Source organism: Clostridium sp. SGI.024, from assembly GCF_050315195.1.
Taxonomy (GTDB): Bacteria; Bacillota; Clostridia; order Clostridiales; family Clostridiaceae; genus Clostridium.
Window position 1 is genome coordinate 1 of record NZ_JBNPON010000024.1, and the last position, 43,333, is coordinate 43,333.

Sequence of the window (43,333 nt, forward strand, 5' to 3'; positions counted from 1 at the left end):
AGAGAAGTGTATAAACACTTCTCTTTTTAATTATAATTTTATTAAATAATTACATATTTGTTGAATTAGTTATAAGTAAAATGGTATAATTTATAAGTGGAATTATATAGATACGAATAATTTAAATATGAGCATAAAAAATATATAGGTGGAAGGAAAATTACTATGGGATTTTTGGAAAAGATATTTGGAACATATAGTGAAAGAGAAGTTAGGAAGTTAGAAAAAATCGCAGATAAAATAGAAGAATTAGATGAAGCTATGCAAAAGCTATCAGATGATGAGCTTAGAGCTAAGACAGATGAATTTAAAAATAGGCTAAAAAATGGTGAAACATTAGATGATATATTACCAGAAGCATTTGCAGTTTGTAGAGAAGCAGCATGGAGAACTCTAGGAATGAAACATTACAGAGTTCAACTTATTGGAGGTATGGTTCTTCATCAAGGTAGAATTGCAGAAATGAAAACTGGAGAAGGTAAAACTTTAGTTGCTACACTTCCATTATATTTAAATGCATTATCAGGTGAAGGAGTTCACCTAGTAACAGTTAATGACTACTTAGCTACAAGAGACGTTGAGTGGATGGGAAACTTATATCATTTTCTTGGATTAACCACAGGTTGTATAGTTCATGGATTAAATTCTGATGAAAGAAGAGCTGCTTATGCAGCAGATATAACTTATGGAACTAATAATGAGTTTGGTTTCGATTACTTAAGAGATAATATGGTAATCTATAAAGAAGAAAGAGTTCAAAGAAAATTAAACTTTGCAGTTGTAGACGAAGTTGACTCTATTCTTATAGATGAAGCTAGAACACCTCTTATAATTTCAGGAGCAGGAGATAAATCAACAAAATTCTATAATGTAGCAGATAATTTTGTTAAACAATTATTAGCAGATACAGATTATACTATAGATGAAAAAGCTAATTCTGTAATGTTAACTGATTCTGGTGTAGCTAAGGCTGAAAAATCTTTTGGAATAGATAACTATGCAGATGCAGAGCATTTAGAATTGCAACATTATATTACTCAAGCATTAAAAGCTAACTATGGAATGAAGAGAGACAAAGACTACATGGTGAAGGATGATCAAGTAATAATAGTTGATGAATTCACAGGTAGACTTATGGAAGGAAGAAGATACTCAGATGGTCTTCACCAAGCTATAGAAGCTAAAGAAGGAGTTAAGATTGAAAGAGAATCTAAGACTTTAGCAACAATTACATTCCAAAATTACTTTAGAATGTATAAAAAGCTATCAGGTATGACAGGTACTGCTTTAACAGAAGAAAATGAATTTAGAGAAATATATTCTTTAGATGTTATAGTTGTTCCTACTAATAAAGACGTGGCAAGAATAGATAAAAGTGATTTAATATATAAGAACACTAAGGGAAAATATAATGCCATAATAGAAGATATAATCGAATGTAATAAGAAAGGTCAACCAGTACTAGTTGGTACAGTAAGTATAGAAAAGTCAGAATATCTATCCTCATTATTAAAGAAAAGAGGAATAAAGCACCAAGTATTAAATGCTAAATACCATGAGCAAGAAGCTGAAATTATATCTCATGCTGGAGAGTTAGGAAGCGTTACAATAGCTACTAACATGGCTGGTAGAGGTACAGATATTAAGTTAGGTGAAGGCGTTAAAGAAGTTGGTGGATTAAAGATAATAGGTACTGAAAGACATGAATCTAGAAGAATAGATAACCAATTAAGAGGTAGATCTGGACGTCAAGGAGATCCAGGTGAATCAGTATTCTATATTTCTCTTGAAGATGATTTAATGAGAATATTCGGATCAGAAAGAATTCAAGGCTTAATGGATAAGTTAGGTTTAGAAGATGATGAAGCTATTGATCATAAGATGGTAAGTAAGGCTTTAGAAAATGCTCAAAAGAAGGTTGAAGGTAATAACTTCGATATAAGAAAGAGCCTTATAGGATATGACGATGTTATGAATATGCAAAGAGAAATTATTTATAAACAAAGATCAGAAGTTCTTGAAGGTAAGGATTTAAGAGATCAAATAAATCAAATGATCAAAGATATAGTAACAGATGCAGTTAAGGGGCATTTAGATAATATAACTGATAGTCTTGATGTGGAAATAGGAAAATTAATTCAATACTTAGAAGATATATGTTTACCACACAAGCTTGTTAAAGTTGAAGATTTAATTGATTTATCTAATGATGAGATTATAGAAAAGTTATTAGATATATTAACAAAAATATATCATAAAAAAGAAGAAGAATTTGGAGAAGAACACTTTAGAGAAGTTGAAAGAGTTATACTACTAAGAGTAGTTGACCAAAAGTGGATGGATCATATTGATAATATGGATCATTTAAAACAAGGTATTGGACTTAGAGCATATAAGCAAATGGATCCAATTCAAGCATACCAAATGGAAGGTAGTGCTATGTTTGAAGAGATGATAGAAGGAATAAAATTAGATACTGTCAAATTCCTATATCATATTCAAATTCAAAAACCTGTTGAAAGAGAAAGAGTAGCAGAAGAAACTTCAGCAAGCCATGGTGGAGATGAAGGAGATACTAAGAAACAACCTGTAAGAAATGAAAATAAGGTTGGAAGAAATGATCTTTGTCCATGTGGTAGTGGAAAGAAATATAAAAACTGTTGTGGAAGAGAAGCATAGGATGCTATCGCATAATGAAAAATTAAGAATGAAGAATTAAAAATTTAGGAAGTAATTTGTTCCAAATTACGAAAAATTAAGGGGCTGTTTCATTAAAAAGAAATATCACAATATATTTATTTTAAATTTTTAAATAAATATATTGTATATAAATTTCTTAGTGCGACAGCCCCTGTTTATGAATGTAAAATGAATAATTAAAAATGTAAAATTAAATAAATATATTATAAGTAATTTGGAACAAATTACATCAATAATTTTACATTTTACATTCTACATTATTAATTTAAAAAAGGTTGTGATATTATGTTAATTAAGTTAGAAACAGAACTAGCTAAGCTTAATGATATTAAAAAATTTATAGAAGAATTGAGGGTTTCTCTTTGACAAGGAAGCCTTAGAAAAGCAATTACAAGAATTAGACTTAAAAATGCAAGAGTCAGGATTTTGGGAAGACATAAAAAGGGCAGAAGAAGTAACTAAAGAAAGTAAGAGAATTAAAGATAAAATAGATAAATTCGATTCTTTAGTTACAAGAGTTGAAGATGTAGAAATATTAGCTGAATTAATAGAAGAAGATGATGAAGATTCTATTAATGAAGTTATTAGTGAAATTAGAAGTATAGAAAAAGATGTTGAAGAATATAGAATAAAACTTTTATTATCTGGTGAATATGATAGAAATGATGCAATACTAACATTACATGCAGGTGTAGGCGGTAGTGATGCAAATGATTGGACTGAAATGTTATTAAGAATGTACACTAGATGGTGTGAGAAAAAAGGCTTTAAAGTTGAGACTATAGATTACTTAGAAGGTGATGAAGCAGGAATAAAAAGTGTTACTTTAAATGTTAAAGGAGAATTTGCATATGGCTACTTAAAAGCAGAGAAGGGAGTTCATAGACTTGTAAGGATATCTCCTTTTAATGCAAATGGTAAAAGGCAAACTTCCTTTGCTTCTGTAGAAGTATTACCTGAACTTACAAAGGATCAAGATATTGAAATAAGAAGTGAAGACTTAAAAATTGATACTTATAGAGCAAGTGGAGCAGGTGGACAGCACGTTAATAAAACTGAATCTGCTATTAGAATAACTCATTTACCAACTGGAATAGTAGTACAGTGCCAAAGTGAGAGAAGTCAATTTTCAAACAAAGATACAGCTATGTCTATGCTAAAATCCAAACTAATTGATTTAAAAGAAAGAGCTCATAAGGAGAAAATTGAAGACTTAACCGGTGATCTTAAGGATATGGGATGGGGAAGTCAAATAAGATCTTATGTATTCCATCCATATAATATGGTAAAGGATCATAGAACTGGAGAAGAAACTGCTAATTTAAATGCTGTAATGAATGGAGAAATAGATAACTTTATTACTGCATATTTAAAAAATAATAAATAGATATATTATTAATTTTGATTCTTTATCTTATAAAGCATGATGCTACTGAAGGATTTTAAGTTGTTATAGAAATATAAAAAGGACTGCTTAAGCAGTCCTGAATTAAAAATGTAGAAAGTAAAATGTAGAATTATGGATGTAATTTGAAGCAAATTACCAAAATATTATTTAATTTATAAACTCCGCAAGGAGTTTATTCCTTTATTCTAAATTTTACATTATTAATTTTACATTTCTTAAGGTGTGTTATAAAAGGAGCAGATACTAAGAAGCCAAATAAAAAAGAAAAAATATATATTGAAGTTTTACTATAGAAAAATTTAGTTACAATGCTATAGGATGAGTCAAATATTTTATCTTCTATTACAGTATAAGCCTCATTAATGGCTTTTATGCTAATATAGTCAACAGTATCATTAGGTGTATGAATTTTACTTAAATCACTATGACAAAAGCTAAGGGAATCTATATCTAATAGATTAAAACTAGCATGATCACTTGAATTTTCATAAGCTATCTTTGTATTTACATTATTTCTTTTAGCTATTTTTTCAATGGATTCTAGAAGTTTTGATTCCTTATCTTTATAATTTGTACCTAGCATTAAAGTAAGTGGAAAGTTATCACTTCCAATCATATCAAAGTTAATAACTTCAGCTCCTTTTAATTTATTTAGATTTTTTTCTGCAAAAGCTTTAGAACCTAAAAGCCCAAATTCTTCTGCATTTAAAGCCACAAAAATTATATCTCTTTTTGGTTTACCATAAGTTGCAAGAGACTTTTGAAGTTCAAGCATAAAAGATGTGCCAGAAGCATTATCTAAAGCTCCACCATAAATATTTTTAAGAGCATCAGTACCTAAATGGTCAAAATGAGCAGTTAAAACTAATGGGGGAAGAGATTTAGATGTTCCTTTAATAACTCCTACTACGTTAGATATTTCTTTTTCTTCTGTAGAAAATGGAATATTAATAGAAATCTCGGCTCCATCTCTTAAAGAGTTTAATATTTTATTGTAGGTATCAGTATTTATTAATACCATCATATTGTAAGGAAAATCATGTATAAAAGAACTTCTAAAAGAAAAATTATTATTAGGAGCTAAATGAAATAGAAATTTTCCATTTGTAGTGCTTACTTCAATATAATTAGAAAAGACATTAACCTTATCCTCATTAGAAAAGGTTATTTTTGTGTTTTTAAAATTAATCATATCTTCTTTAAAGTCAACACCATATTTTAGGTTTTCTTCATATCCATCATCATAAGAAATTTTTAAGTAAGGAGTGCTATTATTATTTACTGGAGAAATAACTTTAAAGCTTTCCTTATAGCTATCATTTAGTGGGATAAGCTTATTATCTTGAAAGTTTTTTCTTATTAATTCTTCTAATAAAGAGTTTTCTTTGCTACCAGCAAGTCTACCAGCATATGTGTCAGAAGATAGTATAGCAATGCTTTTTTTTACATTATCAGCGTTAAAGGGTGAATATGTAAAATTTGAAAATAATGATAAAGATAATAAAACTATTGTAGTAAATAGGGATACATAATAAATTATTTTTTTTCTCATAAAAAATACCTCAAAAAATAGTTATAATTAATACTATTAATTAAGGCTTTAAAATATAACAAATATAATTTTCTAAAATATTAAGCTTTCTTGTATATAAGATCAATAAACCCACTTGTAAAGGAAAATAATATACAAATATAAATAGAAATATTTATTTTATTAGAAATTATAGAAAAAACTCCCCCAACTATAAAGCTAAACAAAATTATACAGTTAATAAATTTTGTTAAGGCAGATTTACTAACTATTATTTCTTTAGTAGAAGAAATAAGAATTAGAATTAAAGTTAAAAAATAAAGTATATATTTAAAGGTGGTTGAAAACTCTATAATATAATATTGATTTAAAATGATAAAAATTATGAAAAATACTAGAAGTATATTAATTAGTTTATTAATGAAAATAGAAATTTTATTCATAACATCACCTGATTGTAAATATTTTACAATTATAATTATATACGTTATTTTACATAATATCAAGAGAATAATATATAAAAGTATAAAATTGTATTATAATAGTAATATGATTTTTTTTAGGAGGAAACTTATGGTTGATATAGCAGGAAGAATAGCAGAAGAACTTGGAATAAGCTTAACTCAAGTAAATAATGTTATTAATTTACTTGATGATGGAAATACGGTTCCATTTATTTCTAGGTACAGAAAAGAACAGACTGGTGCATTAAGTGACGAAGTTTTAAGAAAGTTTCAAGATAGATTAATTTATCTTAGAAATTTAAAAGAGAGAAAAGAAGATGTACTTAGGCTTATAGATGAGCAAGGTAAACTAACAGAAGATATCCAAAAATCATTAGAAAAGGCTTTAACTTTAACAGAAGTTGAGGATATTTATAGACCATATAAACAAAAGAAAAGAACAAGAGCAACAATTGCATTAGAAAAAGGCTTAAAGCCATTGGCAGAAGTAATTTTGTCAGGAGAATTTAAGGGAGATATAAAGGAAGAAGCTAAAAAATACATTGATGCAGAAAAGAAAGTTATTATAGAAGAAGATGCAATTAATGGAGCTTTAGATATAATTGCTGAAGAAGTATCAGATGAAGCAAAATATAGAAAATGGATAAGAAACCTAGTTTTTAGAGAAGGAAAGATTGAATCAAAAGGTAATAGTGAAGAGCATACACCTTTTGAAATGTATTATGAATATAGTGAAGATGTATTTAAAATACCACCTCATAGAATTTTAGCTATAAATAGAGGTGAAAAGGAAAAGGTACTTACTGTTAAGATAACTGTTAATGAAGATAAGATAATAAGTTACTTAGAGAAAGAAATATTGAAGGGTAATAATATAACAGATGAATATTTAAAAACTGCAATTAAAGATTCATTAAAAAGATTAATATACCCATCTATAGAAAGAGAAGTTAGAAATGAATTAACAGATAAAGGTGAAGAGGGAGCAATAAAGATATTTAAAGAAAATCTAAAATCATTACTTATGCAACCACCTATAAAAGGAAAAGTTGTTATGGGCTATGACCCAGGGTTTAGAACAGGATGTAAAGTAGCTGTGCTTGATAGTACAGGAAGATTCTTAGAAAATACTACAGTTTATCCAACAGCACCACAAAATAAAGTAAAAGAAACTAAGGAAGTATTAAAGAAGCTAATTAATAAACATAATGTTGAAGTAATTTCCTTAGGAAATGGAACTGCCTCTAGAGAATCAGAAGAAGTAATATCAGAAGTCATTTCAGAAATAAAAAAAGAAAATGGAAAAGAAGTAGCTTATGTAATAGTATCAGAAGCGGGAGCATCAGTGTATTCAGCATCAGAGCTTGCAACGAAAGAATACCCAGATTTAGATGTTACAGTTAGAGGTGCTATATCAATAGGAAGAAGATTACAAGATCCTATGGCTGAACTAGTAAAGATAGATCCTAAAGCACTAGGTGTAGGTCAATATCAGCATGATGTTACACCTAAAAGGCTAGATGAATCTTTAACTGGAGTAGTTGAAGACTCTGTTAATAAGGTTGGAGTTGATTTAAATACTGCAACACCTTCTTTACTTACTTATATAGCAGGAATTAACTCAAGTATTGCTAATAATATAGTTCTTTATAGAGACGAAGTAGGTGGCTTTAAAAGCAGAAAAGAGCTTTTGAAAGTAAAAAGACTTGGACAAAAAGCATATGAGCAATGTGCAGGATTTTTAAGAGTTATGGAAAGTAAAGATCCATTAGACAATACTTCAGTACACCCAGAATCTTATGAAGTGGCTAGAAACTTAATATCTTTACTTAAGTATAATGATAATGACTTAAAAGAAAATAACCTAAAAGATATAGATGAAAGAGTTAAAGAAAAAGGAATAAAAAATATATCAAAAGAACTAGGGGTAGGAGAACTTACTTTAGAAGACATTATTAAAGAACTTAAAAAACCAGGTAGAGATATTAGAGATGAAATGCCGAAGCCTATTTTAAAAACTGGGGTAATAGATTTAAAAGATTTAAGTGAAGGTATGATACTTATGGGGACTGTAAGAAATGTATCAGACTTTGGAGCTTTTGTAGATATAGGAGTCCATCAAGATGGATTAGTTCACAAAAGTCAAATGGCGGATAGGTTTGTAAAGCATCCATTAGATATAGTTAAATTAGGAGATATAGTTAAAGTAAAGATTATTGAAGTAGATAGTAAGAGAAATAGAATATCTTTATCTATGAAAGGAATAAAAGAAGAAGATTGTTAAAAAAATTGCTTGTAAATAATTCTAAATAGGAATATAATAATATTGTAAATAAATTATCTTCAGGGCGGGGCGTAATTCCCCACCGGCGGTATAGCCCGCGCGCTAATTTCTAGCATGATTCGGTGAAACTCCGAGGCCGACAGTATAGTCTGGATGAAAGAAGGTAAGGTGTTAGATATTGCTTGTTATGTATTTAATTTAGCAAATCTTATTTCTTATGATTTTAAACCCTGATGTAGTTTTACATTAGGGTTTTTTTATTTATTATAAACTGTGTAATTTTTCTAAAATCATAGGAATATTGTTAAATTAATATCATGTTAAGCACTAACCCATGCCCCAGGGGATATCTTTTGGGAGGAGAAAAAATGAACAATCAACAAAACAAAAATTTAAACAAATTTATTAAAATTTCACTTTTAGGTGCCATAGCAGTGGTACTTATGTACTTTGATTTTCCAATACCATTTTTACCATTTCCATGGTTAAAAATTGATTTAAGTGACATTCCAGCACTTATGGGAGCCTTTGCTTTTGGACCTATGGCTGGAGTATTAATAGAATTATTAAAAAATTTATTGATTCTAATTGTAAAAGGTACTGGAACAGGTTTTGTTGGAGAAATGGCTAATTTCATAGTAGGAGTTTCTCTAGTTGCTCCAGCAGCATGGGTTTATAACAGGAATAAGAGTAAGAAAACAGCTATACTTGGAATGATATTAGGAACTATATGTATTGAGGTTATAGGAATTATAGCTAATGTGTATTTCTTATTACCAGCATATGGAATGCAAATGGCACCTAATGAAATAGTTCAATATGTAACTATAGGATTATTACCTTTTAATGGTATAAAATCTATAATGGTATGTGGAATAACTTACGTACTTTATAAGAAAGTATCATTAGCAATTTTCAAGGTAGATTCAAAATTGGATAATAGTAGAAAAGGAAGCCTTGGCTCAGTTTAATATAATAAATTTAATGAAAAGATAGGAGTACTATATTTAAAGTATTCCTATCTTTTTATTATTATCCATTGAAAATTACTTTTTCATATACTATAATAACATGGTTGCAAACGCAACTACATTGTTATATATTAAGTGTATTAAACTTGATTTGTTTAGGAGTTTGTTATGAAAGAGATAGAGTGTGAAAATATAGCAAAATATATATCAGAAATTCAAAGAATGGGTAATATATTTTTCTTAAAAGAATTATCTCATTTAGGACTTGGTTATGGACAATTTAATTTTTTAATGGAACTATATAGAAAAGATGGAGTAAGGCAAGAAGATTTATGCCTAAATCTAAAAATAGATAAGGGGACAACAGCTAGAGCTATTAAAAAATTAGAAATTGAGGATTTTATTATAAGAGTAAATGACGAAAAAGATAAGCGAGCTTATAGAATTTTTTTAACTGAAAAAGCTATGGAACATAAAAAGGATATATACAAAGTTGCAAAAGCTTGGGAAGAAAAGTTAACTAAAAATTTAACTTTTGAAGAAAAAGAAATAATTTTAAATTTACTAAAGAAATGTATATAACTAGGAGTGTGATTTAATGAGTACACAAGAATTACTTGCAAAAGAAAAAATTAGTAAATTATTATTAAAATATTCAGTGCCAGCTATAATTGGTATGTTAGTTAATGCTTTATATAATGTAGTAGATAGAATCTTTATAGGTAATATACCAGAGGTTGGTTCTCTAGCAATTACTGGAGTAGGTGTAACCTTACCTATAACAACTATTGTTTTAGGGTTTTGTATGCTAGTTGGAATTGGTGCAACTACTACTATTTCTATAAAATTAGGACAAGGTAAAAGAGAAGAAGCAGAAAAAGTAATAGGAAATGCTATAACTTTATCTGTAATAATTGCTATTATATTAACTGTAATAGGAATAGTTTTTGGAGAGTCTATTTTAACTAAGTTTGGTGCAAGTGAAAGTAGCTTATATTATGCTAAATCATATATATACATAATTTTATTAGGAACAGTGTTTAATATGGTAGCATTTACATTAAATAATACTATAAGAGGTGATGGAAATCCAAAGCTTGCTGCTACAATTATGATTATTGGATGCCTAACTAATATAGTATTAGATGCTGTATTTATCTTCATATTTAAAATGGGTATTCAAGGAGCAGCTGTTGCAACTATTATCTCACAATTAATAACAGCTATAATAGGTGTTAGATATTATGTAAGTGGAAAATCAAATTTAAGATTTTTCAAATCAAATTTAAAGCTAAATAAGGATATAATAATAAAAATATTGGCAATTGGGGCATCACCTTTTGCAATGCAAATGGCAGCTAGTTTAGTTCAAGTTATAGCTAATAATGTACTTAAAATATATGGAACAGATATTGCAATAGGAGCAATGGCTACAATATCTTCAATTGCACTTATGTGTTTAATGCCTATTTTTGGGATAAATCAAGGAGCACAGCCTATAATAGGCTTTAATTATGGAGCTAAGCAAGAGAAAAGAGCTCAAGAAGCATATAAATTATCACTTATAGTTGCAACTATTATATTAGTAATAGCATTTATAGTAGTTCAAAGCTTCCCAGAAGCTATAATAGGAATATTTAATAAAGATCCTAAGTTTATGGATATTTCTGTTAAGGGATTAAGAATATATTTATTAATGTTACCTATAGTTGGAGTTTCAATTACTGGAACAAACTATATTCAATCAATTGGTGAAGCAAAAACTGCAATGATATTAAGTCTATTAAGACAAGTTATTTTATTAATTCCATTTATGATAATTTTACCTAGAATATTTGGATTAGGAGTTAATGGAGTGTGGATAGCACAACCATTAAGTGATTTAATTGCATCACTTTTAACAGGTATAATATTACTTAATAGTATGAAGAAAAATTAATATGAAGACAAAGTAAATGAATATGTATTAGAATAATATAAAATATCATACTAATTTAATGATAGATACTTATAAGAAGTATAAAAAACAAAGAGGGTTAAGGTATAATAAATATACCTTAAGAAAAGATGAGCAAGAAGTCATTGATTTCTTGCTCATCTTTTCTTAAGGCTATATTCACTTTGGGAAATGAAATATTATTCTGTAGTCCTATATATTTATTCTATTTTTTGTTTTCTGCTTCCATTTGATAATAGCTATCTTTACTAATATAGATACCTGCTTCATAATACTCTGTCATATTTAAAAGTACGTCGAATACATCAATGAAATCCTTAACTGGCTCAATAAGACCAGACCAATTTTCATCGTACACCATTCTAAGACGTTTCCAATCAGTATACATGCGAATTGCTTGTCTATCATCTTTCCCATTATCAATAGGGAATTTTAATTTCACATCCTTATCTAAAACAGTAGCGCCATTTTCATTTGGAGGGGGAATTTCTCCATCCTTTTGAATAGGAACAAGAAGTCGTGCTTTTAACAATTCTTTACTCATAAACTTATAGTAAAGTCCATAAATTAATTTGGAATTTTCATCATCTACATTTCCTAGTTGACCCATTAGAAGTAACCATCTTTCAAGATCAGGATTGGTAATAGGAATATTAATTTCAGGTAAATCACCATAATTAGGTTCTGGAACAAGCATCCCTGAAGCAATTGAAACATCATTTGAAATTACCTTTACACCACATGCACCATTAAGATAGAAGGTTTCTCCCAAAAAGTTATAAATTCCATCCTTACTTTCACCATTCTTAATTTCCTTAATTTCATAGGGGTATTTACTAAAATATGCTTCTGCCATACTCTTATATGATTTTGGAAAAATAAGAATGTCTGGAGGCATGCACATATATCCTTCTTCTATTTTTTTAGTGGTAGAAAACAAATTTGGTTCTCCTGTTCGTTTATTAAAAACACAGTAAATTTCATCTGCCTCAAATATTTTTTTTATTAATTGCTTTGCAACTCTTTCTATTTTTTTGTAATTAATTTGATTTTGTCCCTCATTTGTTCCTTTAACTGTTTTGGATTGAAACCAAGAAAATAATCTCCAAACTTCGTAGCAATCAGCGATGCTGAATTGTTCTAATTCTGAATCAGGAATATCCAATTCCATCTGTGCAACAAAACAATCTCCCATAGCATTAATATATGCATCATGAACGGTCTTTACGGATGTTGTTCTTGTATATAAAACAGTACCTTTTCTAATGCCTAACAAACTTCCTCCTTCAATACGAAGTGCAACTTGACAATCACTTGCCTCATTTGTAAGATTGTTTGGTACTTTTTCAATTGAAATTATTGTGGAGAGGCTTGTTGGTTCTGTATCACTATCCAAATTAGATATATACACAGCATCACCTACTCGTGTAGTTCCTTTTAATGGTCCAACAACAATTAGGTCATTACTTTCCTTTAATTTGAAAGTATCGTGCACTCCTAATACGAAATTAGTTGGTATATCATCATTTTTTTTTACTTTTTGTTCTTCCTGCTTTCTCCCAAACAAATTATTTATTAATCCCATATAACTTACCTTCTTTCATGCTTAATAAAATAAATAGACTTTTATTAATTAGTAGGTGAACCAATAGTATTTTACTAAATTATAAATATACTTTCCAAAAATTGCAAATAAAAAAACAGAAGTGCATAGCCAATGCTATGCACTCCTGAAATGATATTAAATTATTTATTATTTCTTAGTTCATAAAGAGAAAATCCCTTTATATTTCTTATAAGTATTTAGTCATTAGTATTGCATCTTCTTTGTTATCTTCATAATAGCCTTTTCTAAGTCCATCAACTACAAATCCATATTTTTCATATAGATTTTGAGCAGGATAATTAGATGCTCGAACTTCTAAATTAATTAATGAACAGTCTAAATGTGTGCATAAATTAATTAATGATTCTAATAATTTTGCACCAATTCCTTGTTTTCTGTAATCTGGATGAACAGCAATATTAGTTATGCTTCCTTCACCAACAACTATCCATATACCTACAAAACCAACAACTAAGTTTGAATCTTCATCTCTTGCAACAATATATTTTGCTAAGGGATTATTTATTTCCCCTTCAATTGATTCAATGCTCCAAGGCATGGAAAAACAAGCATTTGATATATTAAAAACTCCATTAACATCTTTATTAGTCATTAAATTATAAGTTATTTTCATTTTTTAACGCTAACCTTTTTTCTAATTCTCTTTGAGCTTGAGGTTTCTTTAAATAAAATGGAGATGAATTTAAATCATCACACTCATTATTTAATAACATTTTAATTCCTAGCTCACCTAAAGAAGAAGCTCTTATTATGCTAAGATGATTTGGAGCAAAATTGGAATTTGGTAAATGCTCTAATAAATAATCCTTATGTTTATTTACTGCATCTCCAGTGAAGATAACATCTTCTCCTTTTTCTTTTAATAACTCTATTAATTCATCTAGTTCAAGTGCAGAGTAGTCACTTATTTTTTCTAAAGTGCCATTATTTCCTTTATAAAGACAAGTATAAACGCTACTTCTTAATGCATCCATTATAGGGCAGATAATTCCATTAAAATTAACTAAAGAATAAGCAAGAGCATCTAAGCTAGATACACTTATATATGGTTTATTTGAACCAAAACTTAAGCCTTTAACTGTAGCCATTCCTATTCTTAATCCTGTAAAAGAACCAGGACCCTTTGAAACTACAAATCCGTCTATATCATCAATGTCTAATGATGAATCTTTTAATAATTTATCTACTATATCCATAATTAAAGTAGAGTGTTCTAGTTTATTATTAATTGTATATTCTGCAATTAAATTATTTTCATCTAAAAGAGCAGCAGTAGCTACTTTTGATGCTGAATCTATGCTTAAAACTATCATAAGTTTAACTCCTTTATATAATTATATCTTTCACCATAAGGAGTAATAGTAATATTTCTATAGTTTTCTCCTTTAGACAAATCTTTTTCTATTAATATATGTAAATATTCATTAGGTAAAATTTCTTCAATGTAATTAGCCCACTCAATTATAGATACTCCATCTGAAAAAATATAATCATCAAAGCCTATAGCATAAATTTCATCAGGATCACTAACTCTATAAACATCAAAATGGTATAATTTAAGCCTACCAGAATCGTATTCATTAACTATAGTAAAAGTTGGACTAGTAATATATTCATCTATATCTAAACCTTTGGCTATTCCTTTAGTTATATGAGTTTTCCCAGTTCCTAAATCTCCAGTTAAACATACTATATCACCAGGATTTAATAGTTTACCTATAGCAAATCCAAGTTTAGTTGTATCTTCTATATTTTCAACATTAAAATTCATGTGAAATCTCCTTTCTAAAGAATTTATATTAATATATATTCTATCTAAAATGAAGAAAAAAAGAAAGGTAAAAATAAATACATTATTTAACTTGTAATTAATATGTAAAAGATTTGTAATTCTTTTTTAGTCATGATAAGATAAAATATATATAAGTAAATTATTATTTCCTGGAGGAAATTAAGATGAAGAAGTTAACATATGCCTTCCTTATTTTTACTTCTATATTATTTTTTGGATTGACATTTTCATATAATCCTTTAATGGCAAATCCAACAAATGAATTAGATGAAGAAAAGGATACTTATTTAAACATATTAACAGTAAATAAAGAAATATATTCAATGGTTAAAGCTTTAACTTTAGATAATCATAATGTAGAGTATTTATTTAGTAATGAGAAAGAGATAAAAGATTTTAAGGTAAGTGAAAATATTATAAATAATATATTAAATATGGATTTGTTCATATATAATGGAGTAGGCTACGAAAAGTGGATAAATGAAATAGTAGATAACTCTAAGAATTCTAATGTAGGTATTATAAATGCTAGTAGAGGAATAAGAACAATAACAAAATCATTATCTAAGGAAAATGAAGAAAATCCATATTATTTATTAGGATTTAATGAGTATAAAATAGCTTTATATAATATTAAAACCTCATTACAAGAAAAAGATATAAAAAATAGAAGTTATTATGAAGAAAATTATAACAAGATAATTGATGAACTAGATAAATTTTTAAGTGATTCTAAAGAAGAACTAAAAAAGTATAAGAATTATAATATATATACTAATACAGATAAATTTGATTATTTATTTAGAGACTTAGGATTACAAGTAAATAAATTAAAAGATAATGATGAGGAAGTAGTAGAAGATAAATTAACTAACAATATATTTATTTATGATAATAATTTTGAAAAATTAGATGAATTAAAGAGTAAAATGAAAAATGAATATACCTATGTTGGGTTAAGCTCTGAAGGAAATAAAGATGTATTAATTAAAAATGTAACTGATATTATTGAAGCATTAAAAAATAAAAGAAATATTAGTAGTTGATTTTTAGATAGACATAAGATATAATATTAATTGTTCTGCAAAGGGGTATAGCTCAATTGGTAGAGTAGCGGTCTCCAAAACCGTTGGTTGTGGGTTCGATTCCTACTGCCCCTGCCAAAAAGTCAGCAATTTTTTATTGCTGGCTTTTTTATTATAAAAAAACTTTACATTAAAAATAAAAACCACTAGTTTAACTAGAGGTTTTTATTAAGTAAAATTAATTATATTATATAAGGAACAGTTATAACAGCAATATTTTTATTCTTCAATAAATTTTTTCTAATAATATCAGAAGTATGATTATGAAGAACATTATCATAAAATTTTTCGGTATTCAATTCAGAAAGAACTATTGTTATAATGTCATGTTTAGAGTAATTTTGATTTTTAATAAATCTTTCTAGTGGATCTAGGATATCTCTATAATCAGACTTTTCAATTACTAAAGGAACATCTATCTCATATTTTTCCCATTTGTTCTTTATATATTCAGTTTCTTTATCATTGGTTGACACATGAAATACTACAATATCATTTGATAAGCATTTAGCATAATTTAATGTTTTAATAACACTTCTATTTAAATCTCCAACAGGTACTATAAAATGCTTTACTGTAGCTTCATTAAGCTTAGGAAACTCTTGGCCTTGCATAGAAAGTTCATTAGCTGTGAAGGTATAATGGTTCTTTATTTTTTTCATTATGAAAATAACGAAAGGTATAAGAATAAATACCATCCAAGCACCATGAAGGAATTTGTTTATTCCTATAACAATTGTACAAACAAATGTTATTGTAGCACAAAAACCATTTATGAAAGCTTTATGTCTCCAACACTTTTCTTTTCCTCTTATCCATTTCATTACCATACCAGTTTGAGATAATGTAAATGACATAAATACTCCAACTGCGTATAAAGGTAATAAGAAGTGGCTTTCACCATTAAATATTATTACTAAAAGTGATGAGCAGAATGCTAATGCTAATATTCCATTAGAATAACTTAATCTATCACCACGTTTTGTAAGTTGCCTTGGTGCATATCCATCTCTTGCAATAAATGATATTAATAATGGAAAATCAGAAAAAGCTGTGTTAGCTGCCATTATTAAGATTAAAGTAGTTGCAATTTGAATTACATAAAACATTAAAGTGTTTGTGCCAAATACCATTTCAGCTATTTGTGATAAAACTGTTTTATCTAGACTTGGTACTGCATGATAAATAGTGGATAAATATGACACACCACCAAAAATTACAATAACTATAAGGAATAATAAACCTAAAACAATTTTAGCATTTTTAGTTGCTGGTTCTTTAAAGTTAGCAACACCATCACTTACAGCTTCAATACCAGTTAAGGCAGTACAACCAGCTGAAAATGATTTTAAGAAAAGTAAAATAGTTAAATCTCCATAAACAGCAGGGATTCCCACTACTGATACAGGTGAATATCCAAAGAAAATATGTTTAACTATTCCGACAATTATCATTATTATAGTTACAAAAATAAAAAAGTAAGTTGGAATACTAAATATTTTAGATGAATCACTAATCCCTCTAAGATTACCTAAAGTCATAAGTAGAATTATAAGTACGGATATAAATACTCTATGAGGTAATAAAGCTGGAAAAGCTGATACAATTGCGGCAGAACCTGCACAAGAACTAACTGCTACAGTTAGGATGTAATCTATGGTTAATGCTGACCCTGCTACGAGGCTTGGTATCTCTCCAAGATTTTCTTTAGATACTATATAAGAACCTCCACCTTTAGGGTAGCTATTAATAGTTTGTCTATAAGAAAAGATCAATATGCTAAGTAATAATATAATTGATAAGGTAACATAAAGTAAAGATGTATAAGCTGCTAAGCCTACAACAGGAATTAGAACCCAGAGAATTTCTTCACAAGCATATGCCACAGAAGAAATTGCATCACTAGATAGTATAGGTAGTCCTCTAAAAACGCTTAATTTTTCATGTTAGATTTGTGAAGACTTTAGGGGTTGTCCAATTATATTTTTTTTTAATTTTGAAAACATATTGCACCTCTTTATAAATAACGAATATCTCAAGAACATTATAGTGATGAGATAATATAATGTAAAATATAATATACTGTGCAATAATTGTTGAAATAACTAAAATTTGTCGTTTATACTAAAATATCTTAATTAACCTTTGAAATATTAAAGATGATAATGATTACAAAAATTATAAATATATTTATTTTATTATTGACAAGTATCAAATTATCATGATAAAATAACTTTTGTTGAAGGGGTATAGCTCAATTGGTAGAGTAGCGGTCTCCAAAACCGTTGGTTGTGGGTTCGATTCCTACTGCCCCTGCCAAAAAAAGGCTAAAAAATTTATTTTTTAGCCTTTTTTTATTTTATATATTTATTAAAAATGATAAAGTATATAATATAAAGTAGAAATTTGATTATTATTCTGTGGGGAATCATTTATATGAGATATAAAATAAAAAAAATAATAGTTTTTTCTATAATAACTAGCCTTATGCTTAATATTTTTTATTTAAAAGCTAATGCATTGAGTAATGATAAAAAAGATATTGTTTTTAAAAGAATAACTGTGGATGATGGATTGTCTCAAACTACAGCTCAATACTTATTTCAAGATAGTAAAGGGTATATGTGGATAGGAACAACAGATGGCCTTAATAGATATAATGGTCATGACTTTGAAATATATAAATATAGAGAAGGACGTAATGAGAGTATAAGTAATAATTATATTTCAGCTATAAATGAAGATGAGCATGGCTATATCTGGGTTGGAACATCAGGTGGTTTAAATAAAATAAATACAGAAACAAATGAAATAAAAAATTATTTTTCAGGTACTGATGGTTGTAATTTATCTGATAATAATATAACTGAAATATTAATAGATTCAAAGAAGGATATCTATATAGCAACTGAAAATGGTTTGAATTTATATGATAAAGAAAATGATAATTTTATAAGATTGTATGAAGAAGAAGCTGGTACAAATAAATTAACTAGTCAAATTATTTACTCAATAGATGAAGATTCAAAAGGAAACTTATGGATAGGAACTACAGAGGGGCTTAATAAAGTCAACAGAGAAACTAACAAAATAACTAATTATTATGCAGACGGCTCCCAAAATTCTATCTCAGACAATTTTATATATGACATATATGCAGATGACAAAAATAATTTATGGATAGCTACATATAGTGGTGGATTAAATAAGTTAAATATAGAGACAAATGAGATGAAATATTATTATAATGACCCAAAGGATGAAAATTCCATTGCTAGTGATTCTATTAATTCAATATATAAAGATAAGAAAAACACAATATGGATAGCAACTAGTAAAGGACTTAGTAGGTTAGAAGAAAAGGATAATAAGTTTATAAATTATAATTCAAAAATATATGATCCTCAAAGCTTAGTTAGTGATGATGTATTATGTTTAACTGAAGATAAATCAGGATCAGTTTGGGTTGGCACATATGGTGGAATAAGTATCTTCAATAATGAAAATTCTTTTATAAATTATAAAAAGGATTATTTAAATAGCAATTCATTAAGTGATAATATGATTGCTGGAATATATAAAGATAAGGATGGACTTATTTGGGTTGGAACAGTTCAAGATGGAATAAATGTTATAGATAGAAAAAAGAATACTATAACTAAATATAAAAGTTCTGATTATGATAACTCCATTAGTAGTGATAATATAAGAGATATAACTGGAATTGATAATGAGATTTGGATAGCGACTGAATATGGATTAACAAAGTATGATAAGAACACCAATGAATTTACAAAGTATTTTCATAAAGATGATAATTATTTAACAGAAAATTATGAAAACGATGAAAGTGATAATTCTTTAATATCAAATGATGTAAGGAGTTTATATATAGATAAGGATGGAGATTTGTGGATAGCAACTGCAAATGGTGTATGTACCTTTGATAGAAAAGGTAAATTTAAGTCTTATAAAGAATTGTTTTTAAAAAATGGAATACTTAAAGGTATGTTTTCAGGAATAGCTCAAGATAAAGATGGAGATATATGGATAGGATCTTCTTTAGATGGAGGCTTAATTAGAATAAATAAGAGTACCAATGAAGTAAAAGTCTATAAAAATGAAATAGATAATAAAAATAGTATAAGTTTTAATGTAGTAAAAAGTATTGCAGTAGATGAAAATAATACGGTTTGGGTTGGAACTCAAAATGGATTAAATAAATTTAATAGAGAAGATGAAACTTTTACAAGATATTACGAAAGTGATGGATTATCTAATAACTTTATTTATGGAATACTAATTGATAATGAAGATAATCCTTGGATAAGTACCAATTATGGTATATCTAAATTTAATGTAAAAGAGCATAAGTTTATTAATTATGATGTTACAGATGGTTTACAAGGAAATGAATTTAATGGATATGCATATCATAAGGCTTATGATGGTGAAATGTTCTTTGGGGGAATTAATGGACTAACCACCTTTTATCCAGAAAAATTAAAAGAAAAGGACTTTATACCAAAGGTAGTTATAGGAAGTGCATATACAAACCAAGATGAACTCTTAGATTTAGACAAAATACATTTAAAATATAAAAGTAATAATATACACTTTAACTTCTTTTTACCTGATTATAGAAACGTTAAAAAGACTCAATATGCTTATAAGTTAGAGGGATTAGAAAATGATTGGATAATGGCTGATAATAGAAATTATGCTAATTATACTAATTTAGATGGTGGGAAATATACATTTAAAGTTATTGCAAGAAATTCTACTGGAGAATGGAGTGAGCCAACAAGTATAACTTTTACAGTAGGAGTGAAGCCGTGGAAAAGTCCTTTTGCTTATATGGTTTATTCATTCCTTTTATTTGTGATAATATATATAATTTGGAATAGAGTGAAGATATTAGATAGCTTAGTAGCTCAAAGGTCTAATGAGCTGAATAAGAAATTTAAAGAAAATGAAATCCTTTATAATAAATTAATTGAAAATGAAAAATATAAAAATAATTATTTTATTAATTTATCTCATGAGCTTAGAACTCCATTAAATGTTATAATTTCTGTTCAGCAGCTTATAACAAAATTAAATGAAGATAATAAAGTTATTCCAAAGGATAAGTTATATTATTATATGGAGGCAATAGGAAAAAATTCTAATAGATTATTAAAGTTAATTAATAATATAATAGATACATCAAAAATAGAATCAGGCTCATATAAATTAGACTTGAAAAAACATAATATAGTTTATTTAGTAGAAGAAGTAACCTTATCTATGAAAAATTATATTGAATCAAAAGGAATTGAATTAATTATAGATCCTGAAATTGAAGAAAAAATTATAGAATGTGATGAATCAGAAATAGAGAAGTGCATAGTTAATTTAATTGGTAATGCTGTTAAATTTACTGAAAGAGGAGGGAAAATAGAAGTTAGAATTAGTGACCTTGGAGATTCAGTAAAAATATCAGTAAAGGATACTGGTATTGGAATAGATAAAAATTATCATGAGGCTATATTTGATAGGTTTGGACAAGCGTATCATAATATATCAGAGGAATTTGGAGGAAGTGGATTAGGATTAACACTTACTAAGCAATTAGTTGCATTACATAAAGGTAAAATATTTGTTAAAAGTGAAGTTAACAAAGGTAGTGAATTTATAATTATTTTACCTGTAAAGCAAAGATAAGTTATAATTATTGACAGTAGTAATTTACAATGATAAGATATATTTATTAAGTATCTGGATTGTTACTGGAATGCAGGCAATACCTAAATTGGGGTGTATTAGTATACTCTAGTTTAGGTATTTTATTTTCCAAGTGTAAGGAGAATGTAAGATGATTGTTGAAAAAATATTGAACAATAATGTAGTTGTATCAATAGATCCTAATACTAAAAAAGAAGTCATTATTATGGGGTCAGGAATTGCCTTTAAAAGAAAGGTTGGGCAGGAGATAGAAGAAGATAAAATTGAGAAAATATTTGTTGTAGATGATAAAAAAATGAGCAATAAGATTAAAAAATTAATAAATCAAATTCCAGATGGAATATTTGAATTAGCTCATGAAATAATCTCTTATTCTAGCAAAAAACTAGATAGAAAATTAGATAAACAAATATACATATCTTTAGCTGACCATATTGCCTTTGCGATAAAGAGATACAAAAACAATATACAAATAAAAAATGATTTATTAGATGAAATAAGAAGAATTCATAAAGAAGAGTTTTCAGTAGCTCTATGGGCAGTAAATCATATTAATAATAAATTAAATATTAATTTACCTGAAGATGAAGCAGCTTTTATTGCTTTACATTTAGTTAATGCAAGCTATCAAGAAACTTCAAAGGAATCTGTTATTGCAACTAATATAATTAAAGGTGTTTTAAATATTATAAGATATTACTACTCCATAGAATTTAATGAAGATGATTTAAACTATGATAGGTTATTAACCCATTTGAAATATTTTGCAAAAAGGGTAGTTACTAATAATCAAAATAGTGACAATAATAGTGAATTTATAGAGATAGCAAAGAAAAGTTATCCAGAAGCATATGAATGTGCTCTAAAGGTTAAAGCATATGTTAAGAATAATTATAATTATGATGTTAATGAAGATGAAATAGTTTACTTAACTATGCATATTCATAGAGTTATTTCTGTACTTAGAAGTAGTTAAATATATTTATACCTGTAAAGATTTTGAAGCTGTCGCAAAAGCATTTAAATTAAAAATGAAGAATTAATGAAATGCTTTAAAAAAAATTAATAAAAATGTTCAAATTATAAACTCCGAAAGGAGTTTATTCCTTTATTTTACAGTGTGCGACAGGTCTTCTTTAAATTATAATAGGAGGAAAAAATGGATATTAGCTTATTTTTCAAAAAATCCTTTGGAGTTTTGCAAAGGATTGGAAAATCAATAACTTTACCTATAGCCTTATTACCAGTAGCAGGATTATTAATGGGAATTGGAACATTATTTGAAAATGAATATTTTCTAAATATATTTCCTATTTTATCTGGAAAAACATTTCAAATAATAGCTGATATAATGTCTGCATCAGGAAATATTATATTTACTAATTTACCTTTAATATTTGCAGTAGGTGTTGCAATTGGTATGAGTTCAGGAGATGGAGTTGCAGCATTAGCAGCAATAGTAGGATTTTTAATAATGAATGTAACTACAGGTATAATTGCCGGTGTAGATATGACACAAGTTCAAAATAATCCAATGTACACAACTGTATTAGGAATACCAACCTTATCTACAGGTGTTGTTGGTGGAATTATTATAGGACTTATTTCAGCAAGTATATATCAGAAATTTTATGATATAAAATTACCAGAATTTTTAGGATTTTTTTCAGGAAAGAGATTTGTTCCAATAGCAGCTGCTATATCTGGATTAATATTAGGAATTATTATGGCAGTTATTTGGCCTCCTATTCAAAATTTTTTATTAGAGTTCTCTAGAAGCGTGATAAGTACAAATGAAACTCTCTCTGCATTTATCTTTGGTTTGATAGAAAGAGCCTTAATACCTTTTGGATTACATCATATATGGTATACTCCTTTTTGGTATCAATTTGGAGAATATATAAATTCATCAGGTCAATTAATAGTAGGAGATCAGTCTATATTTTTTGCACAACTAAAAGATGGAGTGGAGTTTACAGCAGGAACATTTATGACTGGTAAATATCCCTTTATGATGTTTGGGCTTCCAGCAGCAGCACTTGCTATGTACAATGAAGCTGAAAAAGGAAAGAAAAAGATAGTTGCTGGGATTTTATTTTCAGGGGCATTAACTTCATTTTTAACAGGTATAACAGAACCGATAGAGTTTATGTTTCTATTTGTAGCACCAATTCTATTTATTATACATTGTGTATTTGCAGGTTTATCCTTTATGATAATGCAAATGTTAAATGTTAAAATTGGATTAACCTTTTCTGGTGGATTAATAGATTTTATTTTATTTGGCGTAATACCAAATAGAACAAATTGGGTATGGGTAATTATAGTAGGATTAATATTTGCAATTATATATTATTTAGGTTTTAGGTTAATAATAAGAAAGCTAAATTTAAAAACTCCAGGAAGAGAATATGATGAAAATAATGTAAGTATAGATATTTCTAGTGAAAAGCTTCCTTATGAAATTCTTGATGCCTTGGGTGGAGGAAGAAATGTAAAATATTTAGATGCTTGCATAACAAGATTAAGGGTAACTGTAAATAATTTTTCAGTAGTTAATAAGGAAAAGTTAAAGACCTTAGGAGCAGCAGATTTAATGATGATAGGGAATAATATCCAAGCTATTTTTGGACCACAATCAGATATTATTAAAGAACAAATGAAGGATATTATGGAAGGAAAAGAAATAGTAGTAAAGAAAAAAAACAAAGAAGAGAAAATTAAAAGTGGTATAAAAACTGAAAAAACAATAAAAATTCCTATTTCAGGGGATTTAATATATCTCGAAGAAGTACCAGATGAAATATTCTCAATGAAATTAATTGGAGATGGATTTGCAATAAATCCTAGTGATAATATTTTAAGATCACCAGCCAAAGGAATAGTTCTTACATTAGCTAAGGAAAAACATTCTATTACCATTAGAACTTTAGATGGCTATGATATATTAATGCATATAGGTATAGATACCTTAAAGCTAAGAGGAGAAGGTTTTAAGGCTTTTGTAGAAGAAGGAGATATAGTAGATGCAGGTGATATTCTAATTGAATTTCCTTTAGAAATTATAGAAGAAAAAGATAAATCTAAAATAACTCCAATTATATTTAAAGGCTTAGAAAATGACAAATATATATACTTTGAAAATAATAAGAAAGTTACAGCTGGAGAAGAAAATATAGTTCAAATACATAAAAAGCTAAAATAATAATATAGGCGTTAAAATATAATTATGTAGATAATAATACTAGTGTAGCCAGTAATTACTAGGGATATAAACCTTATATCAGGTTAATATAATAGTGTAAACATCAAAGCTCTTAATTAAAAAATTTAATTAAAAGATGTTTACTAAACCAACAGCCAAAGGAGGAATTACAAATGGCAAAAACATTAGTTCCAGAAGCAAAAAAGGGATTAAGTGCATTTAAAAATGAGGTTGCAGCGGAGTTAGGAGTTCCATTTAGTGATTATAATGGTGATTTAACTTCAAAACAATGTGGTTCCGTTGGTGGCGAAATGGTAAAAAGAATGGTAGAACAATACGAAAATTCAATAAAATAGCCACAGGAACAAAGAACCTAAGGTATTAAAAACAGGATGGATATACCACCAAAGAATATAGTAATTCTACCGTTCTAAAAGGGAGAAGCCTAATTTAAGTAAAAATATTTTACTTAAGTAGGCTTCTTTCTTTTTTACTAATTAGAAAGGTGAGCTTTAAGAATAGAATTTAAATATTCTGAAAATTGATAAAAATAAAGATATATAAAGGAAAGAGAAGATAAATCCACATAATAAGTAATAAATCTAATTAATGAAGTGTGCAAATATATATGTACCAGTGTACTATTTAATTAATACACTAGTACTGTATAGAAAGGAGATAAATTTATGGTGCTTGAATTAAATACAAAAGAGCCTATATATCTTCAAATAATTGCTTATATGAAAAAGAAAATAGTTTCTGGGGAATTAAAAGGGGGAGAAAGAGTTTTGTCTGTTAGAGAATATGCAAGCGAAGTTAAAGTAAATCCTAACACAATACAAAAAGTTTATAATGAACTGGAAAATCAAGGACTTATTTATACCCAAAGGGGAATTGGAAAATTTGTAACAGAAGATAAAGAAAAAATTAATTCATTAAGAGAAGAATTATTTAACGAAACTATAGATAAATTTATAGAGGACTCAAAGTCATTAGGATTTACTAAAGAAAATATATTAGCAATTATATCAGAAAGATATAAGGAGGGGGAAAATGAGTAATTTATTAGAGGTTAATAATATAAGTAAAAGAATAAAGGGAAAAGAAATATTAAAAGGAATTAGTTTTAATTTAGAACAGGGAAAAGTATTAGGAATAATGGGACCTAATGGACAAGGTAAGACAACCTTGTTAAATGTTATTCAAGGATTTCTAAAAGCTGATAATGGTGAAATTAAAATAAATGGAAATCCTCAAAGTGCTTTAACTAAAAATGATATATCTTTTTTACAGGATGTAAATATTTTTAATAAGTCTATGAGAATAAAAGATGCAATAAACTTATATGTAGATTTTTTTGATGATTTTGACAAAGAAAAGGTAAATTACTATTTAGATTTTATGAATTTAGATAGTTCATCTAGGATAAAGGATTTATCAAAAGGGATGATGGAAAAATTTAATTTATCCTTGGCTCTAAGCAGAAAAGCTAAATTATACATGTTAGATGAACCAATTTCAGGAGTAGATCCTGTAGCTAGAGAAAAAATACTTGATGCAATTTTAGAAAACTTATCAGAAGATAGCTCTATGATAATAACTACCCATTATATAGGTGAACTTGAAAGAATATTTGATGAAGTTATTTTCTTAGGTGATGGAAAAATAATAGAATATGGAGATGCTGAAGAACTTAGAGAAAAGTATAAGGGATCAATTGATGAGATATATAGAAAGATTTTTGCAGAATAGTTAGGAAGGGGTGTGGAATTTGAAAAATATTATTAATTTATTAAAGTATAACTTTGGGAAATATCATATGAGTAAAAGTAAAATATTTTATATAATTGGATTAATTATTTTATGTTTTAACTGTATTGCTATGTTTATTAGAGTACCAATACTTGGAGAAGTACTTTCATTCTTAAATATAGGCTTTGTTGTAACCTTTTTATCTATAAATTTTATATGGTCAATATTTAGATTTCAAACACAAATATCCAAGGAAAAAGGGAAATTACTATTTACATTACCAATAAAATCTCATGAATTTATAATAGCTAAAATTATTGAGTTTATTTTAATTCAAGGCATAATAGTTTTTATTACAATGATAATGACTTTAATTTCAGGAAATAGTCTTAGAGAGCTAGTTAATTTATCTTCTACAGCAGTAATGTATGGAACAATAATTGCTTATATAATCATTATTTCTTTTATGGTGATTTTTTCATCTTATATTAAAAATACAGCTTTATATATTCTAGCAGTAGTAATAGGTGGTAGTGTAATTCAAGGTATTGTTGAAGGAATCATTGAAACAATAACAAAGTTTTTACCTTATATTTATATGCAAATAGGAACTTTTATTGAAATTGATTTAATACACTGCTTATTAAGCTTAAGTTGGATTATTTTTATTGTTTATTTAGCAATTTATCATTTAGATAAAATATTAGATATAATTTAAAGGGGTGAATAAAGTGAAAAAATATATTAGTATCACAGTAGCTATAGCTTTAACTACATTATTAGCTGGCTGTGGAGTAAAATTTGGAATAGAAAGTAGAAATAATTGGTGGAATAATAATGTTACAACAGATGATTCTAGTAATAAAAGTGAAAGTGTTAATATATCAGCAGAAGATATTACTAAAATTAATAAATTAGATATTAAAATAGATGTAAGTAATGTTAAAATTAATTATTATGATGGGCAAAATGTGGAGATTTCAGGAAGGTTAAGTAAATATTCTAGAGGTGTTAGAATAGAAAAAAAATCTGATACACTAATTATTATAGAAGAATCAAAAAATAATAAGAATTTAACAAAGGATACTTCTAGTAATTTAACAATAGATATTCCTAGAAGTTTTAAGGGAAATTTTGAATTGAATTTTGGTGTAGGTCAATGTGAAATTAATGACTTAGAATTAAAAGATGTTAAGATACAAAATGGAGTTGGAGAATTAACTTTAAATGAAATATCTTTTGAAAAAATAGATTTAAACAGTGGAGTTGGTGAAACAACTTTAGAGACAAGTAAAAAAACAGGTAATATTAATATAAAAGGTGGAATTGGTCAAACTAATATTTCTTTAGGAGATATAAATGGAGATTTAAAATTTGATGGTGGAATGGGAAGTACAACTATTAAAGTACCAGAGAATGCACCAATAAAAATAACTTCAACAGCTGGTCTTGGAGAAGCAAGAATAAAAGCTAAGACATCAAATGAAGGAAAATATAATTTCGACATTAGTGTTGGTGTAGGTGAAGTAGAAGTCACAAATTAAAATTAATAACTTTATATTTGATTAAAAAGTCCAGTAATTTCAAATCACTGGACTTTAGTTAATAATAGTTTAAGATTATTAATTATTATTTTTATCTAAATAACCTGTTAGTCCAAAGGTAAATCCTGTTGTTAATAAATATATAGGAATAAACCACATAATTTTACTCCAAAAGATACTATAGAATGTATAGTTCCAAATTATATATAGTGAACTTATACCTATTAAAGTAATTTGTAGTCCAAAAATAAGATTCTTCATTGCATTTATATTTTTGATTTTCTTTAAGACACTTAAATTAATTACAAAACTAATAAAAGCAAAAATGATGATTCTAATAATTAAAGAACTAAAAATAACTAATCCTTTATCCAATGCATGTCCCTCCCAAATTATATATTCATTTTAAACAATATAATACAAATGAGCATTAATATATATTTGTATTATATATTACAATTGGTACATAATTCTATATGGGTGTTGATATTATATATGCTTAATTTAAAATTACTACAATTATGAATTTCACTATTAATATAATTTCAATATCATTATTGTTTTGATAGCCAATTTAAATAGTCTTATGGCAATTTATCTATTTTTTCTGTTTTAGAAAGTATTTTATCATATTCTAACTTCTTAAATCCATTAGAAGAAATTGCACTTTCATAGCCTCCATTTTTATCATAGTAAATAATTTGTATTCCTGTGAAATTATAATCTTCACCCATGAGATCAATAAATTTGTCTGCAATAGCTGCACACATTTTTTCGCTATCTTCCTCTGATATATCTTCTGTATTATAAACACCTAAAAGATAAAGCCTTTGAGATTTCAATGAATAATCATCTGCATTAAGTTCTGTCCAAACTGTGATTCCTTTAGGAAAACTTAGATTTTGTGGAAACTCTCCTTTAATTTTATTATATTGGGTTTCGGCTGATAAACTCACTTTTTCTGAAACTTTTTCATCATAAATTGTATTCTTTTGTAGTCGATAACTAAGATTTCCCTTAACAGACTGATATTTAGCGTTATACCAATCATATCTTGTTTCAACCTTTTGTGTACTTCCCTTTTGTATAGTAGAATAATTACTTAGTTTTTTTTCTGCAATAATGTTTCCTATAATAGGTAAGTAGCCAATTAAATACATCAAATAGGATATAACAGCAATAATTGATATTAATATAAATAGTTTTATTATAGGCTTTCTTATTTTTATTCCCCTCACCTCTTAAATACATATTAATGTATATTTATATTATATATTATGATTGGTATATAATTCCGTAGTGGTGTTGATATTATATTAATATTTGGATTTTATCTTTAAAATCTGTTACTTTTAAATATAAGAGATAAAAATATAATGCTAGTGTGGTTTCAAGCAAACCACAGATTTAAAATAATATGAATATTAGCCTCTGTTTTAAAAGAATGTTGGTATTATATACTCTTAATTTAAAAGACCAGCGAAATCACTCGTCTTTAGAAAGTAATAGTTTAAAAATTGTTCCTTATGTCTAATCGAGAAATTCATATTTGTTGCTCTGTTATAATTCTCTTACCATTTGTATTTCTTTTAACTGCATATCTAAAAATGTGTATTCAATTTCTTTGACTTCTTCAAAACCAATATGAGAATACATTTTACGTGCAACAGTATTTTCTAAGGAAACGCTAATGTATATTTTGTTAGCATTGTGTTTTCCTTTAAAATACCCTAAAAACTCTGCTACTGCTCGTTTTCCGTAACCTTTTCCTTGATACCGTTTATCTATCATAAAACGACTCATAGACCAACCTGGAAAGGCTTCGTCGTAGTCATATAAGATAAAACCTATCATTTTACCTTCACTATATATCCCTAAAGTATATAATCCATCTTCAAAAGAAGCTTCTACCAAAGACTGTTTATTATCTGCAACAAAATATTCTTGACTTTTATCAACTGTCAAAGACATACAATCCCAATAATTTGATTTATCTATTTCTCTAAATTCCATTTCAATTCCCCTACAAATTCTAATTTATCGAGCAGTTTAAAAATCAAACTAGCTCGTTTTATAATACAAATGTGCATTAATACATATTTGTATTATATATTATAAATGGTATATAATTCCATATAAATATTGATATTATATATGCTTAATTTAAAATTATTACACTTATATTTGTTTAATCTAGTCTAAAAATTGCTCCAATTTAAAAGCTACTGGTCTAACTCCATCTGTGCAGCATATTATTTTAGTTTTTGAATTCTTATACCATATATTATCTATATTTTTGCTTCCTGATAAAACACTTACAGAAGAATAAATATCTTGCCAAGCATAAGGACAAAAGCCATATGGCATTTTTGCCCCACCTTCATAAATAAACTCGTCACCAATCTCTAATTCTGGACAAGAACCAGCCAAAACTCCATTTGTCAAATATTCTTCTGCATAGTCTTTGTAAAATTCTTTTTTTAATACAGTAATTTTTACTTTCATCAAAACCACCGCCTGCTAACAAATTTTTATTTACCTTATTTATAATTTAATACTGTTACGGATTTACTATACTATTTTACTATCAGAGTTTTAAGTGATATTTTATATTAAGTAATTCGAAAGAGTTTAAAATGTCGAAGAATATATTCTATAAATTTAATATTAATTTAGGAATTAATTGCGCCCTGCTTTTATGAAATTTTTCTGTATCCTCTTCACTTCTTCAAATTAATGCATTTTGTGTCGCTGAATTATCTGAAACACATAAAATTGCGATTCCTTCTTTATTGATAATTTCCATACAGCGATAAAATGCCGCTGTTTCCATTTCTATTGCTTCGCTACCCAATTGTAGTATCTCATTTAAATGAAAATATTCACAGAATATTGAATCTGTACAATATACTACTTTTTCTTTAAGTTCAATTCCTATTTTCTTTGCAATGTTAATTAGATTTTCTTTTAAATCCACTTTTGGATATACTGATGCTTGAAACTTATCAGCAGATATATTTTCATTCAAGTAGAGTGATGCACCATCACCTGCAATAGATTTTGATGGAGTAAGAATATCTCCTCTTTCATTAAAGAAACATTAATTGGTAATAAGATGCAAATATGCATTAATGTATATTTATATTATACATTATAATTGGTATCTAATTTCATATAAATACTGATATTATATCCATATTGGGATTCTATTTTTAAATTCTGTTACTATTTACTGGTGACTTGGAGTTTGCGAGGTGGCGAAGAAGATAATATATATCCATTATTATTGTAATAGTAAATTAAAAATGATAAAATAGAACAAAAGTTCGTAGAATTTAAAGGTGATAATATGAGAAAAATTAAGATATTACAAGCAGGGGATTTACATTTTGATACTCCTTTTAAAGATTTAGATAAAAATATATCTATAATAAGCAAAGAAGAACTGTTAGAAGTATTTAGTAAAATAATTGATATATCCATGGAAAATTCTGTTGATATATTATTATTAACTGGGGATATTTTTGACAATTTAACTATAAATAAGAAAACATTGATATTTATTAAAAATCAAATTGAAAGAATAAGCAACATAAGAGTATTTATATCACCTGGAAACCACGATCCTTATAATGAAAAATCCTTTTACAAGATGATAAATTGGCCAGACAATGTTTATATATTTAAAGGAAGTATAGAAAAGGTTGTTTTAGAAGATTTAAATACTGTGGTCTGGGGAGCTGCCTTTAATGAATACCATGTAAGAAAAAGTTTGCTAAAAAATATTAATGTAGACAACAATTATATTAATATAATGACTATACATGGTGATATATCTAATACTGATGATGGAAATGAATATAATCCAATGACAAGAAGAGATATTGAAAACAGTAAATTAGATTATATTGCTATAGGACATAGGCATAATTTTAGTGGAATATTAAGAGAAAACAATACCTTTTATGCTTACGCAGGATGTCCACAAGGTAGAGGCTTTGACGAAGTTGGAGATAAAGGTATTATTCTAGGTGAAGTAACTAAGGGTGCTGTAGATTTAAATTTTATTAGAACATCAAAGAGAAATTATTATGTAGAAGAAATAGATATAAGTGATTCTGTAAGTTATGATGAAGTGAGAGTAAGAATACTATCAGCTATTAATGAAGAAGAAAGAAAAAACAATTTATATAAGCTTATACTTAAAGGGCAAATAGAATCTTATATTAATCTTAATGAAGGTGTAATATTAGAAAAAATAAAGAAAGATTTCTATTTTGTAAAGGTTATTGATAAAACAGAAGTTAAACTAGACTTTGATAAAATATCAGAAGACTATTCTATAAAAGGGGTTTATGCAAAAAAACTACTAGAAAAAATGAAAGAGGAAGATTGTGATAAGGAGATTTTACAAATGGCATTAAAGCTAGGTATACAATCTCTATCCCATGAGGAAGTGAATTTAAATGATTATAAATAAAATTAATATAATTTCTTTTGCAGGACTAAAAGATAAGGAAATTAACTTTGAAGAAAAAATTAATTTAATTTATGGAGAAAATGAAAAGGGAAAAAGCACTATTCAAAACTTTATTAGAGTATGGCTTTATGGAATGAACTCTAAAAGAACTAAGGATTTAAAGAATAATGATAGAGTAAGATTTGCTCCAGTAGATGGTGATAAAATAAGAGGAGAATTGTATGTTACTCATAATAATAGAAAATATATAATTAAAAGAAGCTTTGGAGCAACTAAAAAAGAAGATATATCAGAAATATTAGATGCAGAAAGTGGGGAAATCCTTACAGAAATTCCAAAGGATGAACCAGGAAGATACTTTTTGAATGTTAATTCTTCCACATTTTATAAAACCTTATTTATAAACCAATTAGGAGTTGCAATTTCTAAGGATAAAGAAGAAGAAATAATAGATAAAGCAGCTAACTTACTTAATAGTGATGATACTAATATACCTATTCAAAAATCAATAGAAAGACTAGAAAATATTAAGAAATCTATTTCTACAGTTAGAAAAACTGGGGAGCTAGATATATTAAGAAATAGACTTAATGAACTTAATCAAGAAAAGTATGAAGGATATAAGCTATCAGAAGAAAATATTCACAAGGAAAATGCTTTAATATCTTTAAGAGAAAAAAGAAATAATTTAAGAACGGAAATTAAAAATTTAGATATATATAAAAAGTACTTAAAGAAATCCAAGCTACAAAAAGAATATGAAGAAATAACTCAATATTTAAAGAAAAGAGAAGAGTTAAAGAAAAAGGAAAGATATATAGAAGAAAGTATTTCCTCTAGAAATGGAATTATAGATGAGGTTTTACTTAATGATATAAAGGATGAAAATTCTCTTTATTTTAGCCTTTTAGATATGAAGAATGAAGAAGAAAAAAGTTTAAGTAAAAGTAAGGAAATATATTCTGTTAAAAGAGAAGGTTATGAGAATCTTTTGTTTATTGAAGAATTATCTAGTGAAGATAAAAATGCTTTTATAAAGGCAGTTATGGAAAAAGATAATTTAACAGAAAAAATTAAAAAGTATGAGGAATTAAATAAGGAAATAAACTTAATAAAAAATGATATATCTAACAAAGAAAGCTATATAGGAAGTGCAATAAATTTTAAAGGAATTAGGGAAAATATTGGTGTATTATTAGAAAGATACGAAGACAAACTAAAGGAGCTTAAATTTAAAGCTGAAAGCTATAGTAGCAAATCCAATATAGAAAATGAAAAATTAAATGATAAATTTAGAAAATTTTTATTAGTAGCTTTTATTAATATTGTTGTATTAATACTTTTACTAATATTTTATAGAAAAAATATGTTACTAGTTGGATTTACTGGAGGAATTTTAGCACTTATATTATATAAAACTATAACTTTAAAAATGCAAATGTCAAATGAAGATAAATCATCTTTTAATATTAATTCTTTAGAAGAAGATATAAGAAATATAGAAAAAGAAATATTTAAACATACTAAGCTTGTTGAAGCAACATCATATGAGGATTTTATAAAAAAATTAAAGCTATTTGATGAATATAATATTTATCTAGAAAAACAAAATATTAAAATATCAGAGAAAGAATCTCAAATTAAGTTTTTAAATATAGAGACAGTTAAAGAGAACTATAAGAATAATGAAGAATTCATAAATAAAATCTTAATTTTAGCTAATACTGATGACATAAATAAAGTTATAGGTATGCTTTCTAAATACGAGGAAATAAGCAAAGAGGTACTATCTATAAAAATTGATATAGAAAAAGAAGAAAAATCTATTGAAAAATTAGATAAAGAATTAAGTATTAGAGAAAAAAGAATAAGAGAAAAATTAGAATATATTGGTTTAGAAAATATTGATCTATATGAGCTTGAAGAAAAATTATTAGAAATAAAAGATAAAATTAAGCAAAGAGATGAAATATTAAAAACCTTAGAAAATATAGAGGGAGCTTATAGTGCCCTTACTAAAGATAAAGACATAGAAGCCATAAAAGAAGATTTAAAAGATATAATTAATGAAAATATTAATTACAGTTATTCATCAGAAGAGGAAATAGATAATCAAGTTTCTTTAAAATCTCATGAATTAATTGAAGTTGAAAAGGAAATTAAGGATGTTGAAAATTATTTAAAGAATAGATTCTTAGGAAAAAGAACGATTCCTTTAATAGAAGAAGAAATTGAAGAAGTTAAAGAAAAGATAGAAAAAATAGAAAAATTACTAAAAGCAACAGAAATAGCAATAGAAACTATGAATGAATCAATTAGAGAAGTAAGAGGAAACTTTGGTAATATACTTAATTCTAATGTAATTGATTATTTTAAAACTTTAACAAATAAGGAATATGAAGAGGTTATGGTATCTGACTCTTATGATATGAAAGTAAAAAAGGGAAGAGATATTCTGCCAGGAGCAATATTAAGTAATGGTGCTAATGATCAGTTATATTTATCATTAAGATTAGCTTTTATTAATATGATATATAGGGGGATGGATTTTCCTGTTATACTAGATGATACTTTCGTTCAATATGATGATATTAGAACAGAAAGAGCATTAGAATTATTAATTGATTCTAACTTTAGCCAAACTCTTATATTTACTTGCCAGGGAAGGGAAAAAGAAATATTTAGTAGAAAAAATATAGATTTTACTTATATTAATTTATAATAATGTCAATAATAGTATTGACATTATAAGGGATAGACTATAAAATTAACCTATGAATAATGCAAATCATTTGCATAAATGAGGTGGAATAGTGAAGAAAAAATTAATAAGTTTAGGACTTATATTAGGAATATTAGTTTCCTTTGCTGGGTGTGGCGCTAAGGACTTAGAAGAGAATAATGGAGAAAAATTAAGAGTTGGAGTTACTATAAATCCATTAAAGGATTTTGCAGAAGCTATTGGTGGAGATAAGGTAGAAGTATTTTCTATTATCCCAGACGGAAGTGATGCACATAGCTTTGATCCAAAACCAAAGGACTTAAAGGATTTATTAAATACGAACATATTTATATATAATGGACTTCAGATGGAAGAATGGATAGATTCAGTTTTAGGAACTATTGAAGGCCAAGACGTGAAGGTTGTAGAAGCTAGTCAAGGAATTGATACTATAACTATTGCTGAAGAAGAACATAATCATGAAGAGGAAGGTAATGACCATGAAAATGAGGAAGATCATGACCACGATCATGATCATGGTGGAGTGGATCCTCATGTTTGGCTAAGCTTAGGTAATGCAGTAATAGAAGCTGAAAATATTAAAAATGCTTTTGTTGAAGTAGATCCAGAAAATAAAGATTACTACGAAGCAAACTTTGAAAAGTTAAAGAGCGATTTTACTTCTTTATATGATGAATATAAAGAAAAATTTAAAGATGTAACTAATAAAAACTTTGTTACTGGACATGCAGCTTTTGCTTACTTATGTAAGGACTTTGGTTTATCTCAAAAAAGCATAACTGGTATTTTTAATGATGAAGGTGAAGTAAGACCAAAAGATTTAGAAGAGTTAGTTAATTACAGTAAGGAAAATGGAGTAAAAGTAATATTTAATGAGTCAACTTCAAGTAGTAGCGATGCTGATACTTTAGCAAAAGCAGCAGGAGCTAAAGTGGTGAAAATATATAGCCTTGAAACAAAGGAAGATAATAAGAGCTACTTAGAGGGTATGAAGTATAATTTAGAAACAATATATAATTCATTAAAATAGTGCAAAAATAAAGTGAATTGATACTTTGAATATTATGAAATTTATATTAAAGTATATATGAAATATTAGGTGTGCTAATTATAATAATATGATGTAATTTGAATTTTAAATAAATTCAAATTACATCTTTTTTTAAAAATAAAGAGTATTTGAATTTATATGAATTTCAAATACTCTTATTGTAGCTATAAATAAAGGCATCCAAAAGGTGGATGGCTTACTTATTAATGATATAACATTACCTCTAAATGGTTGAAGGACAGTTATATCTATATTATATTTATATCCAATTTTACAAATTTTATAACTTTCCTTATAAATAAAAAAGGCATCCAAAAGGTGGATGGCTTATTTATCAATGGTATAAAATTGCATCCAAAGGTGGATGGACATTTATACCTATTATATACTATGAATATATACTATAATTAATGATATATATTAATCTTTATAATTATATGTTAAAGTATTATTAAAAGTATGTCAATAAAATTTTAAGGCTATATTTTAACTAGGGGGAAATATGAAATTAAATATATTTTTTGATGAAAGTGGGAAAAAAGGAACTCCACCAATGCTTATGGGAGCAATATCAATTGTAGATAAAATATATACTAATGATATTTTTAGTGAAATAAATAATAATCTTAGAGAGAATAAAATTAAGTATCATTTTACAAAGTATGATGGAAATAGAGGAGAAAAGAAAAATATAATAGATTTATTTACTAAATTATCTCCATATTTACATACGTTTAGATGTAATGTAATTCAATATAAAAAGGGAGATTTACCTATTGAGTTATTTAGTGATATGGTCTACTCTAAATTCCCTGAGCGTGTTTTCTATGGTTTACTTAGGTGTAAAGGCAATATGATGAATATTGAAGCAAGTATTTACATGGAGTATGCAACAGAATACATAAAATTTCCTGAAATATTTAAATCACAATTAAATAGACAATCATTATATAGAGGAGAAAAATTTAACATAAACAGCTGTCTATTGGTACCTAAGAATGAACAAATAGGGGTTGAGCTATGTGATATTATTTTAGGAATAATAAGGGTAATTTTAGATTTTGAAAAGATAAACCCAAGTATGTCAAAAACATATTGCAGTAAAGTCAAATTAGTAAATGAAATACTTATAATACCACATGTATATGAATTCTTTTCGAATATAAAATATTTTGAATGGGATAATATACAATCATTAAAAGAGATAAAATTTAGAGATTATTTAGATACATATAAAGCAATATGTTCAGATATATAAAAATTAATTTTTAAAACAAAAAAATGGTAAAATACTTAAGAGAGGTGATTTATATGAGTAAGGCATTAGATTTCTATAAAAACGAAATTATAAATAAAGAAAAGGAAATAAAAAGTTTAAATAATATTATTAATATAATTTCCATAGTAAGATTAGCAATAGTTATATTAACTATTGGAGTTGGCTATTATTTTTACAAAGAAGAAAATATAGTGTTTTTAATTTCATCTGCTATTTTGGGCTTTTTATTATTTATTATTGTAGCTATTTTTCATAATAGTAAGATAAAGATGAGAAAAGAATGCGAGCTTTATATTAATATTAATAAAAGAGGAATAGATAGAATAAATGGAAATTTTAAAGAACAAGAAGATAAAGGTGAAGAATTTTTAGATGATAAACATCCCTTTATTAGCGATTTAGATGTTTTTGGAAGAAACTCATTATTTCAAATGATAAACTCAACAAGAACTAAGTTCGGTAGAGAAAAGCTAAGTAAAATAATTTCTTTAAAAGATATACCTAATAGAACTGAAATAGTAAATAGACAAGAAGCTATAAAAGAATTAGGAGAAAAAGTCAATTGGAGACAAGAATTAGAAGTAAGATCCACCTTTAATAAAAGTGGAAAAAAGGATATAGATAAATTATTAGAATGGGCATCATCTAAAAAAGAAATAAATCTAGCAATAAAAATTATTCCTTATATTTTTATTGCTATAACAATACTAGCTATTATATTAGTAGCTTTAAGAATTTTACCTATAACATATATGATTTTAGTATTTATGATAAATTATGTAGTTGTTAAGGTTCTAACTAAGGATCTTGGTGAAGTTGTTACATTATTTGGTGATCATAAAAAGGATGTTGAAGCTTATACTAACATACTTAGTTTAATAGAAAAAGAAAACCTTGAAAGTGATTTATTAAGAGATTTAAAGAAAAAATTAGTAAATAACAACAAAAATGCTATTAAAGAAATGAAAGATTTAAAGTCATTGGTAGATTGGCTAGGGGATAGTAGTAGTAATGCATACTATTTAATTTTAAATGTTACTATTTTATCAGATACATTTATTTTAAGAAACTTAGAACAGTGGAGAAGAGAAAATGGAAGCAATCTTAAAGAATGGCTTGAGGTTATGGGGGAATTTGAAGCTCTAGCAAGTATTTCTAATTTATCTTTTGATTTTGATAGCTGGACTTTCCCTGAAATATCTAATGAAGATAGAATAGAAGGTATAGAGATTGCTCATCCAATGCTAGGTCAAAAAGCTGTTTCTAATAGTTTTAAATTAGATTCACAAAATGGAATAAGTAGAAAGGTTGCTTTAATTACAGGCTCTAATATGTCTGGTAAAAGTACTTTTTTAAGGACAATAGGTTTGAATTTATTATTAAGTTATATTGGAGCTCCAGTTTGTGCTAAAAAGTTTAGTTGTAGTATTTTTAGTATTTATACTTGCATGAGGACAAAAGATAACTTAGAAGAAAGTATATCATCATTTTATGCTGAAATATTAAGAATAAAGATATTAATAGAAGCTGCTAAAAAAGGAGAAAAAGTATTTTTCTTATTAGACGAAATCTTTAAGGGAACCAACTCAAGAGATAGACATGAAGGAGCTAAAGTCCTTATAAATCAATTAGTAGGTAATGGAGCAATGGGTCTAGTTTCAACACACGACTTAGAACTTTGCGATTTAGAAGAAAGCAGAAAATGGCTTAAAAATTATAATTTCCAAGAATACTACGAGGATAATAAAATTAAGTTCGATTACAAATTAAGAGAAGGCAGAAGCAAAACCCAAAATGCAGTACATCTAATGAAACTAGCAGGAATTAATTTTAAGGATAATTAAAATAATTGGAACAATAAATAATTATTATATTCACTAGAGAGACATAAATATTAAGTATTGAAAAGAGAGGTATTTATGGAAGTTTTATTAGAGTTTATATTTATCATTATTTTTGAAGGGTGTTTTGAAGTTATTTCTAATAAAAAAATAAATCCTATTATTAGAAGGATTGTTTTATTGATTGTTTCATTATTTTATATATTTTTAGTAATAGGAATAGGAGGATTAGTAGTTAAGGTACCTTTAATAATTGCAAAAATAATATTTATAGCAGTAGCTATTATGATAATATTTTTTATAATAAAGCTTTGGTTAAAAGTCTATACAGTAAAACCTTTTAAATAGATAAATGATAGATAATGGAGATTTAGAACTTGAGACTAAGTAAAAATAATAGATTACAAAAAGTATAATATAATACATTTTCATAATTCCGAGCTTGTGAGGAATTATTACCATAAGAGCTAAGTGGAAAATATATTATGCTGGTGTGACTTGGAGCTTGCGACGAGAAGTAAATATAAAGTAAAAATAACAGACTACAAAAAAGTATAAGGGAACACATTTATCATAATTCCGAGTTAGGGAGGAATTATTACCTTTAGTATATAAGGATATAAATAATATATGAGTGCGACTTGGAGCGAAGCGACGGAGCAACGAATATATTATTTATATCCTAATTTTTTTTGTGGAAATAATAGTGAAAAATATTTGGAAAAATGGCATAATATACTTATGAATATAAAAGAGTGAGAGGTATAAAATGTCATTTGTAATAATTGATTTGGAGTTTAACAACTTAGAAGGGATACATAAATATTATCCAGATATATTTACAAAGTATCCAAGCCTTGAGGATATTGATTTGGATAATGAAATTATAGAAATAGGTGCAATAAAACTAGATAATTATATGAAGCCACTTAATGAATTTAAAGCATATATTAAGCCATCTGTAATTCCAATTTTAAATCCAAAGATTTCTGAAATAACTGGTATAATGGAGAAGGACTTAGAAAATGGTTTGTCCTTTCAAGAAGGAATTCAGAAATTATCAGAATTAATAGATGAAGGAGATATAATATGTTCTTGGGCAAAAGATGATATCATTGAAATAATCAATAATGCAATACATTATAAATATGAAGATTTAAATTGGCTAAAAAATTATTTAGATTTGCAAGAATATTCTACTAAAATATTAGGAAAGAAAAAATCTTTAAGTTTAAAAAATGCTCTTGAAGATTTAAAGATTAAGGTAGATAGTAGTAAGCTTCACGATGCTTTAAATGATGCAATTTATACTTCAGAGGTATTTAAAAGAATATATAACTCCAGAGTTCTTAAAAACTATATTATTAAAGATATATACAATATGCCAGCAATGGATATAAAAAATTTAACTCAATATAAGTTAGATTTAGACAAGCTAAAATGCAAGTGTCCTAAATGCAATATAGATATAGACTTTGAATATGATTTTATACCCATGAAGTGGAGATTTATAGCTATTGGAAGATGTAAAAAATGTAATAATAGAATTATTGATGAAGTTACAGTTAAGAAGACTTTCAGTGGTGAAGAAGTATATAACGAAATTGCAACTATAATTGATGAAGTTGAATATATTGATTATAGTTATAAAATTAAGAAGATAAAAAATAAATTAAATAAATATTAATATTTTATATAGTGTAAAACAATTGCATGGGAAATATGATAAAATTTAAGTATTACTTGGTTTAATTTTAAGTATTGGAGAAGATAAATTATGAATATTGCATTTTTTTTAACACCTAAGAATGAAGTGATATACGAATATTTAGATGCAACTATGAGACAAGTTATAGAGAGAATGGAGCATCATGGATATACTGCTATACCATTAATAGATAAAGAGGGGAAATATGTTGGAACTTTAACTGAAGGAGATTTGCTTTGGAAGCTTAAAAATACTCCTGATTTAAATTTTAGAAATACTGAAAATGTTAAAATTAAAGATATACCAAGAAAAAGAAAACATAAGAGTGTTTCAATAAACTCTAATGTAGAAAGCTTAATTTCTTTAGCTACAAATCAAAATTTTGTACCTGTAGTTGATGATGAAGGTATTTTTATAGGTATAATTAAAAGAAGTGATATAATAAACTATTGCTATAGTGAAATGAGAAAGAAAAAGATAGTTTAAAAATACAAGAAAAAAAGGAGGATTATTATGATAATAGTTATTTCTCCTGCAAAAACTTTAGATTTTAAAGAAAAAGATAGTAACTTACCAATGAGTGAACCTAGATTTTTAGATAAGTCGCAGGAAATAATAAATGAAATTAGTAATTATGATTGCTATTCTTTAGAAAAGCTTATGAAAATAAGTACAAAGTTAGCTATTTTAAATGTAGATAGATTCCAAAAATGGACTAAAGATTTAGATACTGCAAAACAAGCATTGCTTGCATTTAAAGGTGAAGTATTTAGAGGAATGGATGTAGGAAGCTTATCACATTCAGAACTTTTTTATGCTAATGAACACTTAAGAATACTATCAGGATTATATGGAGTACTTAGGCCTTTTGATGGTATTAATGAATATAGATTAGAGATGGGAACTAAACTTAAGGTAAATGGATTAAAAGATTTATATGAATTCTGGGGAACAACCTTAGAGGAAAGTATAATAGAAGAATTAAAAAATCATAAAGATAAAACAATAATTAATTTAGCATCAAATGAATACTTTACAGCTATAGAAGGATTAAGAAAAAATCCTAATGTAAAAGTAATAACTCCTATATTTAAAGAATTAAGAGGAGATCAGTATAAGATAATATCCTTTAATGCTAAAAAAGCAAGAGGAATTATGTCTAGATATATAATTCAAAACGAAATTGAAGATATAGAAGAATTAAAGAAGCTAGATGTAGATGGATACTTATATAACGAAGAGATGTCTACAGAAAAAGATCTAGTATTTATAAAAGAAAAATAGTTAAGGTTGCCAAAAGGCAACCTTTTTTTCATAATTAAAACAATAAAATTTTCTATTATGAGTTTTATTTATGTTTACATTTGATCATATATAAATTATATATACCATAATCATAAATTTAAAATAAAAGAATAAAATTGTAAGGAAGGCTACTATATTTTATGTATAAGTAGTAGTGAAAAAATAATAGTATTTTTATAGTTATATTCTATTTTGTAAAAAGTGATTTTAAATTAAAGGGGTATGAGAATTTTATGGGGATGGAAGATGAAATGGTAAAAGAAGAGAATAAAGAGGAGAAGAAAGAAAGTAAACTTTTTAAAATCTTTAAGAAGTCTATTAAGAGAAAAATAGCAATATTTATTGTAATTATAGTGCTAATTGTTGCAGTAGTAATTGGGTTAAGAAGTGATATTTTCTTTGATAGTAAGACTACAAAAATTGGATTTGAAAACATTGGTGAATTAGCTACACAAACTGCATATTCTACACAATTAGGAGTAATAGATGATTCAAGAGAATTATATGGAGTTACCATACCTTTTACAAACAGTAAATACATATATAGCTGTGATGTTGTTATAAAAGCAGGTTTTAACTTTGGAGATATTGAATGGGAGGAAAACAATAATGTTATTGAAGTTAAACTACCAAAAGCGAAGATATTAAGCAGTGAGCTAGATTTAAATTCTTTTAAGATATATCATGAAAATGAAAGTGTATTTAATCAAATTACTATAACTGAGAATAATGAAGCTATGAAGAAATTACAAAAAACAGCAGAAGAAAATGCCGTTGCAAATGGTTTGTTGGAAAATGCTCGTGATAACTCTGAAACAATATTAAAAATTTTTTTTAGTAATAAATATGATCTAGAAAAATATGAAATAGTTTTTAAAG

36 protein-coding genes, 2 tRNA genes and 1 riboswitch are annotated in these 43,333 nt (G+C 26.6%); of the genes, 27 read left to right on the forward strand and 11 right to left on the reverse strand.

Annotated features, from left to right (window positions below):
• The first annotated feature begins 165 nt into the window (after nt 1-165).
• Together secA and prfB are read left to right on the forward strand one after the other, a co-directional pair.
• Nucleotides 166-2,679 carry a preprotein translocase subunit SecA gene (secA, locus tag ACQRD5_RS08535; protein WP_291629843.1) on the forward strand — a complete coding sequence of 838 codons (2,514 nt, stop codon included), beginning with the start codon at nt 166-168 and terminating at the stop codon, nt 2,677-2,679.
• A 306-nt stretch (nt 2,680-2,985) separates the two neighbouring features.
• Nucleotides 2,986-4,087 (forward strand): peptide chain release factor 2 gene (gene prfB, locus ACQRD5_RS08540; RefSeq protein ID WP_414437475.1). Its coding sequence is split into 2 segments (ribosomal slippage): nt 2,986-3,063 and nt 3,065-4,087, totalling 1,101 coding nucleotides; the frame shifts between segments, so codons are not numbered across the junction.
• A gap of 193 nt (nt 4,088-4,280) precedes the next feature.
• Here prfB and ACQRD5_RS08545 read toward each other — a convergent pair.
• Nucleotides 4,281-5,660 (reverse strand): M28 family metallopeptidase, encoded by a 1,380-nt coding sequence (locus ACQRD5_RS08545; RefSeq protein ID WP_291629847.1) that lies wholly within the window; start codon nt 5,658-5,660, stop codon nt 4,281-4,283.
• A gap of 552 nt (nt 5,661-6,212) precedes the next feature.
• Between ACQRD5_RS08545 and ACQRD5_RS08550 the strand changes: the two genes are divergently transcribed.
• The 4 genes from ACQRD5_RS08550 to ACQRD5_RS08565 all read left to right on the forward strand — a co-directional run bounded on the left by ACQRD5_RS08550 (nt 6,213) and on the right by ACQRD5_RS08565 (nt 11,297).
• Nucleotides 6,213-8,387 carry a Tex family protein gene (locus ACQRD5_RS08550; protein ID WP_291629849.1) on the forward strand — a complete coding sequence of 725 codons (2,175 nt, stop codon included), beginning with the start codon at nt 6,213-6,215 and terminating at the stop codon, nt 8,385-8,387.
• A gap of 51 nt (nt 8,388-8,438) precedes the next feature.
• Nucleotides 8,439-8,556: riboswitch (FMN riboswitch) on the forward strand.
• 199 nt (nt 8,557-8,755) lie between these two features.
• Nucleotides 8,756-9,358 carry an ECF transporter S component gene (locus ACQRD5_RS08555; RefSeq protein ID WP_291629850.1) on the forward strand — a complete coding sequence of 201 codons (603 nt, stop codon included), beginning with the start codon at nt 8,756-8,758 and terminating at the stop codon, nt 9,356-9,358.
• A gap of 168 nt (nt 9,359-9,526) precedes the next feature.
• Nucleotides 9,527-9,940: a MarR family winged helix-turn-helix transcriptional regulator gene (locus ACQRD5_RS08560; protein ID WP_427746727.1), complete on the forward strand. Its 414-nt coding sequence runs from the start codon at nt 9,527-9,529 to the stop codon at nt 9,938-9,940.
• Between the two features lie 16 nt (nt 9,941-9,956).
• Nucleotides 9,957-11,297: an MATE family efflux transporter gene (locus tag ACQRD5_RS08565; RefSeq protein WP_291629855.1), complete on the forward strand. Its 1,341-nt coding sequence runs from the start codon at nt 9,957-9,959 to the stop codon at nt 11,295-11,297.
• A gap of 223 nt (nt 11,298-11,520) precedes the next feature.
• On the opposite strand, the gene ACQRD5_RS08570 is transcribed toward ACQRD5_RS08565, so the two are convergent.
• The 4 genes from ACQRD5_RS08570 to tsaE form a co-directional block, all read right to left on the reverse strand.
• Nucleotides 11,521-12,900 carry an SseB family protein gene (locus ACQRD5_RS08570; RefSeq protein ID WP_291629858.1) on the reverse strand — a complete coding sequence of 460 codons (1,380 nt, stop codon included), beginning with the start codon at nt 12,898-12,900 and terminating at the stop codon, nt 11,521-11,523.
• Nucleotides 12,901-13,108: 208 nt separating this feature from the next.
• On the reverse strand, nt 13,109-13,555 hold the full coding sequence (gene rimI, locus ACQRD5_RS08575; protein WP_291629860.1) for a ribosomal protein S18-alanine N-acetyltransferase: 447 nt from the start codon (nt 13,553-13,555) through the stop codon (nt 13,109-13,111).
• A complete protein-coding gene (tsaB, locus tag ACQRD5_RS08580; protein WP_291629862.1) occupies nt 13,539-14,255 on the reverse strand; it encodes a tRNA (adenosine(37)-N6)-threonylcarbamoyltransferase complex dimerization subunit type 1 TsaB in 717 nt (238 codons plus the stop codon). Before tsaB ends, rimI begins: the two co-directional genes overlap by 17 nt.
• Nucleotides 14,252-14,713 carry a tRNA (adenosine(37)-N6)-threonylcarbamoyltransferase complex ATPase subunit type 1 TsaE gene (gene tsaE, locus ACQRD5_RS08585; RefSeq protein ID WP_291629864.1) on the reverse strand — a complete coding sequence of 154 codons (462 nt, stop codon included), beginning with the start codon at nt 14,711-14,713 and terminating at the stop codon, nt 14,252-14,254. Before tsaE ends, tsaB begins: the two co-directional genes overlap by 4 nt.
• A gap of 185 nt (nt 14,714-14,898) precedes the next feature.
• Here tsaE and ACQRD5_RS08590 point away from each other — a divergent pair, with 185 nt between their 5' ends.
• Together ACQRD5_RS08590 and ACQRD5_RS08595 are read left to right on the forward strand one after the other, a co-directional pair.
• Nucleotides 14,899-15,780: a metal ABC transporter substrate-binding protein gene (locus ACQRD5_RS08590; protein WP_291629865.1), complete on the forward strand. Its 882-nt coding sequence runs from the start codon at nt 14,899-14,901 to the stop codon at nt 15,778-15,780.
• A 41-nt stretch (nt 15,781-15,821) separates the two neighbouring features.
• Nucleotides 15,822-15,897: transfer RNA gene (locus ACQRD5_RS08595), tRNA-Trp, on the forward strand.
• Between the two features lie 104 nt (nt 15,898-16,001).
• On the opposite strand, the gene ACQRD5_RS08600 is transcribed toward ACQRD5_RS08595, so the two are convergent.
• On the reverse strand, nt 16,002-17,705 hold the full coding sequence (locus tag ACQRD5_RS08600; protein ID WP_320900709.1) for an APC family permease: 1,704 nt from the start codon (nt 17,703-17,705) through the stop codon (nt 16,002-16,004).
• 357 nt (nt 17,706-18,062) lie between these two features.
• On the opposite strand from ACQRD5_RS08600, the gene ACQRD5_RS08605 reads away from it, so the two are divergent.
• From ACQRD5_RS08605 to ACQRD5_RS08645, 9 genes are all read left to right on the forward strand, one after another.
• Nucleotides 18,063-18,138: transfer RNA gene (locus tag ACQRD5_RS08605), tRNA-Trp, on the forward strand.
• A gap of 117 nt (nt 18,139-18,255) precedes the next feature.
• Entirely contained in the window at nt 18,256-21,525 is a 3,270-nt protein-coding gene (locus tag ACQRD5_RS08610) for a ligand-binding sensor domain-containing protein (protein WP_291629732.1), read from the forward strand.
• A gap of 151 nt (nt 21,526-21,676) precedes the next feature.
• Nucleotides 21,677-22,522: a BglG family transcription antiterminator LicT gene (gene licT / locus ACQRD5_RS08615; protein ID WP_291629734.1), complete on the forward strand. Its 846-nt coding sequence runs from the start codon at nt 21,677-21,679 to the stop codon at nt 22,520-22,522.
• A 183-nt stretch (nt 22,523-22,705) separates the two neighbouring features.
• The gene (ptsG, locus tag ACQRD5_RS08620) at nt 22,706-24,751 is read left to right on the forward strand and encodes a glucose-specific PTS transporter subunit IIBC (RefSeq protein WP_291629736.1); all 2,046 of its coding nucleotides are present in this window, start codon (nt 22,706-22,708) and stop codon (nt 24,749-24,751) included.
• A gap of 173 nt (nt 24,752-24,924) precedes the next feature.
• The gene (locus tag ACQRD5_RS08625; protein ID WP_291629738.1) at nt 24,925-25,107 is read left to right on the forward strand and encodes an alpha/beta-type small acid-soluble spore protein; all 183 of its coding nucleotides are present in this window, start codon (nt 24,925-24,927) and stop codon (nt 25,105-25,107) included.
• Between the two features lie 330 nt (nt 25,108-25,437).
• A complete protein-coding gene (locus ACQRD5_RS08630; protein WP_291629739.1) occupies nt 25,438-25,812 on the forward strand; it encodes a GntR family transcriptional regulator in 375 nt (124 codons plus the stop codon).
• Entirely contained in the window at nt 25,805-26,503 is a 699-nt protein-coding gene (locus ACQRD5_RS08635) for an ABC transporter ATP-binding protein (RefSeq protein ID WP_291629741.1), read from the forward strand. Before ACQRD5_RS08630 ends, ACQRD5_RS08635 begins: the two co-directional genes overlap by 8 nt.
• 10 nt (nt 26,504-26,513) lie before the next feature.
• Nucleotides 26,514-27,221 (forward strand): hypothetical protein, encoded by a 708-nt coding sequence (locus tag ACQRD5_RS08640; RefSeq protein ID WP_291629743.1) that lies wholly within the window; start codon nt 26,514-26,516, stop codon nt 27,219-27,221.
• A gap of 13 nt (nt 27,222-27,234) precedes the next feature.
• A complete protein-coding gene (locus ACQRD5_RS08645) occupies nt 27,235-28,047 on the forward strand; it encodes a DUF4097 family beta strand repeat-containing protein (RefSeq protein ID WP_291629745.1) in 813 nt (270 codons plus the stop codon).
• A 78-nt stretch (nt 28,048-28,125) separates the two neighbouring features.
• Here ACQRD5_RS08645 and ACQRD5_RS08650 read toward each other — a convergent pair whose 3' ends face one another.
• The 5 genes from ACQRD5_RS08650 to ACQRD5_RS08670 form a co-directional block, all read right to left on the reverse strand.
• Nucleotides 28,126-28,422 (reverse strand): hypothetical protein, encoded by a 297-nt coding sequence (locus ACQRD5_RS08650; RefSeq protein ID WP_291629747.1) that lies wholly within the window; start codon nt 28,420-28,422, stop codon nt 28,126-28,128.
• A 209-nt stretch (nt 28,423-28,631) separates the two neighbouring features.
• On the reverse strand, nt 28,632-29,210 hold the full coding sequence (locus ACQRD5_RS08655) for a hypothetical protein (RefSeq protein ID WP_291629748.1): 579 nt from the start codon (nt 29,208-29,210) through the stop codon (nt 28,632-28,634).
• A 397-nt stretch (nt 29,211-29,607) separates the two neighbouring features.
• Nucleotides 29,608-30,060, reverse strand: coding sequence for a GNAT family N-acetyltransferase (locus ACQRD5_RS08660; protein WP_291629749.1), 453 nt, complete (start codon nt 30,058-30,060; stop codon nt 29,608-29,610).
• A gap of 180 nt (nt 30,061-30,240) precedes the next feature.
• Nucleotides 30,241-30,552, reverse strand: a complete 312-nt coding sequence (locus ACQRD5_RS08665; RefSeq protein ID WP_336624138.1) for a TIGR04076 family protein — start codon at nt 30,550-30,552, stop codon at nt 30,241-30,243.
• Between the two features lie 223 nt (nt 30,553-30,775).
• Nucleotides 30,776-31,123 carry a hypothetical protein gene (locus ACQRD5_RS08670; protein WP_291629766.1) on the reverse strand — a complete coding sequence of 116 codons (348 nt, stop codon included), beginning with the start codon at nt 31,121-31,123 and terminating at the stop codon, nt 30,776-30,778.
• 273 nt (nt 31,124-31,396) lie between these two features.
• Here ACQRD5_RS08670 and ACQRD5_RS08675 point away from each other — a divergent pair, with 273 nt between their 5' ends.
• From ACQRD5_RS08675 to ACQRD5_RS08720, 10 genes are all read left to right on the forward strand, one after another.
• A complete protein-coding gene (locus ACQRD5_RS08675) occupies nt 31,397-32,527 on the forward strand; it encodes a metallophosphoesterase family protein (RefSeq protein WP_291629753.1) in 1,131 nt (376 codons plus the stop codon).
• The gene (locus ACQRD5_RS08680; protein ID WP_291629755.1) at nt 32,514-35,249 is read left to right on the forward strand and encodes an AAA family ATPase; all 2,736 of its coding nucleotides are present in this window, start codon (nt 32,514-32,516) and stop codon (nt 35,247-35,249) included. The genes ACQRD5_RS08675 and ACQRD5_RS08680 overlap by 14 nt, the downstream gene beginning before the upstream one ends.
• Before the next feature lie 91 nt (nt 35,250-35,340).
• Nucleotides 35,341-36,300, forward strand: a complete 960-nt coding sequence (locus tag ACQRD5_RS08685; protein WP_291629757.1) for a metal ABC transporter solute-binding protein, Zn/Mn family — start codon at nt 35,341-35,343, stop codon at nt 36,298-36,300.
• Between the two features lie 523 nt (nt 36,301-36,823).
• Nucleotides 36,824-37,579, forward strand: coding sequence for a DUF3800 domain-containing protein (locus ACQRD5_RS08690; RefSeq protein ID WP_291629759.1), 756 nt, complete (start codon nt 36,824-36,826; stop codon nt 37,577-37,579).
• Between the two features lie 53 nt (nt 37,580-37,632).
• Nucleotides 37,633-39,444 carry a MutS family DNA mismatch repair protein gene (locus tag ACQRD5_RS08695; RefSeq protein ID WP_291629760.1) on the forward strand — a complete coding sequence of 604 codons (1,812 nt, stop codon included), beginning with the start codon at nt 37,633-37,635 and terminating at the stop codon, nt 39,442-39,444.
• A gap of 75 nt (nt 39,445-39,519) precedes the next feature.
• The gene (locus ACQRD5_RS08700) at nt 39,520-39,789 is read left to right on the forward strand and encodes a hypothetical protein (protein WP_320900720.1); all 270 of its coding nucleotides are present in this window, start codon (nt 39,520-39,522) and stop codon (nt 39,787-39,789) included.
• A 421-nt stretch (nt 39,790-40,210) separates the two neighbouring features.
• On the forward strand, nt 40,211-41,128 hold the full coding sequence (locus tag ACQRD5_RS08705; protein ID WP_320900722.1) for a 3'-5' exonuclease: 918 nt from the start codon (nt 40,211-40,213) through the stop codon (nt 41,126-41,128).
• Between the two features lie 90 nt (nt 41,129-41,218).
• Nucleotides 41,219-41,635 (forward strand): CBS domain-containing protein, encoded by a 417-nt coding sequence (locus ACQRD5_RS08710; RefSeq protein WP_320900724.1) that lies wholly within the window; start codon nt 41,219-41,221, stop codon nt 41,633-41,635.
• Nucleotides 41,636-41,662: 27 nt separating this feature from the next.
• Nucleotides 41,663-42,433: a peroxide stress protein YaaA gene (yaaA, locus tag ACQRD5_RS08715; RefSeq protein WP_291629764.1), complete on the forward strand. Its 771-nt coding sequence runs from the start codon at nt 41,663-41,665 to the stop codon at nt 42,431-42,433.
• Between the two features lie 254 nt (nt 42,434-42,687).
• The coding region (locus ACQRD5_RS08720; RefSeq protein WP_427746729.1) for a DUF4230 domain-containing protein at nt 42,688-43,333 on the forward strand (646 nt) is incomplete at its 3' end.

What these genes read in the sequence shown, in the direction of transcription:
- ACQRD5_RS08570 (WP_291629858.1), bottom strand. Translation starts at nt 12,900, where the DNA reads ATGGGATTAATAAATAATTTGTTTGGGAGAAAGCAGGAAGAACAAAAA.
- licT (WP_291629734.1), top strand. Translation starts at nt 21,677, where the DNA reads ATGATTGTTGAAAAAATATTGAACAATAATGTAGTTGTATCAATAGAT.
- ACQRD5_RS08630 (WP_291629739.1), top strand. Translation starts at nt 25,438, where the DNA reads ATGGTGCTTGAATTAAATACAAAAGAGCCTATATATCTTCAAATAATT.
- ACQRD5_RS08555 (WP_291629850.1), top strand. Translation starts at nt 8,756, where the DNA reads ATGAACAATCAACAAAACAAAAATTTAAACAAATTTATTAAAATTTCA.
- ACQRD5_RS08705 (WP_320900722.1), top strand. Translation starts at nt 40,211, where the DNA reads ATGTCATTTGTAATAATTGATTTGGAGTTTAACAACTTAGAAGGGATA.
- ACQRD5_RS08635 (WP_291629741.1), top strand. Translation starts at nt 25,805, where the DNA reads ATGAGTAATTTATTAGAGGTTAATAATATAAGTAAAAGAATAAAGGGA.
- ACQRD5_RS08545 (WP_291629847.1), bottom strand. Translation starts at nt 5,660, where the DNA reads ATGAGAAAAAAAATAATTTATTATGTATCCCTATTTACTACAATAGTT.
- ACQRD5_RS08565 (WP_291629855.1), top strand. Translation starts at nt 9,957, where the DNA reads ATGAGTACACAAGAATTACTTGCAAAAGAAAAAATTAGTAAATTATTA.
- ACQRD5_RS08665 (WP_336624138.1), bottom strand. Translation starts at nt 30,552, where the DNA reads ATGAAAGTAAAAATTACTGTATTAAAAAAAGAATTTTACAAAGACTAT.
- ACQRD5_RS08560 (WP_427746727.1), top strand. Translation starts at nt 9,527, where the DNA reads ATGAAAGAGATAGAGTGTGAAAATATAGCAAAATATATATCAGAAATT.
- ACQRD5_RS08550 (WP_291629849.1), top strand. Translation starts at nt 6,213, where the DNA reads ATGGTTGATATAGCAGGAAGAATAGCAGAAGAACTTGGAATAAGCTTA.
- ACQRD5_RS08610 (WP_291629732.1), top strand. Translation starts at nt 18,256, where the DNA reads ATGAGATATAAAATAAAAAAAATAATAGTTTTTTCTATAATAACTAGC.
- ACQRD5_RS08710 (WP_320900724.1), top strand. Translation starts at nt 41,219, where the DNA reads ATGAATATTGCATTTTTTTTAACACCTAAGAATGAAGTGATATACGAA.
- ACQRD5_RS08690 (WP_291629759.1), top strand. Translation starts at nt 36,824, where the DNA reads ATGAAATTAAATATATTTTTTGATGAAAGTGGGAAAAAAGGAACTCCA.
- yaaA (WP_291629764.1), top strand. Translation starts at nt 41,663, where the DNA reads ATGATAATAGTTATTTCTCCTGCAAAAACTTTAGATTTTAAAGAAAAA.
- ACQRD5_RS08700 (WP_320900720.1), top strand. Translation starts at nt 39,520, where the DNA reads ATGGAAGTTTTATTAGAGTTTATATTTATCATTATTTTTGAAGGGTGT.
- rimI (WP_291629860.1), bottom strand. Translation starts at nt 13,555, where the DNA reads ATGAAAATAACTTATAATTTAATGACTAATAAAGATGTTAATGGAGTT.
- ACQRD5_RS08680 (WP_291629755.1), top strand. Translation starts at nt 32,514, where the DNA reads ATGATTATAAATAAAATTAATATAATTTCTTTTGCAGGACTAAAAGAT.
- ptsG (WP_291629736.1), top strand. Translation starts at nt 22,706, where the DNA reads ATGGATATTAGCTTATTTTTCAAAAAATCCTTTGGAGTTTTGCAAAGG.
- ACQRD5_RS08625 (WP_291629738.1), top strand. Translation starts at nt 24,925, where the DNA reads ATGGCAAAAACATTAGTTCCAGAAGCAAAAAAGGGATTAAGTGCATTT.
- ACQRD5_RS08695 (WP_291629760.1), top strand. Translation starts at nt 37,633, where the DNA reads ATGAGTAAGGCATTAGATTTCTATAAAAACGAAATTATAAATAAAGAA.
- tsaE (WP_291629864.1), bottom strand. Translation starts at nt 14,713, where the DNA reads ATGAATTTTAATGTTGAAAATATAGAAGATACAACTAAACTTGGATTT.
- ACQRD5_RS08660 (WP_291629749.1), bottom strand. Translation starts at nt 30,060, where the DNA reads ATGGAATTTAGAGAAATAGATAAATCAAATTATTGGGATTGTATGTCT.
- secA (WP_291629843.1), top strand. Translation starts at nt 166, where the DNA reads ATGGGATTTTTGGAAAAGATATTTGGAACATATAGTGAAAGAGAAGTT.
- tsaB (WP_291629862.1), bottom strand. Translation starts at nt 14,255, where the DNA reads ATGATAGTTTTAAGCATAGATTCAGCATCAAAAGTAGCTACTGCTGCT.
- ACQRD5_RS08590 (WP_291629865.1), top strand. Translation starts at nt 14,899, where the DNA reads ATGAAGAAGTTAACATATGCCTTCCTTATTTTTACTTCTATATTATTT.
- ACQRD5_RS08675 (WP_291629753.1), top strand. Translation starts at nt 31,397, where the DNA reads ATGAGAAAAATTAAGATATTACAAGCAGGGGATTTACATTTTGATACT.